At 69.5% G+C, this 54,062-nt stretch carries 61 protein-coding genes and 1 tRNA gene (2 of these 62 only partly in view); 23 read left to right on the plus strand and 39 right to left on the minus strand.

Annotation, left to right across the window (positions count from 1 at the left end):
* The 9 genes in view from MTS1_RS04000 to MTS1_RS04040 are tightly spaced (at most 22 nt apart) and all read left to right on the plus strand, a layout consistent with a single transcriptional unit that may run on beyond the window.
* Positions 1–110, plus strand: the 3' portion of a protein-coding gene (locus MTS1_RS04000) for a phosphotransferase (RefSeq protein ID WP_023951655.1). Its footprint begins 2,476 nt before the window's first position; only the last 110 of its 2,586 coding nucleotides appear in the window; its start codon lies beyond the left edge, outside the window; its stop codon occupies positions 108–110.
* Between the two features lie 22 nt (positions 111–132).
* Positions 133–999: an AMP-binding protein gene (locus MTS1_RS04005; RefSeq protein WP_036304619.1), complete on the plus strand. Its 867-nt coding sequence runs from the start codon at positions 133–135 to the stop codon at positions 997–999.
* A complete protein-coding gene (locus tag MTS1_RS04010; protein ID WP_023951659.1) occupies positions 996–2,063 on the plus strand; it encodes a 3-oxoacyl-ACP synthase in 1,068 nt (355 codons plus the stop codon). The genes MTS1_RS04005 and MTS1_RS04010 overlap by 4 nt, the downstream gene beginning before the upstream one ends.
* Positions 2,056–2,313, plus strand: coding sequence for an acyl carrier protein (locus MTS1_RS04015; RefSeq protein WP_023951661.1), 258 nt, complete (start codon positions 2,056–2,058; stop codon positions 2,311–2,313). The genes MTS1_RS04010 and MTS1_RS04015 overlap by 8 nt, the downstream gene beginning before the upstream one ends.
* A gap of 19 nt (positions 2,314–2,332) precedes the next feature.
* Positions 2,333–2,842, plus strand: coding sequence for a hypothetical protein (locus MTS1_RS04020; protein WP_023951663.1), 510 nt, complete (start codon positions 2,333–2,335; stop codon positions 2,840–2,842).
* Positions 2,839–3,552, plus strand: a complete 714-nt coding sequence (locus MTS1_RS04025; protein ID WP_023951665.1) for a dehydrogenase — start codon at positions 2,839–2,841, stop codon at positions 3,550–3,552. The genes MTS1_RS04020 and MTS1_RS04025 overlap by 4 nt, the downstream gene beginning before the upstream one ends.
* Positions 3,542–4,651: a hypothetical protein gene (locus tag MTS1_RS04030; protein WP_023951667.1), complete on the plus strand. Its 1,110-nt coding sequence runs from the start codon at positions 3,542–3,544 to the stop codon at positions 4,649–4,651. The genes MTS1_RS04025 and MTS1_RS04030 overlap by 11 nt, the downstream gene beginning before the upstream one ends.
* Positions 4,641–5,075, plus strand: a complete 435-nt coding sequence (locus MTS1_RS16580) for a hypothetical protein (RefSeq protein WP_023951669.1) — start codon at positions 4,641–4,643, stop codon at positions 5,073–5,075. The genes MTS1_RS04030 and MTS1_RS16580 overlap by 11 nt, the downstream gene beginning before the upstream one ends.
* Positions 5,072–6,652 carry a thiamine pyrophosphate-binding protein gene (locus tag MTS1_RS04040; RefSeq protein WP_023951671.1) on the plus strand — a complete coding sequence of 527 codons (1,581 nt, stop codon included), beginning with the start codon at positions 5,072–5,074 and terminating at the stop codon, positions 6,650–6,652. The genes MTS1_RS16580 and MTS1_RS04040 overlap by 4 nt, the downstream gene beginning before the upstream one ends.
* Here MTS1_RS04040 and MTS1_RS04045 read toward each other — a convergent pair.
* Positions 6,647–7,396: a GAP family protein gene (locus MTS1_RS04045; protein WP_023951672.1), complete on the minus strand. Its 750-nt coding sequence runs from the start codon at positions 7,394–7,396 to the stop codon at positions 6,647–6,649. The two genes, MTS1_RS04040 and MTS1_RS04045, sit on opposite strands and share 6 nt — an antisense overlap.
* On the minus strand, positions 7,396–7,878 hold the full coding sequence (locus MTS1_RS04050; protein ID WP_023951673.1) for a hypothetical protein: 483 nt from the start codon (positions 7,876–7,878) through the stop codon (positions 7,396–7,398). Before MTS1_RS04050 ends, MTS1_RS04045 begins: the two co-directional genes overlap by 1 nt.
* A gap of 126 nt (positions 7,879–8,004) precedes the next feature.
* Here MTS1_RS04050 and MTS1_RS04055 point away from each other — a divergent pair, with 126 nt between their 5' ends.
* Entirely contained in the window at positions 8,005–8,937 is a 933-nt protein-coding gene (locus MTS1_RS04055) for an AvrD family protein (RefSeq protein WP_023951674.1), read from the plus strand.
* Here MTS1_RS04055 and MTS1_RS04060 read toward each other — a convergent pair.
* Together MTS1_RS04060 and MTS1_RS15990 are read right to left on the minus strand one after the other, a co-directional pair.
* Complete coding sequence (locus MTS1_RS04060; RefSeq protein ID WP_023951675.1) at positions 8,934–9,620, minus strand: ScbR family autoregulator-binding transcription factor; 687 nt, start codon at positions 9,618–9,620, stop codon at positions 8,934–8,936. The two genes, MTS1_RS04055 and MTS1_RS04060, sit on opposite strands and share 4 nt — an antisense overlap.
* A gap of 46 nt (positions 9,621–9,666) precedes the next feature.
* Positions 9,667–10,593: an NAD(P)-dependent oxidoreductase gene (locus MTS1_RS15990; protein ID WP_023951676.1), complete on the minus strand. Its 927-nt coding sequence runs from the start codon at positions 10,591–10,593 to the stop codon at positions 9,667–9,669.
* Between the two features lie 428 nt (positions 10,594–11,021).
* On the opposite strand from MTS1_RS15990, the gene MTS1_RS04070 reads away from it, so the two are divergent.
* Positions 11,022–11,660 carry a TetR/AcrR family transcriptional regulator gene (locus tag MTS1_RS04070; protein WP_023951677.1) on the plus strand — a complete coding sequence of 213 codons (639 nt, stop codon included), beginning with the start codon at positions 11,022–11,024 and terminating at the stop codon, positions 11,658–11,660.
* An 11-nt stretch (positions 11,661–11,671) separates the two neighbouring features.
* On the opposite strand, the gene MTS1_RS04075 is transcribed toward MTS1_RS04070, so the two are convergent.
* From MTS1_RS04075 to MTS1_RS04090, 4 genes are all read right to left on the minus strand, one after another.
* On the minus strand, positions 11,672–12,736 hold the full coding sequence (locus tag MTS1_RS04075; protein WP_023951678.1) for a hypothetical protein: 1,065 nt from the start codon (positions 12,734–12,736) through the stop codon (positions 11,672–11,674).
* Positions 12,733–13,368 (minus strand): ATP-binding cassette domain-containing protein, encoded by a 636-nt coding sequence (locus MTS1_RS04080; RefSeq protein WP_023951679.1) that lies wholly within the window; start codon positions 13,366–13,368, stop codon positions 12,733–12,735. Before MTS1_RS04080 ends, MTS1_RS04075 begins: the two co-directional genes overlap by 4 nt.
* The gene (locus tag MTS1_RS04085; protein WP_144083363.1) at positions 13,361–14,020 is read right to left on the minus strand and encodes a hypothetical protein; all 660 of its coding nucleotides are present in this window, start codon (positions 14,018–14,020) and stop codon (positions 13,361–13,363) included. Before MTS1_RS04085 ends, MTS1_RS04080 begins: the two co-directional genes overlap by 8 nt.
* Positions 14,021–14,391: 371 nt before the next feature.
* Positions 14,392–15,045: a hypothetical protein gene (locus MTS1_RS04090; protein ID WP_023951683.1), complete on the minus strand. Its 654-nt coding sequence runs from the start codon at positions 15,043–15,045 to the stop codon at positions 14,392–14,394.
* 139 nt (positions 15,046–15,184) lie between these two features.
* Here MTS1_RS04090 and MTS1_RS04095 point away from each other — a divergent pair, with 139 nt between their 5' ends.
* Positions 15,185–15,844: a response regulator transcription factor gene (locus tag MTS1_RS04095; protein WP_023951685.1), complete on the plus strand. Its 660-nt coding sequence runs from the start codon at positions 15,185–15,187 to the stop codon at positions 15,842–15,844.
* Between the two features lie 212 nt (positions 15,845–16,056).
* On the plus strand, positions 16,057–17,007 hold the full coding sequence (locus MTS1_RS15995; RefSeq protein WP_158497456.1) for a HAMP domain-containing sensor histidine kinase: 951 nt from the start codon (positions 16,057–16,059) through the stop codon (positions 17,005–17,007).
* On the opposite strand, the gene MTS1_RS04105 is transcribed toward MTS1_RS15995, so the two are convergent.
* Positions 17,000–17,287, minus strand: coding sequence for a hypothetical protein (locus MTS1_RS04105; RefSeq protein WP_023951689.1), 288 nt, complete (start codon positions 17,285–17,287; stop codon positions 17,000–17,002). The two genes, MTS1_RS15995 and MTS1_RS04105, sit on opposite strands and share 8 nt — an antisense overlap.
* A 488-nt stretch (positions 17,288–17,775) precedes the next feature.
* Positions 17,776–17,849, minus strand: a tRNA-Pro gene (locus tag MTS1_RS04110).
* A 141-nt stretch (positions 17,850–17,990) separates the two neighbouring features.
* On the opposite strand from MTS1_RS04110, the gene MTS1_RS04115 reads away from it, so the two are divergent.
* Positions 17,991–18,608, plus strand: coding sequence for a GNAT family N-acetyltransferase (locus MTS1_RS04115; RefSeq protein WP_036304621.1), 618 nt, complete (start codon positions 17,991–17,993; stop codon positions 18,606–18,608).
* Between the two features lie 22 nt (positions 18,609–18,630).
* Positions 18,631–18,999: an RNA-binding S4 domain-containing protein gene (locus MTS1_RS04120; RefSeq protein ID WP_023951692.1), complete on the plus strand. Its 369-nt coding sequence runs from the start codon at positions 18,631–18,633 to the stop codon at positions 18,997–18,999.
* A gap of 53 nt (positions 19,000–19,052) precedes the next feature.
* On the opposite strand, the gene MTS1_RS04125 is transcribed toward MTS1_RS04120, so the two are convergent.
* From MTS1_RS04125 to argC, 11 genes are all read right to left on the minus strand, one after another.
* The gene (locus MTS1_RS04125) at positions 19,053–19,847 is read right to left on the minus strand and encodes a DUF4184 family protein (RefSeq protein WP_023951695.1); all 795 of its coding nucleotides are present in this window, start codon (positions 19,845–19,847) and stop codon (positions 19,053–19,055) included.
* Between the two features lie 9 nt (positions 19,848–19,856).
* On the minus strand, positions 19,857–21,131 hold the full coding sequence (gene tyrS, locus MTS1_RS04130) for a tyrosine--tRNA ligase (protein WP_023951697.1): 1,275 nt from the start codon (positions 21,129–21,131) through the stop codon (positions 19,857–19,859).
* A gap of 78 nt (positions 21,132–21,209) precedes the next feature.
* Positions 21,210–21,905: a hypothetical protein gene (locus MTS1_RS04135; RefSeq protein WP_036304623.1), complete on the minus strand. Its 696-nt coding sequence runs from the start codon at positions 21,903–21,905 to the stop codon at positions 21,210–21,212.
* The gene (locus MTS1_RS04140) at positions 21,902–22,546 is read right to left on the minus strand and encodes a SatD family protein (protein ID WP_036304624.1); all 645 of its coding nucleotides are present in this window, start codon (positions 22,544–22,546) and stop codon (positions 21,902–21,904) included. Before MTS1_RS04140 ends, MTS1_RS04135 begins: the two co-directional genes overlap by 4 nt.
* Before the next feature lie 78 nt (positions 22,547–22,624).
* Positions 22,625–24,055: an argininosuccinate lyase gene (gene argH, locus MTS1_RS04145; protein ID WP_023951701.1), complete on the minus strand. Its 1,431-nt coding sequence runs from the start codon at positions 24,053–24,055 to the stop codon at positions 22,625–22,627.
* A 9-nt stretch (positions 24,056–24,064) separates the two neighbouring features.
* Positions 24,065–25,165, minus strand: coding sequence for a heparan-alpha-glucosaminide N-acetyltransferase domain-containing protein (locus MTS1_RS04150; protein ID WP_052007577.1), 1,101 nt, complete (start codon positions 25,163–25,165; stop codon positions 24,065–24,067).
* A 33-nt stretch (positions 25,166–25,198) separates the two neighbouring features.
* Positions 25,199–26,122 (minus strand): ornithine carbamoyltransferase, encoded by a 924-nt coding sequence (gene argF, locus MTS1_RS04155; RefSeq protein ID WP_023951705.1) that lies wholly within the window; start codon positions 26,120–26,122, stop codon positions 25,199–25,201.
* Complete coding sequence (locus MTS1_RS04160) at positions 26,119–27,366, minus strand: acetylornithine transaminase (protein WP_052007578.1); 1,248 nt, start codon at positions 27,364–27,366, stop codon at positions 26,119–26,121. The genes argF and MTS1_RS04160 overlap by 4 nt, the downstream gene beginning before the upstream one ends.
* A complete protein-coding gene (gene argB / locus MTS1_RS04165; protein WP_023951709.1) occupies positions 27,363–28,268 on the minus strand; it encodes an acetylglutamate kinase in 906 nt (301 codons plus the stop codon). The genes MTS1_RS04160 and argB overlap by 4 nt, the downstream gene beginning before the upstream one ends.
* A complete protein-coding gene (gene argJ / locus MTS1_RS04170; RefSeq protein WP_023951711.1) occupies positions 28,265–29,422 on the minus strand; it encodes a bifunctional glutamate N-acetyltransferase/amino-acid acetyltransferase ArgJ in 1,158 nt (385 codons plus the stop codon). The genes argB and argJ overlap by 4 nt, the downstream gene beginning before the upstream one ends.
* On the minus strand, positions 29,419–30,477 hold the full coding sequence (gene argC / locus MTS1_RS04175; RefSeq protein WP_023951713.1) for an N-acetyl-gamma-glutamyl-phosphate reductase: 1,059 nt from the start codon (positions 30,475–30,477) through the stop codon (positions 29,419–29,421). The genes argJ and argC overlap by 4 nt, the downstream gene beginning before the upstream one ends.
* A 269-nt stretch (positions 30,478–30,746) precedes the next feature.
* Here argC and MTS1_RS04180 point away from each other — a divergent pair, with 269 nt between their 5' ends.
* Genes MTS1_RS04180 through MTS1_RS04195 form a run of 4 tightly spaced genes read left to right on the plus strand, consistent with a single transcriptional unit; the run spans position 30,747 to position 33,347 of the window.
* Positions 30,747–31,403 carry a hypothetical protein gene (locus MTS1_RS04180; protein WP_144083364.1) on the plus strand — a complete coding sequence of 219 codons (657 nt, stop codon included), beginning with the start codon at positions 30,747–30,749 and terminating at the stop codon, positions 31,401–31,403.
* Complete coding sequence (locus tag MTS1_RS04185; protein WP_036304625.1) at positions 31,400–31,699, plus strand: transcriptional regulator; 300 nt, start codon at positions 31,400–31,402, stop codon at positions 31,697–31,699. The genes MTS1_RS04180 and MTS1_RS04185 overlap by 4 nt, the downstream gene beginning before the upstream one ends.
* A complete protein-coding gene (locus MTS1_RS04190; protein ID WP_023951715.1) occupies positions 31,696–32,595 on the plus strand; it encodes an ABC transporter ATP-binding protein in 900 nt (299 codons plus the stop codon). Before MTS1_RS04185 ends, MTS1_RS04190 begins: the two co-directional genes overlap by 4 nt.
* Positions 32,595–33,347, plus strand: coding sequence for an ABC transporter permease (locus MTS1_RS04195; RefSeq protein ID WP_036304626.1), 753 nt, complete (start codon positions 32,595–32,597; stop codon positions 33,345–33,347). Before MTS1_RS04190 ends, MTS1_RS04195 begins: the two co-directional genes overlap by 1 nt.
* Positions 33,348–33,380: 33 nt before the next feature.
* On the opposite strand, the gene MTS1_RS04200 is transcribed toward MTS1_RS04195, so the two are convergent.
* Together MTS1_RS04200 and MTS1_RS04205 are read right to left on the minus strand one after the other, a co-directional pair.
* A complete protein-coding gene (locus MTS1_RS04200) occupies positions 33,381–34,961 on the minus strand; it encodes a hypothetical protein (RefSeq protein ID WP_023951717.1) in 1,581 nt (526 codons plus the stop codon).
* Positions 34,943–35,746, minus strand: coding sequence for an ABC transporter ATP-binding protein (locus tag MTS1_RS04205; RefSeq protein ID WP_023951719.1), 804 nt, complete (start codon positions 35,744–35,746; stop codon positions 34,943–34,945). Before MTS1_RS04205 ends, MTS1_RS04200 begins: the two co-directional genes overlap by 19 nt.
* Positions 35,747–35,805: 59 nt before the next feature.
* On the opposite strand from MTS1_RS04205, the gene MTS1_RS04210 reads away from it, so the two are divergent.
* Positions 35,806–36,930, plus strand: a complete 1,125-nt coding sequence (locus MTS1_RS04210) for an AAA family ATPase (protein WP_023951721.1) — start codon at positions 35,806–35,808, stop codon at positions 36,928–36,930.
* Positions 36,931–37,038: 108 nt separating this feature from the next.
* Here MTS1_RS04210 and pheT read toward each other — a convergent pair whose 3' ends face one another.
* The 10 genes from pheT to infC form a co-directional block, all read right to left on the minus strand.
* Positions 37,039–39,558: a phenylalanine--tRNA ligase subunit beta gene (gene pheT, locus MTS1_RS04215; RefSeq protein ID WP_023951723.1), complete on the minus strand. Its 2,520-nt coding sequence runs from the start codon at positions 39,556–39,558 to the stop codon at positions 37,039–37,041.
* Positions 39,558–40,598 (minus strand): phenylalanine--tRNA ligase subunit alpha, encoded by a 1,041-nt coding sequence (gene pheS / locus MTS1_RS04220; RefSeq protein ID WP_023951725.1) that lies wholly within the window; start codon positions 40,596–40,598, stop codon positions 39,558–39,560. The genes pheT and pheS overlap by 1 nt, the downstream gene beginning before the upstream one ends.
* A gap of 72 nt (positions 40,599–40,670) precedes the next feature.
* Entirely contained in the window at positions 40,671–41,609 is a 939-nt protein-coding gene (locus MTS1_RS04225) for an amino acid ABC transporter permease (protein WP_023951728.1), read from the minus strand.
* Positions 41,606–42,253: an amino acid ABC transporter permease gene (locus MTS1_RS04230; protein ID WP_023951730.1), complete on the minus strand. Its 648-nt coding sequence runs from the start codon at positions 42,251–42,253 to the stop codon at positions 41,606–41,608. The genes MTS1_RS04225 and MTS1_RS04230 overlap by 4 nt, the downstream gene beginning before the upstream one ends.
* Before the next feature lie 70 nt (positions 42,254–42,323).
* The gene (locus tag MTS1_RS04235; RefSeq protein ID WP_023951731.1) at positions 42,324–43,235 is read right to left on the minus strand and encodes a glutamate ABC transporter substrate-binding protein; all 912 of its coding nucleotides are present in this window, start codon (positions 43,233–43,235) and stop codon (positions 42,324–42,326) included.
* A gap of 56 nt (positions 43,236–43,291) precedes the next feature.
* A complete protein-coding gene (locus MTS1_RS04240) occupies positions 43,292–44,083 on the minus strand; it encodes an amino acid ABC transporter ATP-binding protein (RefSeq protein WP_023951733.1) in 792 nt (263 codons plus the stop codon).
* A 182-nt stretch (positions 44,084–44,265) separates the two neighbouring features.
* Entirely contained in the window at positions 44,266–45,063 is a 798-nt protein-coding gene (locus MTS1_RS04245) for an RNA methyltransferase (protein ID WP_023951734.1), read from the minus strand.
* A gap of 77 nt (positions 45,064–45,140) precedes the next feature.
* A complete protein-coding gene (rplT, locus tag MTS1_RS04250) occupies positions 45,141–45,521 on the minus strand; it encodes a 50S ribosomal protein L20 (RefSeq protein ID WP_023951735.1) in 381 nt (126 codons plus the stop codon).
* Positions 45,522–45,553: 32 nt separating this feature from the next.
* On the minus strand, positions 45,554–45,748 hold the full coding sequence (rpmI, locus tag MTS1_RS04255; RefSeq protein ID WP_005048908.1) for a 50S ribosomal protein L35: 195 nt from the start codon (positions 45,746–45,748) through the stop codon (positions 45,554–45,556).
* Between the two features lie 44 nt (positions 45,749–45,792).
* Complete coding sequence (gene infC / locus MTS1_RS04260; RefSeq protein ID WP_023951736.1) at positions 45,793–46,452, minus strand: translation initiation factor IF-3; 660 nt, start codon at positions 46,450–46,452, stop codon at positions 45,793–45,795.
* A gap of 227 nt (positions 46,453–46,679) precedes the next feature.
* Here infC and MTS1_RS04265 point away from each other — a divergent pair, with 227 nt between their 5' ends.
* The gene (locus tag MTS1_RS04265; protein ID WP_023951737.1) at positions 46,680–47,084 is read left to right on the plus strand and encodes a DUF1844 domain-containing protein; all 405 of its coding nucleotides are present in this window, start codon (positions 46,680–46,682) and stop codon (positions 47,082–47,084) included.
* 42 nt (positions 47,085–47,126) lie between these two features.
* Here the strand turns inward: MTS1_RS04265 and MTS1_RS04270 are convergent, their stop codons facing one another.
* From MTS1_RS04270 to MTS1_RS04295, 6 genes are read right to left on the minus strand one after another with little or no spacing between them, the layout of a single operon-like run.
* Positions 47,127–47,909, minus strand: coding sequence for an SseB family protein (locus MTS1_RS04270; RefSeq protein WP_023951738.1), 783 nt, complete (start codon positions 47,907–47,909; stop codon positions 47,127–47,129).
* On the minus strand, positions 47,893–48,639 hold the full coding sequence (gene priA, locus MTS1_RS04275; protein WP_023951739.1) for a bifunctional 1-(5-phosphoribosyl)-5-((5-phosphoribosylamino)methylideneamino)imidazole-4-carboxamide isomerase/phosphoribosylanthranilate isomerase PriA: 747 nt from the start codon (positions 48,637–48,639) through the stop codon (positions 47,893–47,895). Before priA ends, MTS1_RS04270 begins: the two co-directional genes overlap by 17 nt.
* 58 nt (positions 48,640–48,697) lie before the next feature.
* On the minus strand, positions 48,698–49,360 hold the full coding sequence (gene hisH, locus MTS1_RS04280; RefSeq protein ID WP_023951740.1) for an imidazole glycerol phosphate synthase subunit HisH: 663 nt from the start codon (positions 49,358–49,360) through the stop codon (positions 48,698–48,700).
* Positions 49,357–49,962 (minus strand): imidazoleglycerol-phosphate dehydratase HisB, encoded by a 606-nt coding sequence (gene hisB / locus MTS1_RS04285; protein WP_023951742.1) that lies wholly within the window; start codon positions 49,960–49,962, stop codon positions 49,357–49,359. Before hisB ends, hisH begins: the two co-directional genes overlap by 4 nt.
* Positions 49,959–51,044 carry a histidinol-phosphate transaminase gene (locus MTS1_RS04290; RefSeq protein ID WP_023951744.1) on the minus strand — a complete coding sequence of 362 codons (1,086 nt, stop codon included), beginning with the start codon at positions 51,042–51,044 and terminating at the stop codon, positions 49,959–49,961. Before MTS1_RS04290 ends, hisB begins: the two co-directional genes overlap by 4 nt.
* A gap of 42 nt (positions 51,045–51,086) precedes the next feature.
* Entirely contained in the window at positions 51,087–51,443 is a 357-nt protein-coding gene (locus tag MTS1_RS04295) for a LysM peptidoglycan-binding domain-containing protein (RefSeq protein WP_036304627.1), read from the minus strand.
* Positions 51,444–51,699: 256 nt separating this feature from the next.
* On the opposite strand from MTS1_RS04295, the gene lexA reads away from it, so the two are divergent.
* A complete protein-coding gene (gene lexA / locus MTS1_RS04300) occupies positions 51,700–52,365 on the plus strand; it encodes a transcriptional repressor LexA (protein ID WP_023951748.1) in 666 nt (221 codons plus the stop codon).
* 78 nt (positions 52,366–52,443) lie between these two features.
* Positions 52,444–54,062: the 5' portion of a prolyl oligopeptidase family serine peptidase gene (locus MTS1_RS04305; RefSeq protein ID WP_036304628.1), read on the plus strand. Its footprint extends 298 nt past the window's final position; 1,619 of the gene's 1,917 nt are visible here — the first part of the coding sequence; its start codon is at positions 52,444–52,446; its stop codon lies off the right edge, out of view.

The following is a 54,062-nucleotide window of genomic DNA, read 5'->3' on the forward strand; positions in this document are numbered from 1 at the left end:
GGGTCGCGGTCGCGGTCGCGACTCACCGCGGCGATCTCTCGCTCGCCGGTCTGATCGACAACCGAACCCACTATGGAGAGCGCGCACATGCCCCTGTCACTATCCACTGAGCGCCGACTCGATGGTCGCCGTGTGACCGCGATCGACCCGTCGCTCCCGGCACCCCAGCTGCTCGACTCGTTGAGGGAGCGGTGGGACCGACATGAGGTGATCCTCGTCGACTCCGCATCAGCGCCCGTCGGCGAGGCCCGGCTCGACGTCGACGGGTCGGATGTGGCGCTGCTCCAGCGCACCAGCGGAACCACGGGCGTGCCGAGGATGTTCGCATTCGCGCGTGCAGGCGTCCGAGAGCACGCCGCCGCTACGGCTCGCGCGATGGACGTGCGGCCGGGATGCCGCGTAGCCATGGCGATTCGCGCGGGGACGGCGTACTACACCAGCGTCGTGCTGATGTCGCTGTTCAACGACACCGCGCTGGTCGTCTTCGACCCGCTCGACATCGACTCGGCGATCCGGGCCATCCTGGAGCGTCGCATCGACACCTTCGACGCCGGTGTGCGCTTCTGGCAGACCATCGCGCTGAAAGCACGGCGCGACCCCGCCGTCCTCGATGCCCTCGCCGACCTCTCCGTGCGCGGGGTCGGCGGCGATCCGCTCCCTCGCTCCGTCGAAGCGCACTACCGAGACAACGGGATACCGCTGGCCAACGGGTACGGACTCACCCAGGCCGGTCCGAATGTCGCGATCGGGTTGCACGCCTCGGCGACGGAGGGCAGCTGCGGCCGACCGCTGGACGGCGTCGAGTGCACCATCCGCGACGGCGAGCTCGTGATCCGGTCACCGTTCGCCGCCCTCGGAGAGGTCGTGAATCACCGGATCGTGGATCCGCCCGAAAGGGACGACGACGGCTGGCTGCGCACGGGCGACGGAGCTCAGATCATCGACGGTGAGATCGTTCCCCTCGGACGGTTGCGCGATCAGGCGGGAACGGCGTCATGACATCCGCACCGGCACGGGCCGTCATCGCGGCGACCAGCGTGAGCTCGCCACGAAGCGAGCGGTTCGACGTCGGCCTTGCCGACGTGGGCGACGACGTCGCATGGGATCCGGATGCCGCCGCGCATGAGCTCCGCGACGCATGCATCAGCAACGCGCTCAACGCGGCTCAGGCCAAGGGCTACGTCATCGGTCGCAGGGTCGTCGTCATCGTCGGCGCGCAGTGCATCGGGGCGGACCCGGCCACCTCGCGCTACTACCCGGAGAGTCCCGAGCGGCACGTGAAGGCACTGCTCCCCGGGTCTGAGGTCACGTCGCTGGTGCTCTCGCATGCGTGCGCTTCGACCGGTGTCGCCGCCGGCGTGGCCGCCGATCTCTGCCGTGCGGGGGCAGCCGACACGGTCGTGGTGTGCTCATCCTCCATCGACGGGTCGCTCGAAGAGGACACATTCCGAGACGCACGGGCATGGGCGCCCGAGGTGCGCCCCTTCGATCAGGCCGCAGCCGGCACACGCGTCTACGGTTTCGCCGGCGCGTTGATCGTCCAGGCCGCCCCGACTCCTCTTGGTGATGACCCGGTCATCACCGGCTGGCACGCACGCAGCATCGGCGGCAAGACCGTCTCGGACCCCGACGAGGAATACCGCGTGATGAGCGAATCCGCACGAAAGGCGGGCCGAGCGCCCACCCTCGTGATCGCGCACGCGACGGGCACGAAGCAGGGCGATCAGGCCGAACTGCAGGCGATCGCACGGTATGCCGAGACGTACGGCCTGGCGGTCGACGTGCTCGCCAACAAAGGCGCCGTGGGTCACGCGGTGTTCGCCGCGGGTGTCGCGTCGATCGTCACCGCCGTGCGCGTTCTCTCCGGTGTACCTGTCGGGGGCAGTTTCGGACTTCGCGAGCCGCTCGCCGCTCCCGGCAGCATCCGGCTTCTCGCGGAGGCGGAGGGCGAAGCCCGCCTCGATCTGTCCGACCGGCACCGGGCGGCATTGGTCAACGGATTCGGATTCTCGGGCAGCAATGTCGCTTTGATCATCGAAACAGAAGGAGAGAACCATGACTGACTCGGAACTGTACGACTTCGTGCGCGTCGAGGCCGGCCGGATCAACGAGGAGAGCTACGCGGATGTCGTCGTCTCCGACGACACCGTCCTCGCCGACGACCTCGACATCGACTCGCTCGCGATGCTCGAGCTGTGCATCCGTGTCGAAGAGGTGTTCGGGGTGGCTGTGGCCGACGAAGTGGCCGCGGAGATCAAGACCGTGGGAGACCTGCGTCGGTTCCTCGACTCCGCCGAGACGGTCAGCGCTTAGCGGCAGCGGAGGAACCGACGTGGAGCCCGACACCAGCTGGCGAAGCCATCTGCACGGCAAGTGGACGTATCTGCGGCGATCTGCCGAGGCGGGATCGTCGCAGGACTACAGTAGATTCGACATCCACCGACTGTCCGACGGCGATCCGGTCGGACGCATCGATTCGCGGCAGACATTCCCCCGCGTGTTCCAGATCGGCATCGAGCTGGATGATCGGGCGCTCTCGAGCGGCGCGGGGCTGGACGCCGCCATCACGTTGGGTGCATGGCTGTTCGACTTCCGCGAGGCGTACGCGCTTGCGGTGATCACCTCGGTCGAGAACCGGCCGCTCGACGGTTTGTTCCGCCTGGGGGTCGCGCGCCAGACGGCAGTCTCGCCGTCGTATCTCGGTCAGGGGTCGCTGTCGCGCACCGCGCGATGGGGCATGGTCACGAGAGAGGATTTCGAGCCGGCCAACACTCTCCTGTCGCGCATTCGGGAGCGGTATCCCCCTCTCCCCTCCCGCGCGATGGCGAGCGAGCCGGCATGACGGTCCTCATCGTCGGCGGCGGCAGAGGCATCGGCGCGTCCCTCGTGAGTGCACTCGACCGCCGCGGCGTCGAGGGCGTGTTCACCTATCGATCGAGCAGAGCTCGCGCGACACGCCTGGCCGCAAGATGCTCGGGCTGGCAGGCGCGGCAGCTCGACCTCCTCGACGAGCCCGAGCCCAGGCCCGCCGGGATCCTGGCAGCGCTGGGCGGGAAGATCTCGACAGTGCTCCTGTGCGCTGCGGCGGGCCTCGAGAGCGAGCCCGATGCGACCGGAGCTCGGACCGTCAACGCCACGGCGCCCGCGAACCTGGTCCGCGGCATCGCGGACACGAACCGCGTTCCGTTCGGAGTGGTCTACGTGACATCCACGGACGCCCACAACCATCTGCCGAATCGACCCGACGACGAGGAGCCCGATATGTACGAGCTGACGGCACGCACCAAACGAGAGGGAGAGTCGTTGCTGGCTTCCGTCGCGGACGCATCGAGCACATGCCGTTCGTTCACCGCGGTCGTGGCCGACCTCGTCGTGCCTTCGACCGCCCACACCATCTACCGCCGGCGAGATCCCGACCTTGTCGATCGCTTGGTCTCGGCCGGCCGGTGGGTCGATCTCGCCGCGGTCACCGACCGGTTGGTCGACGCGACACTGATGTCCGAACGCGGCGAACGCCTGCCGCGCGTCATCCGGGTGCAGCATGACGCTTGATCTCGACGCACCGCGCACCGCGTTCCCCGGCACGCCTTCCGGACCGGGCGCCTACTTTCTGCCGTCGATCGGCGAGTACCCCATCTACGACGACGACGCCTATCAGTTCATGATGGACGATGAGCCTCGGGTGCGCGCTTTCGAGGAGACTCTGACCGACGCCGTCTCCGCAGACTCGGTCGTCGTCGAGCTGGGCTGCGGCCGGCAAGCCCCGTGGGCACGCCTCGCGGCACGGCTCGGCGCGCGCCGAGTGGTCGCCGTCGAGCAGCTGGACCACGTCCGCGAGGCCCTGACCGCCGAACTGGCGAACGACCCCCGATATGCATCGATCGATGTTCTCTCCTACGACGAATATGTCGAATCGGAGATCCGCCCCACGATCCTCGTGAGCGAGATCGTCGGTGCCATCGGCAGCTCCGAAGGGGCTGAGCAGGTGGTGGGCCGAGAGATCCGACGTATCGGCGACCCCGGGATGCTCGTCGTCCCGCAGGGCTGGATCACGAGCGTGAGCGCGTTCAGCTGGCGGCGGATGCTGAGGGGCGCCGAGCCCGTGTTCGCGCGCGAAGCCCATCGTTATCGCCGTGCGCTCGCGGAGACCGTCGGCTGCGGCGACGTGCGGCTGTGCGTCGTGGGGCGGCAGGTCCAGCTTGGCCTGCTGTCCCGCCCTACCACCGTGGAGACAGCGAATTTCAGCGGGAGCTTCTCGGAAGTCGCATCCGCTCCGGCCGAGGTGGCGGTGTCGCGTCCGGGGACGCTGGACTCACTGCTGTTGTCGGTGGCGGTGAAGATCGGGACGCACTCCGTCGACAGCCTGAGCTCTCGGTCGAGCTGGTTGCCCGTCGTGGTTCCCCTCGGCAGCACGGAGCTACCGGTACGTGAGGGCGACACGGTCGACGTGCGGATGCACCGGAGGCTCGAGACGAATCCGGTGTGCCCCGACTACATCGTCGACTGGCGTCTCCGACGCGACGGCGAAGAGATCGCTCACGGAACCGCCGAATTGCCCTGGCGACCCGACCCGCACGCCACGAGCAGCGCCCTGCACGTCAGCCTGACGAACAGCGACTCCCCTCTGATCGGAGACAGCCATGACCACTGAGCACACCGTCGCGGCGAATGTCTCGCTGGATTACCCGTCATGGCACGTGACGATGGGCGAGATCGTCCTCGCCGCGTGCCATCTGCACAGCCCCGACCTCGAAGACGATTTCGATGTCTGGTTCGACTGCGGCCCGCTCCTCGACTGGATCTCCGTCGAGTACCCGCGACGCCGATACAGCCCGGGCTACCGCGTCGTGCCCACCGAGCTCATGAACGCGGACGCGTGCCGGGCCTTCGGGCTGCTGGCGAAAGCGGGGTTCGACGGCAGTGCGTTCGCGGTGGGAGCCACCGACCCCACCCTCGTGCATGTCGCCGCCAGCGCCCACGACGGCGAGCGTACTGCGCTCATCATCCGCGTCCGGAGAACGCCCTCGGGCACCTGGGACGTCACTTCCTCGGCTTTGTCGGGACACCCCGCGTGACGTCGGAACTCGCTTGGGGTCCGGCGGCGGCGGCGCTGCGCGACCTGGGCGACCTGCACGTGTTCGGCCTGCCGCTCGACGCACCGGGCCTCCTCGACGCTTGCACTCGCGACGAGCGGTCGGTCTTCAGCGACGAGCGCACCGCCGCGTTCGCCGCGTTCGGGCGCGCGACTCTCCAGCCCGACGCGTTGACGGTGCTCAGCCTCGAGACCGGGCCCTCGTTCGTCAACGCGCTCCTCGGGCTATCCGAAGCAGCGTCAGGTCGCGTGCCCCTGCTGGTCGTCGTCGAGGCGGCCGCACCGGAGCGGCGAGGGTGGGGCGCGTTCCAGGATCTGCCGATAGAGGACATCTGCCGATCCCTGAAGATGCCGACGAGGACGATCGAGAACTCAGCCGATCTCATCGCGGGGATCACCGCCGCTTCGCGGCAGGCGTTCCGCCACCGCTCGCCGGCGGTCGCGGTGGTGCGCACGCGCACGGGGTCGGACGAGGAGCACGGAGACGGGACCCGGCGCCGGTGGTCTCGCGATCGGAGCGTTTCGATCCCGGCAACACGGGAATCGATGTCCGCTCTGCGGGCGGTCGACGAGCTTCGGGATGCCGCGGCCCAACGCGCGCGGATCGCGGTGATCGTCGGCGGGGGCGCGAAGCGGGCGCACGTCCGCGGCGGGGATCTCGACGCCTTCGCGGCTCAGCTCGGCGCGTCGACGCTGGTGACCGCTTCGGGCCGAGGCGCGATCGACGAGTCGAGCGAGAGCTTCGTCGGCCTGGCCGGGCTCTATGCGACGCCGGAAGGCCTCGATGCGCTCGCGGCGGCAGATGTCGTCGTGTCGCTCGGATCAGCGCTCGAGGAAACCGTGCGCGAGAGGTGGGCGCCGAAACAGGGCGCCACGCTCCTCGTGGTCGACGAGTCCGAGGTCAGCTGCCCGGCCCACGACGGCCGGAGGATCGACGTCACGTCCGACGCAGCGGCGTTCTTGGCGCTCGCCCGCGACGGGCTCGTGGCCTCCGCAGCTCCGCCCCCGCTCCGCGGGGCCCGGCCGATCAGGCAGCAGGGCGTGTCCGAGATGGCCGCGACATGGGCTCAGATCGAGGGCATCATGGTCGATGGACACTTCGACATCGTCTGCATCGAGAACGGTCTCACGGACATGTGGGGTTACGACCCGCGCTTCCTCACGGTTCCGCCGTCGACGTCACTCGTCGTCGCTGCCGAGCAAGCGGCCATGGGTGCCGCGCTCTGCGGCTCGCTCGGCGCGAAGCGCTCGCAGAAGGCCCTCGTGATCTGCGGCGATGCGACCCTCCGCATGCATCTGGCGGCCGTGACGGACGCGGTGGAGAACCACCGGCCCATCGCTTACGTCGTGTCGAGCAACTCCGGAATGGGCTGGCCTTCTCTGTCGAGGACCGACCCCGAGCTCACGACGTTCGCGTGGAACCGTCGTCTGCCCGCCGTGCTGTCGTCACTCGGCGTCGATGTGATCACACCCGCAGAACTCCGGTCACAGAAGCACCTCTCGGCACCCGCTGCGACATTTTTCGACGTCCATCCTGCGGCACCGCCCTGGGAGTCATGACGCTCCGGCGCCGATATCGACCCAGCCGAGATTCGCCACCGCGTTCACCGCGAGCAGGAACCCCACAATGCCGATGATCCAGGCTGTCGTCGCCTGAGCGTTGCGCGTGAGCCACCGATCGAGCCGCGTGAGCGGTCCTTCGAGCGCATCGTGCGCAACCATCCGCCCGACCAGGAGGACGAGGGCCGGCAGGATCATGACGACGCAGTATCCCGCGATCGTCACCACCGACAGGCCCGGGCCGACGCCTGTGGCCGCCACGATGCCGATCGCGGCGAGATAGGGAACCATCGTGGCGAGTTCGAGCACGACCGCTACGAGTGCCAGACTCACCAGACCGAGCGTCGCCCCGCGCGTGCGCCCGTCCTCCATGATCCGGTTCCGCCAGTTCAGAATCCTTCCGCCACCGGCCGCCGCGCGCTCCGCCGCGCGAGCACGCGCCTTCTTCGTGTCCATCAGCCAGCTCACCGCCATCAGCACGATGCCGAGCACGAGGACCGCGATCAGGAAGCCAGGCGAATCCCATACGGCTCGCGTTCGCGTGACGATCGCGGAGAGACCGAGATACAGGAGAACTCCCACGAGGAAGTAGGCCGCAGCGACGGTCGCGAGGTATCCGACGACGCGACCTGCGCGGACCCGTCCCGGAGCTGTGAGGAGCCACACGGGAATCAGCAGCGTGCCGAAGCTCGTCGAGTCGACGAACGCAAGGACGACGAGGGTTCCGAGGGTGCCGACATCCATCAGGACGGCCCGAGCTGGAGCCTGCGTTCGCACACCGCGGTCGAAGCGCCTCCCTCGGCACGGTGGGTCGCGACTTCTTCACCGTCGACGATGATGCGACATTCGATCCACGTGGCCCCCGGTCCCGCGTCGACCTCGATCCGACTTCCGCGGAACGGGAACGCCACATCCGTCGGCACGCTGAATTCGTGCTCGAACGGCAGCTCGACCGAGTCCTCCGCGAAGCTCTGACTGTCGCGGGGCGCGTCGACGGTCACCAAGATCTCGCCGGACTTCGCGGCGTCGCTCGTCACGATCGCGGTCACCACGATGTCGGTGCCGGTGCCCTCGGACCCATCGCCCCCGGCAGGCGGGGCGGGCGTCGCCGGACCGGTCGCCGTGAGTCCTTCGATGGTGTCGTCGATCACGCCGCATCCGGACGCTGCCACCGTCAGCCCGCCGACCATCGCAACCGCCAGGATCGTCTTCCGGAGTGCCTTCATCGCGTCGCTCCCCTGCCTTGGTCATCATCGCCGGCATTACTAAGTCGTTCGCACCAGTTAATCATGGCACGAACGGGCATCCATCTCGCTCTAGCGTTACCTGTGTGCCATAAATAAGCTGACCGCATGGCTTACTCGCATCGATCAGCTGCCATCTCAGGAGCGGTCGGCGCGAGTCTGGACGATCTGCTCGGTCCCGCATCCGAGCGCTACCTGGCGAGCCGATTCCGACACGTCGCGCGAGCATTCGCCGGCTCTGCGACGCGCTCCAGCGATCAGCAGCTCGCCCTCGAAGGCCGCGCCGCCCTCGAGTATCCCGAGACCTGGACGGTCAAAACGGGAAGATCACCCGCGCCGCATTTCAGCTCCATCGATGCGATCGTCCTGACTGCGGCACTGTGCTCGCACCCGGCACCGATCGACGGTTCCTCCTCGCCCACGCCCCCGCGCTTACGCAGCGTCAGTCTTCGTGCGGGGACGACGGCGGATGTCGAACTCGAGAGCGTTCCCGTCTCGGGCACGCTCGGCGCGCTGGGTTCCACGGCGGGCGTCGAAGCACGGCTCACCCTGGGCGCAATGCGCACCGTCGCGCACCTGGATCGTCCGCCTGCGCTGATTCAGGCGACACCGTCGGACGGAAGCCCCCTCTCCGTCGAGCTCGCCGCCGACTGCGCCGTGGAGCACGTGTGGAAGTCCCGGTTGACACGCATCGAGGCGGGGCGCTCGGTCGAGTTCCAGCACGAGATCGCGTCCGACTGTCCCCCCGCCCGAAGAGTCGTCACCGTGCTCGACCTCCTGCGCCTCTCCGCGCAGCAGGCGCAGGCGCTGATCTACTGCAGCGACGGACTGGATCGGGCGTCTGCCAACTCCATCTGGATGCGGAGCGCGTCGTTCGACGTCGGCGAGCGTCGACAGCTGCACGGACCGCTCTTTCTGGAGGTCAGCATCGCCCGAACCCAACGGATAGACCGCGCGTCCGTGCGGTGGAACGTGTTCGACGTCGTCGCGCGCGGCACCGGAGGCCTCCAGGCTGCAGCCTCGCTCGCCTACTCTCGTTAGGCGGGCCGGAATGCTGCCTCGACGGCGGCGACGGCGGCATCGCGATCCGCGGGGGGCACCATCGCGTCTACCGCAAAGAGCCACATATCGCGGAGACCGGCGAGCAGGTCGTCACGTGAACTCATCGCCTGCGACATGAGCTGCACACCGGTGAAGAAGCCGATGAGCGTCTTCGCGAGGGTCTCGGGAGACAGCCCGCTCGTGAGCTCGCCTCGTTCCAGCGCAGGTGCGAGCATCGCACTCGTCATCTCGACCCAGTTGAGGTAGAAGTTGCCGGCCGGCGCGCCGAGGGCGCCTTCTTCCATCGCGAGCCGGATTCCGGCCCGCACGACGGCATCGTGACGCAGCTGGTCCGCCATGGCGCGCGACACCGCGACCAGCCTCTCGAAGACGCCGGGCGAGGTGTCGACGGCATCCGTCAACAACGGGAGCGAGCGCGCGTGCTGCTCGTTGATGACCGCGAGCGCGATCTGCTCCTTCGATTTGAAGTGGAAGTACATCGACCCCTGGGAGATCCCCGATTCCTCGACGATCATCGAGAGACTGGCTTTGCCGTATCCCTCGCGGTCGAACACGTTCGCGGCCCCCTCGACCACCGCGCGCTGGGTCTCCTGCGACCGACTCTGCTGCGGCGTCCGCCGAACAGCCGTCGAGACCTCGCGGTTTGCTTCATCCTTGCGCACGAGAGCCCATTATCCTCTGGCCGATCCGCGGCCGGTGCTCACACGTTCAGCGCGCCGACCGCCCGTGCTGGACGTACCACGACAGCGCGGCATCGGTGAGGTGAACATCGCGGCTTCCCGCATCGGGCACGAGATCGCGGAGGCGCTCGGACGAGAGAAAGTAGTCGTGGGCGAACTGCACGACCTTGCGCGCTGGGATACCGCGCGCCTCGAGTGCCGCACCGGCATCGGCGGCGCTCAGCGACCGGGAGGGAAGTCTCCCCCACTCGGCGAGGATCGGCGAGAGGAGGTCTCTCACGGCGACGGGCCGATCCGGCACGACATGCACCACCGCACCCGCTCCACCTTCCAGGCGATGCCGCACGGCAGCGACGGCTGCCCGGGCGACGAGGCCGGCAGATGCCACCGACAACCGGGCGGCACCGTCTTCGATCCATGCTCCGAGCGCGGCGTGGGCGGAGAGCAGCCGCAGAAGAAAGTGCCCGTCCCCCACTCCGGTGATGAACAGGGGGCGCAGCACGGACGCGCCTGAAGCGGATGCGACCGCGTCGCCTCGCGCTCGCGTCGCGCTGAGCTCGGACTCCGGGTGAACCGGATACTGCCCCTCCCTGCCGCCTGAGAATGCGAGTGCACCGTAGATTCCCGCCGTGCTGACGTGCACGAGGGGGATGCCGAGCGACGTCGTCGCCTCGGCGGTATGCGTCACGCCGTCGACGTTCACGCGGCGCTGCTCCCGTGCATCATCTCCGACGTGACTCGCCGCATTGATCGCAGCGATCGACCCGGAGATCGCCTTGCGGAGAGATTCCGCCCCGTCGGCGATATCGACGACGCGACTCCTGTGATCGGATCGCAATTCGGCGTTCCGGCCTCGACTGAGGATGAGCGGGTCGAATCCCGCATGCGCGAGCTCTTCCGCCACATGACGACCGACGAATCCCGTCCCGCCGATGACCGCGACTGAATTCGCCATAGCTTCCCCCACCACGACTCGAACCCCCTCAGAACATACAAGCAGCTATCCGCTCAGTTCGGCGAGACCGTCATGAGGCGGCACGGTCACGTCCACGTTCTCGCGAGCGGTTCTGTCATCATCGGCGGCGCTCGAATATCCATGCACGGCGAAGATCACCTTCGAGTTCCTGCCGCCCCTGACCGTCGACGGATGCCGCCCACGCCGGCGTACCGGGCGCGCAGCGGCAAAGTTCACACCGGTAGCCGACTACGTAGCATGAACGGCCCTTCGCGTCCCGGCTCATGCCCCTGTCATATGCATCGTTGGCAGTGGTCATACATTCATCTCTGTACCATGTAGGCAGTTCTCACCAGGCCCTGCGACCCCACTCGCGGCGAGTGTCATGGTGGGGGAACCCAATTCCGGTCGGAGGTGTCAGCCCCCATATGGGCAAGCAACAGCGGAGCGGGGAGACCCGTGAAGCACTGCTCGAATCCGGGAGCCGGGTCTTCGCGACCATACCGTTCGATAAGGCCCGCATCGCGGATGTGATCGAACCACTCGGAGTCACGCAGGGTGCCTTCTACTTCCACTTCGAGAACAAGCACGAGCTCGCGCTCGAGATCATCCGACGTGAGCACGCGATGATGGTCGACCTGAGCGAGCGGGTCCTCAGCTCCGCGGGAGGCGGTCTCGCCGGCCTGCACGAGGTGTCGACAGGGCTGGCGGAACTGGTGCGCGCGGATGTCACGGTGCAGGCGGGGCTTCGCCTCACTTCCCACACTCCTGAGGAGTTCCCGGAGTTCCTGGGCGCGTCGTTCACCATGTGGAACGACGCCATCGGGAAGTTCCTTCTGCGCGCACAGGGGGCAGGCGAAGTCCGCTCCGACGTCGAGATCGAAGCCGCCTCCCGGTTCGTGGTGGCCACCTTCGTCGGCGTGCAGGAGATCTCCGCCATCGCCACGCGCTGGGCCGACCTCGACGAGCGTATTCGCGAGGTCAGCTCGCTTGCGATCCGGGGGATCGCCACCGACGAGGGATACGAGGCCTTCACTGCGTCGCTCTCGCCGACAGCCGCGCGATGATCTGACGGCGTTCATCGCTCTTTGAACAATCGGAACAGGTCCGCTTCGCGCACAGTGAGAGTCCCGAGGAAAACGCCCGCGAGCGCCGTACCGAAGCTCGCGACCAGCGACGGCAGCATGGCGGCCGGGACCCAGGCGACGTCCTCCGGGGCGAGAGCTCCTGCACTGAGGTAGATGACTGCTCCTGCGAAGACGGCGCCGGCCAGAGACCACACGACGGCTTCGAGGATCGCTGTCGAGGTCAGCGCGCCGCGTGACTGGCCGGCGTGCAGTGCCGAAGCGTGCTCCAGGCGACGGGCGCGTACGGCGGCGAACCCGATGAGCAGCCCCGCGGCCGCGGCGACCGCGGGCGCCCATCGGGTGAGGCGGTCGTCGAACATCGCTGTGCCTGTGAAGCTCGTACCCATGCTGCGGTTCAGCTGAGTCAGCGACACCTCGGTCCCGGTGCTTGCCTCGGACGCGAGCGCCTGGCGGAGGAGGCCATCGTCGTCGGGGCCCTGAGGCCAGGCGCGCATCCAGCACTCGTCGAAGACCCCGGCACCCTCGACGGGCATGACAATCGCGTACTCCAGGCGAGCGTCACGTCCGTCGTCGGGGTAGGCGAAGATGCCGGCGACTTTGAGGTCCCGGCCATCCGTGGCGAGGGTCGAACCGGTGGCGACCCCGAGGGACTCCGCGAGAGGCTCCGAGACCCAAGCACCCTCGGAGGCGGACTTCATGTCGAGCAGGCTTGCAAACCCGGCTGTCACCTCGTACACAGGGAACCCGGCGCCGGCGAGCGCGTCCAGTGGCAGGTCTTCGGCCTGACGCAATGCACCGGAGGCCTGCACGCTCCGGTACCAGTCGAGGGATTCGCAACGGGCGCGGTCGACGCTGTCCTCCGCGACCAGCATGCGGGTCGCCCCGCCGCCGGTGATGAACGTACGGGCCTGGTTCTGCAGCCCGTGGACGGCCGCGACGTCCGCCCCCGCGGCGAGCCCCGCCGTCAGCGCGAGCAGGAGACCGAGAAGCGGCACGTGCGCGGTCCCGGAGACGACGTTCCGCAGGACCTCGGAGGCGATGCTGCGCATCTTCATGCGGCCACCCCCCTCGTGGGGGCGTAGTCCTCGAGCTGGATGACGCGGTTGCACGCATCCCGTGTGCCCGGGTCGTGCGTGGCAATGAGGACGATGGCGCCCTCCTGCGCGACCGCACCGAGGGTCTGGTTCACGGTCTCCGAGGTTCGGAGGTCCAGCTGCGCCGTCGGCTCGTCGACAAGGAGCAGGGAGGGCCTGGTCGCGACGGCGCGGGCAAGCATCAGGCGCTGCGCCTCCCCTCCGGAGAGCTCTCGGAAGGAGCGGTCGGCGACGGCGGTCAGCTTGAACGACGCGAGTATCGGACGAGCGAGCTCGACGGCCTCGCCGCGCGTGCTTCCCGCGGCGAGGAACGGGAAGACGACATGGTCGATCGCCTTCCGGTGCGCGACGCCGTGCGGGTTCTGGAACACCCAGCTGGTGCGCGTGATGCGCACGCGTTCTACCCGACCCATCGATGGCGTCTCCCACCCGGCGAAGATGGATAGGAGCGTGGACTTGCCGCTCCCGGAAGGACCGCACAGTCCCACCACGTCGCCCGGGCGCGCCTCGAAATCGAGGCTCTCGAACAGCAGCGGTGTGCCGGGGAAGCCGTGCCCGAGCCCGATGGCGCGCACCGCACGCCCGTCATTCACAGTGCACCCCTTCCAGCGCGCTCCCGATCGCGACGCTCTCCGGCACTTCGCCTTCGAACGCGACCACGGCCGCGCCGAGGGAGGAGCCCAGAAGTTCTGTCCTCACGGTGCCGGCGCTTGTCTTGACGCAGCTGCTGTCACCGTCGTAGATCAGCGCGCCGGCGGGAATGGAATAGGCGTCGATCGGCGACGCGAGCGCGATGGTCGCGGTGACAGTCGCCCCGGGATCTTCGGCGAGGCCGGAGATCAGCCGCTCATCGCCGGCGAGCTGGGCGAGGAAGGCCGGGTCGGAGGCGGTTCCCTGCGCATCGAGAGGGCCCCGCACCGACCCGATCTTGATCGTCCGGTCGCCGGGCGTGAGGTTGTCGGGGACAGACTGCACCGTCACGCGTTCGAGGGCCCCGCGGGATGTTGCGATGGCACTCCCTTGCGAGACGGCGTCGCCGACTTTCACGGCGCATGCGATGCCGGTCAGCTGCGGCGACGGCAGCCAGATGAACTCCGCGCGCTCAGCGAACCGCTCGCCCTCCTCGACTCCGGCTCTTACCCTCAGGTGTTGCAGAGCCCGTCCGGTGCGGCTGCCGAACTCCCCATCCACGGTTTCCGCGTCGAGGTGGCCCAGGCGGATGAGCTCGGTCTGCAGCGCGGCCACGTCGGCGCCGTCGTCCCCGACGGACAGGTCGCGGTAGAGCGGGACCGTAGTGTGCAGTGCGATGAGGGGGCGCTCGTCGACGTGCGCGACGACGGTGCCCGAGGTAACCTCCCCCCCGTCGCGGCACCAGGACGCTGTCAGAGTGCCCGACGTCTGGATGGCGAGGGTCTGGTCGGCGCCGCTGACGAGCTTGACCTGCACGCGCCGACTGTCGTCGAAGGTCTGCGCGACCACCGGCGCCGATGTCTCTTCACTGCCTGCACGCAGCAGCTCGGGTTCCGGGACTGGTCGGAGCGCGTACCCGAGGGAACCTGCCGCGCCGATAACCACCAGTGTGGTCACAGCGATCAGTGAGGCCGTCCGGCGGGACGTCACTGCTCCTCCTCCTCGAATGCGACGGCGTAGCCGCCTGCTGAGAAGCACTCCTGCACGGTGGCGTCGTTCGGGTCGTACTCCGCTTCCTCGAAGCGGTTCTCGAGGTCCTCGGCGAGGTCGGTGGTCGTGTACGTGGCCTCGACGACCTGGTTGCGCTTGAAGCAGGCCACGACGATCTCCTCGCCGTTGCTGAGCAGGTCGGGGTTGCCCTGCTGCGCTCGGTACAGGGCCTCGATCGGCGCGAGCTCGTCGGCACACTCCCCGGCGGTGTCGATGTACTTCTGCGCTTCCTCAGCGGACATCTCCGGGGGCGTGATCTGGATGATGCCGGAGGCGAGGCGCTTGTGCTCCTCCTCGTAGCCGGCGTTGACCATGCACTCGGTGTACATGCGATGCGCCTCGTCATACTGAGCCTGCGTGATGCCGCCGGTGTCGATGGCGCTCGTGAGTACGTCGATGACGTACGGGTTCTCCTCGCCTTCGAGGTACTGCTCCAAGAGCTCCTCGAAGCTACCCGCCAGACGCTCGCCTTCCGGAGCAGCCTGACCTTCGCCGTCCACTCCGGAGGTACAGGCGACCAGCGCCGAGCCTGCGAGGACGAGTGCCACCATGCCGGTGACGACCCGCGTTGATGCTGTGGTTGTTCGCATGAGAACGCTCCGATTCCTCTGAATTGCCGTGGTGTTACCGGTCTATCCACGGCGGGTCTCGGTACGGTTAGCGCTCTCCTAACCTGGCCCTAACCGCCTCCGGGAAGACTGCGTATGTACCTGAGGAAGGGAGCACGCGATGCGAATACTGCTGGTCGAAGACAACGTCGACCTGTCCGCAGCGATCACCATGTCTCTCGCCCGCGACGGATATACGATCACCCCCGCGTACGACGGCGTCCAGGCACTGGACCGCCTCATCGACTACGAATTCGACGCCGTCATCCTCGACCGCGACCTCCCGCGCATGAGCGGAGACAGCGTCTGCCGCGAGATCCGCACCTCCGGTCAGGACATCTCCATCATCATGCTCACCGCGCTGACCACCGTGCGCGATCGCGTCACCGGGCTCGACCTCGGCGCAGACGACTACCTCACCAAGCCATTCGCGTACGAGGAGCTCGCCGCACGCCTGCGGGCGCTCCGCAGGCGCGGAACCGCGCCCATCTCGGATGAGATCACCGTCGGCGCGCTCACCGTCGATCGAGCCCGCGGTAACGTCATCTTCGACGGCCGGAGCATCCGTGTCTCCCCCAAGGAATTCGCCGTCATCGAGGCACTCGCCCGCGCCGAGGGACGGCACCTGACCGTCGAACGCCTACTCGACGTCGCCTGGGACGCCCCCGACGACATCTCCCGCAGCGTCGTGAAAGTGACGATGCACTCGCTGCGCCGCAAGCTCGCTCCCGACCTCATCGTCCATGACCCCGGTTTCGGGTATCGGCTGGAGACAAGCTGATGTCCCGCAGGAGCTCTCTCGCCGCGCGCATCGCCGTGCGGTCCGCAGCGATCTTCACCGCGATCTCGGTTCTGGTCTTCGTCGCGGTCTGGGCGTCCCTGACCTCTGTCGCCTCCTCGAGCATCACCGTCGTCCCCGAAAACGGAGCCTCCTCCGCCCCGGAGGTCGTGGAAGCCGTGTTCCGACTCACCAACCAGGCGAAGACGATGACCATGACCGTCACCGGCTCCGCACTCGCCCTGATCACCGCCCTCGGCACCTTCCTCACCTATCGCGCAGCGCGGGCCTCCCTGCGCCGCGTCTCCGACATCACCCAGCACACCCGGCGCATCACCGCCAGCACTTTGGACGAGCGTCTCGCCCTCCGCGGGCCTGATGACGAGATCAAGGACCTCGCCGACACGATCGACGACACCCTCAGCCAGCTCAGTGACGCCTTCGCCCAGCAGGAGCGGTTCGCCGCGAACGCCTCCCACGAGTTGCGCACCCCACTCGCCGTCGTACGGACGTCCCTGGAGTCGATCGGCGGCCGCATTGCCCATGACGAGGATGTCGACCGGTCCCTCCGGAACGTAACCCGCATGGACGAGACGATCGACGCCCTCCTTCTGCTCGCTCAGACCCGGCGCCTGCCCGAAGACAGGCGCTACCCGGTGGACGTCGCAGGGGTGGTCCGCATCCTCGCCGACGACCTCGCCCCGGCTTTCGCGGCCCGTGGCGTCAGCTTCGAGGTGAGAGCTGACCAGGTCGCCATCGTCGACGGGGATCAGACACTGCTCACCCAGGCCGTGCACAATCTGATGCGAAACGCCGCTCAGTACGCCCCAGCCGACGGGCATGCGACCTTCGAAGTCACCGCGTCGCCCACGGCCGTGACCGCCCGCTTCGCGAATGATGGATGCGCTTACACGGACGAAGAGGTCGCACAGTTGCTCGAGCCGTTCAGCCGCGGCGCCCAGACACGCGCTGGCGACGTCACCGGGCACGGACTCGGGCTGTCGATCGTTGCGAGCATCGCACGTCAGCATGGCGGTACCTTCGAACTGGAACCGCGCCAGGAAGGCGGCCTCGTCGGCACCCTTCGCCTCCCGCCGGCAACAGAGGAGGCCGGGGATGCGACCCCCGGCCTCCGTTCAGCTCAGCCCACTCAGGCGATCACCTGAACGAGTTGTAGGCGTAGCTACCCGTGTCCACGCCACAGGCTGCCCACGCGTATCCGCCGCTGGTCGTCCAGCCCGAGGTGGCCGTCTTGCAGCCGTGTTTGGCGAAGGACAGCCCCTGTGTGCCGCCCCACACATCGTGCTCCGCGCTGGCGTTGAAGGGACCGGCGAACCACGTGCCGCTCTGTCCTGCGTAAGCCGGGGCGGCGCTCAGCGCACCGCCGACGGCCAGAGACGCCGCGAGGACGACCGCCCCGAAACCCTTCTTGAACTTCGTCTTCATGTGAACCACTTCCTTGTGAGTGAGGTTGGGCCGGCACCCTGCCGGTGAGGTTCACCCTGGCAGAACCAAAACATACATACAAGCATGTATGTTTTTCGCGCACGCCCGAGGTCGGTTTAGCAGACCTCGTCTTCATTGAACGAGAAAGCGCCGAGCGCGAGGTCAAGCGGCGGGAGATGATGCGGTCAAGCCAGCTGTCGATCCCCTTGCCGGCCGTCGACTTCGCGCGGGACAGCTCCAGATAGACCATGCCGTCGCGCTCGTTGTAGAGCAGGATCCAGAGATACTTCATTTCGATCTCGGCGCCGTCGGCCGTCGGCTGGTCGAACAGTGCACCTCGGCCGTTCTCATCGACGCGCTTGCCGAACGCGCAGCCCTTCGGGTTCCTGGCATCAGCTGGTCGTGCATGAACACGACGGTTCGGGACCAGCACGAAACGACGAAAGGCCCGGATTTCTGCGATCCAGCAGGAATCCGGGCCTTTTTTGTCGGGATGACAGGATTTGAACCTGCGACCCCTTGACCCCCAGTCAAGTGCGCTACCAAGCTGCGCCACATCCCGGTCCGCTGTCCGCACGCGGACAACTCCCCTATCCTAACCGGTCCTGAGCCCGCTCGCGAACCGGCGCACCCGGGCGCGTTGCGGGGCTTCTGCGACGACCGATCGTTGCCCGGTGTCGGGGGCGGGCAGTACCGTCTGGCCATGAGCGAGACGACGATCGTGCCGGTGACGCCCGGCAGCTTCAGCGATGCCCAGCACGCGATGAGCGGCGGCGGCGATGGGCACGAGTGTCAGTGCCAGTGGTGGACGATGACGAACGCCGACTTCCAGCGCACCGATATCGACGGCCGTGCCTCAGCCTTCCGAAGCGAAGTGGATGCCGCGCCCTCCCCCGGACTCATCGCCTACGTCGACGGTGATGCCGCCGGCTGGGTGCGTGTCGGCCCGCGTACCCGTCAGATCCGGTTGAGCAAGACACGCGCCTACGCCGGCGCGACCGAAGAGCCCTGGGACGACGCGGATGTCTGGGCCGTCAGCTGCTTCGCGGTGCGCAAGGAGCATCGCGGCTCGGGCCTCAACGCGGCGCTTCTCCATGCCGCGATCGCCTTCGCCCGCGAGAACGGCGCACGCGTGGTCGAGGCGTACCCCGTTGACCCGGATGCGGGGCGAAAGGTGACGTCCAACGAGCTGTACCACGGCGCTCTGTCCACGTTCCTCAGCGCGGGCTTCCGCGAGGTCGCGCGCCCCAAGCCGCACGTCGCCGTCGTCTCGCTCGACCTCGCCGACACCCACGAGACGGGCACCGGAGAGCACCCGTGACGCTTCGGCGAGAATGGAACGCATGACCGCATCCGATGCCCCCGTCCGCGTGGACTCGTGGCTGTGGGCGGTCCGCATCTACAAGACCCGCTCAGCGGCGACCACGGCCTGCCGCGCCGGTCACGTCCGGGTCAACGGGGAGAAGGTCAAAGCGTCGCAGTCGGTGAAGCCCGGCGACGAGCTACGAGTGCGGATCGCGGGTTTCGACCGCATCCTCGTCGTCCGACAGACTCTCACCAAGCGCGTCGGTGCGCCCGTTGCCGCCACCGCGTTGGAAGACCGCACTCCCCCGCGCGAGCCGATGGCGATGCTCGCCGTCCGCGACCGCGGCGCCGGCCGACCGACGAAACGCGAACGCCGCGAGATCGACCGACTGCGCGGAGTCGACTGATCCACGCCTCGGGCACGCGATCACTGATCGCCTCGACAACTACCCCGCGTCACTCACCGCGCGGCGCGGCGGCGCGGCACCTGCACGACGACGCACAGCACGAGCGTCACCACTCCCCAGATGGCGCACGCGGGCGGCAGCACGCGGTACGCGAGGTGCTGCGCAGTCCACTCCGTCGTGAGCGGTCCGTACGCGGCAAGACCGATCAGCCACGCCGCGACAAGCGCGACCGGCAGCGACACCCACCAGACCACCCGCACGGCGCCGGGCAGCACCCGCCGCACCGGAGCCGACGACCGTTTCCGCAACCAGAACGCCCCCGCCACCGCGAGCCCGAGCAGGCCGAGCGCGCTCGATGCGTACTGGAACCACCGGTAGCCGTGGAACGGTCCCCAGCGTTCGGCCAGCGCGGGTAAGAGCTCGACGCCCCAGCGCCCCTCGTGGGTGAAGGCGTCCCAGGCGATGTGGCTCAGCACGCCGAGAGCGAGCGACACCACGACCAGCAGAACCGTGACCGCGACCGACCGGCCGCGCCCCGACCCCGGCACGACCGTTCGCAGCGCGTCGCCACCCCTGGAATCCCACGCCGGCGGCAGCCGTCTCGACAGCCAGTCCGGCGCGAGTTCACGCACCGCCGGGCGCAGCAGCAGCCACCACGCGAGCAGCAGCACGCCCGCGATCACGACCGTCAGCCACGGGTACGCGTGCGTCTGCGCATAGCTGATGCCGATCCCGCGCGCGAACAACGGCAGATCCGGAGCCATCGCCCCGACAGCCACCGCCGCCGGCACGAGCGGTGTGCGAACGACCGCCAGCGCGACGACGGCGTGGCTCGGGGTGAACGGCATCCGGTCGGGTCAGTCCTCGACGAAGACGCCCGCGAGCGTCTTCTTGCCTCGCCGCAACACGGCCACACCGCCCGGCAGGTCGCCGACGACGACGGCCGACTCGTCGTCGACCTTCGCACCGTTGATCGAGACGCCGCCCTGCGCGATGGCCCGACGGGCCTCCGACAGGCTGCCCACGAGCCCGGTGTCGACGAGCAGCTGCACGACCGAGGCACCGGCCGACGCCGTGGCGTGCGGAAGCTCCTGCAGAGCCGAGCGCAGCGTGGCAGCGTCGAGAGCGGTCAGGTCGCCCTGGCCGAACAGCGCATCGGATGCCGCGATGACCTTCGCCGTCGCATCCACTCCGTGCACCGTCGCGGTGACCTCGAACGCCAGACGCTTCTGAGCGGCACGGCGGAACGGCTCGTCGGCGACGAGGCGCTCGTACTCGGCGATCTCAGCGCTGCTGAGGAACGTGAACACCTTCAGGCGCTCGACGACATCGGCATCCGCGGTCGAGAGCCAGAACTGGTAGAACGCGTACGGGCTCGTGAGCTGGGCGTCGATCCAGATGGCGTTGCCCTCGCTCTTGCCGAACTTCGTGCCGTCGCTGTTGGTGATCAGCGGCGTGCCGAACGCGTGCACCGAGGTGCCCTCGACGCGGTGGATGAGGTCGGTGCCGCTGGTGAGGTTTCCCCACTGGTCCGATCCACCCGTCTGCAGCGTGCAGCCGTACTGGCGGTAGAGCTCGAGGAAGTCGAGACCCTGCAGGATCTGGTAGCTGAACTCGGTGTAGCTGATGCCGGCATCCGAGTTCAGACGGGCGGCGACGGCATCCTTCTTCAGCATCGTGCCGACGCGGTAGTGCTTGCCGATCTCGCGCAGGAAGTCGATGGCCGACAGCGGCGCCGTCCAGTCGAGGTTGTTGACCATGCGGGCGGCGTTCTCGCCCTCGAAGCTGAGGTACTTCTCGATCTGACCGCGCAGACGGTCGACCCACTCGGCGACGGTCTCGCGCGAGTTGAGCGTGCGCTCGGCAGTCGGACGCGGGTCGCCGATGAGGCCCGTCGAGCCGCCGACGAGACCGAGGGGCTTGTGACCGGCCAGCTGCAGACGGCGGAGCGTGAGCAGCTGCACGAGGTGACCGAGGTGCAGGGATGCCGCCGTCGGGTCGAAGCCGCAGTAATACGTGATCGGGTCTCCGCCGAGCGCCTCTCGCAGCGCTTCCTGGTCGGTGGACACATGCACGAGACCGCGCCACACCAGCTCGTCCCACACGTTCTCGAACGCGGGATCGAGCGCCATGGGGGCGGTCGTCAGGGCTTCATCAGACACGCGCTTCAGGTTATCAGCGGCGCACGGCGCGACCCGCCTCGACGGCGCTCAGGCGGCGGTGCCCCACCAGATGAGGAAGGCCGCGCCGAGGGCGACGACCCAGCTGACGAGGCTTCCGACGAGGAAGTACTCGGCGCGGTCTCCCCCGTCGTGGTCGCGCGAGATCTCGGGGAAGCGGACGATGCCCTTCGCCGCGAGCACGGCGGCCAGCAGCGTGAACGCCCCGGTGAGGGTGAGCGCGAAGACGAGCACGCGCTCGAGGGGGCCGATGATGCGCCCGCCCTTCAGCTCGTTCGCCGCTTCGGCGGCCACGACACCGCCCCGCAGCGACGCCCGCACTATGACGTTTCCCGACTCGACGAGGAACACCAACGCGCCCGCCAGCGCGATGGCGAGGTCGAGGCTCACGACGCCCAGCGGCGAGTCGATCGGCCAGATCCTCTCGAGCGGCCCCTGGCCATCGCGCACCCCGATGAGGGCGACCGCCACGGCCACGACGACCGCCAGGAGCGCCGCGGGCCACAGTCCCCACCGGGTGGGCTCGCGCGTCGAGGTGACCGCCGCCCATCCGGCTGCGACCGCGACGGCCGCGAACCACCAGGCCGCGGCGCCCGCCCAGGCGGCGAGGGGCAGCAGCGCGGCGCCGAGAACCACGAGCACGATCCCGAGCTTCGCGCCCGACAGCCGCTTGCGGGCGAGGTCGAGCGCGCCGACACCGAGGAGGATGAGCCCCGCGCCGATCACGACGAGCGCTCCGTCAGCGCCGCGTAGCCGGCGACGACCGCGGGGGCTCCCGACGAGGCGAGCAGTTGCGACACCGCCGACTGCGTGATGCCCTCCTCCTTCGCGAGGGCGCCCTGGGTGCGTCCGAGGCAGCGGCCGTAGGTCAGGCGCCGGGCGCGCTCCGACATGCCCCCGACGATCTCGTCGCGGGCGAGCGCGTAGGCGTTGGCGAAGCGGATGCGATCGGCCATGGCGACATCCTCGTCCTCCCCTCCGACAATGCGGGTGCGGGCGCGCGGAACCGCGCGGTCCTGCATCGCGTGCACCTGTTCGATCGCCTCTCGCGCGCGCCACCAGCCCGGCCCGTCGGAGATGTCCGCACTCTCGGATGCGACCGACCCCACGTCGCCGATGCCCAGCCCGAAGCGCAGCGACGCCTCATCGGGCAGGACCAGCTGGAGAAGCAGAAGCCAGGCCAGCGCGTCATCGAGCTCGTCGAAGACCGCCTGGAACTCGTCGGCGAACGTGGCACGCATCGGCGAAGCGGCGACGGGGAGCGCGCGATCGATCTCGGCCATCGCGGCTTCGATCCGCGTCTGGGTGCTGCTGCGATCCACGAGCAGGCGGGAACCGACGATGTCGGCGATCACGGCGATCGACATATCGATCAGGTTATCACTTATATTTCAGAGATATAAGTCATTCGCTCATGTTCGAGAGATATCAGTCTGAGGCTGATATCAGAGCTGCCACACCCGCACGGCCTGCTGAGCGCGAGCGATCAATGCAGCACGCTGCTCGTCGACCCGCACCGGAGCGGTTCCGCCGATACCGTCACGGCTCGCGACAGATCCCTCGGGCGAGAGAACCTCTCGAACCTCCGGAGCCAGGTGCTGTGACATCGAGGCGAGGTCGTCGTCGGTCGCCTCGTGGAGTTCGATGCCCCGCTCCTCGCAGAGCCGCACGAGCGAGCCCGAGATCTCGTGCGCCTCGCGGAACGGCACACCGCGCTTGACGAGCCACTCGGCGACATCGGTCGCGAGCGAGAACCCCTGCGGCGCGAGCTCGGCCATCCGGTCGACGTCGAAGCGAAGCGTCGCGACCATGCCGGCGAATGCGGGCAGGACGACCTCGAGCGTCTCGATCGAGTCGAAGACCGGCTCCTTGTCCTCCTGCAGGTCGCGGTTGTACGCGAGCGGCAGCGCCTTGAGGGTCGCGAGCAGACCCGAGAGGTTGCCGATCACGCGGCCGGCCTTGCCCCGGGCGAGCTCGGCGATGTCGGGGTTCTTCTTCTGCGGCATGATGCTCGACCCCGTCGAGTAGCCGTCGTCGAGCGTGACGAAGCCGAACTCGCGGGTGTTCCAGATGATGATGTCTTCGGCGAACCGCGAGATATCGACACCGATCATGGCTGCGATGAAGGCGAACTCGGCCACGACGTCCCGCGATGACGTGCCGTCGATCGAGTTGTCGGCTGGCCGGTCGAGCCCGAGCTCCGTGGCCACGAGCTGCGGGTCGAGCCCGAGGGTCGCGCCGGCGAGCGCTCCCCCGCCGTAGGGCGAGACCCGGGCGCGCGCCGACCAGTCGCGCAGGCGCTCGAGGTCGCGCAGCAGCGGCCAGGCGTGGGCCTGCAGGTGGTGGGCGAGCAGCACCGGCTGCGCGTGCTGCAGGTGGGTGCGGCCGGGCATGATCGCGCGGGAGTGGGTCTCGGCCTGGCCGACGATGGCGTCGATCACCCGCAGGATGTCGCGGGCGACGACCTCGGCGTGATCGAGCAGGTACAGGCGCACGAGCGTGGCGATCTGGTCGTTGCGGCTGCGTCCGGCGCGCAGCTTGCCGCCCAGCTCCGGCCCGACGGTCGCGATGAGGGCGGCTTCGAGAGCGCCGTGCACGTCTTCGTCGCCGGGGGCAGGCTGCAGCGAGCCGTCGCGCACGGCGGCGAGCACCGAGTCGAGCCCCGCGTGCATGCGGCTCTCCTCGTCGGGCGTGAGATACCCGGCCGCGGCGAGCGCCTTCGCGTGAGCGTGCGATCCGGCGATGTCGTACTCCGCGAGCGCCCAGTCGAAATGCGTCGATCGGCTCAGGCGGGCCAGCTCGGGCGCGGGGCCCGAGGCGAAGCGGGCTCCCCAGAGAGCCCCGGAGTTCGTGCCGCCTGACGTGTCTGCGCTCATCGCTCCAGCCTATCGGGGCGGCATCGCCGCGCTCGGCGCGTCCGCGCGACCGCGGACCGTTACCCGGGCGAGCGCGTCGATCCCGGCCTCGAGCGGACCGCGTCCCACGAGGAACGCCCAGACGGTGCACCCGAGGATGATGCCGAGGGTCATCGGCCAGAACGGCTCAAGGGCCCGGTATGCATCGAGTTCGAACACGCCGGGCTCGGCGGCAGGCCGGGTGAGCGCCCACACGACGATCTGCGCCGAGTAGGCGGTGAGCGGCATCGAGCCGACCGCCCGCAGTGGCAACGCGATCCATGTGAGAGGCGTGCGGCACACGAGGACGCACACACCGATGACGAGGAGGGCGAAGCCGCCGGATCCGATGACCTCGAACAGCCCGGATGAGTGGGCTTCCCCGGTCCACGGTGTCTCACCGAAGACCTCGGAGCGTCCCCACACGATGTCGAGGGCGGCGCCGACCGCCGTCAGGGCGAGCCCGGCGAGCGCGAGGAGCCACGGCGTCGCGCGCGAGCGCAGGTCGAGGCGCGCCGCCCCCATGCCCGCGAGGACGAACGCCATCCAGGTCAGGAACGGGTAGTGCCACCCGACGGCGTTCGAGACGTCGACGCCCTCGGGTGTCGACCAGAACGACAGGCCGTCGATCGCCGCTTGCGGGAACGGCGCGACGAGCCCGACGACCGCGGCGGCGATCAGCAACGTGCGCGCCCGCAGCGGCAGGACGGCGGCGGCGATCACGAACAGCAGCGCGTAGGCGGGAAGGATGACGTACACCGGCACCGCGAGGAACAGCAGCAGCACGCCGATCACCCAGATCGCCCCGGCGCGCACGAGCAGGCGCAGACGAGTCGTCTCGAGTCGAGGGCCGCGCAGCGGAACCGGGCCGCCACTGACGAGCCCGATCGAGACACCCGCGAGCGTCGCGAACAGGATGGACGACCGCCCGTGGACTATCCCCTCGTACGAGGAGGGGATCGTCCAGTCGAAGTCGGGGATGGCGAGCAGGTGCGCCGCGAGCATGCCGATCACGGCGAGCCCGCGAGCGAGGTCGATACCGTCGATGCGCGAGGGCGCGAACAGCGAGCGGCGCCGCAGCATCTCGCTCATCCCCGGCACCGGCCGCTCCTCACCGTGCCGTGGTCACTGCTGACGCAGCAGCCAGACCAGCAGCGCCTTCTGCGCGTGCAGGCGGTTTTCGGCCTCGTCCCAGACGACGCTGTGCGAACCGTCGATGACGTCGGCGTCGACCTCGTAGCCCCGGTCGGCGGGCAGGCAATGCATGAAGATCGCGCCGTCGGCGGCAGCATCCATCGTCTGCTGCGTCACCTTGTACGCACCCAGATCGCGGATGCGTGCGATCTTCTCCTCTTCCTTGCCCATCGACACCCAGGTGTCGGTCACGATGACGTCGGCGCCGGATGCCGCTTCGAGCGGGTCGACGAGGATCGTGACCGATCCGCCCGTCTGGGCCGCGATGCGCTGCGCGTCGGCCACGACGTCTTCACGGGGACCGTAGCCCTCGGGCGAGGCGACACGGACGTGCATGCCCGCGGTCACGCCGGCGAGCACGTACGAGTGGCCCATGTTCGACTGCCCGTCGCCGAAGAACGACAGGGTGAGCCCGGCGAGGTCGCCCTTGTGCTCACGGATGGTCAGCAGGTCGGCGAGCAGCTGGCAGGGGTGGAAGTCGTCGCTCAGCGCGTTGACGACCGGCACGCGGGTGCCGCGAGCCATCTCCTCGAGACCCGACTGCGCGTACGTGCGCCAGACGATCGCGGCGACCTGCCGCTCGAGCACGCGTGCGGTGTCGGAGGGGGTCTCCTTGCCGCCGAGCTGGCTGTTGGCCGTGGAGATGATCAGCGGCGAGCCACCGAGGTCGGCGATGCCGACGGCGAACGAGACGCGCGTGCGGGTCGACGACTTGTCGAAGATGACCGCAACGGTCTGCGGGCCCTCGAGGGGCTTGAGCTTCCAGCGGTCCTTCTTCAGCGACAGCGCGAGGTCGAGGACCTCGGCCTGCTCGGCCGGGCTCAGGTCGTCGTCGCGGAGCAGGTGGCGGGTCATGCGGATTCCTCCGTGGTCGTGGTCTCGAGAAGCAGGGCCGACTCGACGGTGCGCAGCGCGGCGGTGAACAGCTCGGCGAACTCGTCGATCTCGACGTCGCCGATGGTGAGCGGCGGAGCGATCCGCACGGTGCGGTCGTTCGCCGCATTGACGATCAGGCCGTGCTCCTGCGCCGCCGCGACGACGGCGCCGGCGACCGGATGCCGCAGCCCGACGCCCAGCAGCAGGCCCTGGCCGCGCACGCCCTCGATGAGCGACGATTCGATCGTCTCGAGCACCTGGCGCAGGCGTGCGCCGTGGGTCGCTGCGGCGTCGACGAGCCCGCCGTTCTCGATCTCGCCGAGGACGGCCGAGGCGACGGCGGTGCCCAGCGGGTTGCCACCGAAGGTCGAGCCGTGCGTGCCCGGGTAGAACAGGTCGCTCGCACTCGCGAAGGTGATGAGAGCGCCGATCGGGAACCCGCCGCCGATGCCCTTGGCGACCGTGATCGCGTCGGGCTCGATGCCGGCGTGCTGGAATGCGAACCATGCGCCGGTGCGTCCGGCGCCGGTCTGGATCTCGTCGATGATCAGCAGCGCACCGTGACGCTTCGTGATCTCACGCGCCGCCGCGAGGTAGCCCTCGGGCAGCGGGATGACCCCGGCCTCGCCCTTGATGGGCTCGACGAACAGCGCCGCGACACGATCGTCCATCGCGGCTTCGAGGGCCTCGACCGTCGAGTCGATGCTCTCGACACCGGGGACCATCGGCTCGAACGGTTGCTGCATCTGCGGCTTGCCGGTCAGGGCGAGGGTGCCCATCGTGCGGCCGTGGAACGCGTCCTTCAGCGCGAGGATGCGGGGGCGCTCGGCGCCGCCGTGCAGTCGCGCGAGCTTGAACGCCGCCTCGTTCGCCTCGGCGCCGGAGTTGCCGAAGTAGACGCGTCCGGCGTCGCCGGTGCCCGCGAGACGCTTCAGCTGCGCGGCGAGGGCGAGCTGCGGCGGTGTCGCGAAGTAGTTCGAGACGTGCGAGAGCGTCGCCGCCTGCCGCGAGACCGCCTCGACGAACACCGGGTGAGCGTGTCCGAGCGAGTTGACGGCGATGCCCGCGAGGAAGTCGAGGTAGCGCTTGCCGTCGACATCCCACACGTACGCTCCTTCGCCGCGCTCGAGCAGCGCGAGGCGCGCACCGGCGCTGCGGACGAGGTCGCGATCGACATCGTCCGCCCATGTGGGCGTTGTCTGCTGGATCGTCGGGTTCGTCATCCCGCCACCACTTCCGTACCGATTCCCTGTGCTGTGAAGACTTCGACCAGCACCGAGTGGGGCTGGCGTCCGTCGATGATGGCCGCCGTGTCCACTCCCCCGTCGACCGCGTCGAGGCATGCCTGCATCTTCGGGATCATCCCCGACTCGAGCTTCGGCAGCATCGCGCGCAGGTCGGTCGCCGTCAGGTGCGAGACGAGCGAGTCGCGGTTGGGCCAGTCGGCGTAGAGGCCCGGCACGTCGGTGAGGACGACGAGCTTCGTCGCGCCGAGCGCCGTCGCGAGCGCCGCGGCCGCGGCATCCGCGTTGACGTTGAGCGAGTGCCCGGGGTTGTCGAGGTCGGGCGCGATCGAGGAGATGACCGGGATGCGGCCGGCGTCGAGCTGGTCGTGCACCGGCTGCGGGTCGACCTCGACGACATCGCCGACGTGCCCGAGGTCGTGCTCGGTGCCGTCGATCACGACGCCGCGCCGGCGACCGCCGAACAGACCGGCATCCTCGCCCGACAGGCCCGTGGCGAACGGACCGTACGCGTTGATGCGGGCGACGAGCTGCGGGTTGATCTGCCCGGTCAGCACCATCCGGACGACGTCGATCGCCTCGGTGCTGGTGACCCGGTAGCCGCCCTTGAACTCGCTCTCGATCGAGAGCCGGTTGAGCATCTTCGAGATCTGCGGGCCACCGCCGTGCACGACGACGGGCTTCACGCCGACGAAGCGCAGGTAGGCGATGTCTTGCGCGAACGACTCCTGCAACTCCTCGGAAACCATCGCGTTGCCGCCGTACTTGATGACGATGATCTGATCGCGGAAGCGCTGCAGCCACGGCAGCGACTCGATGAGGACGCCCGCTTTGGCCGCCGCCTCTTCGGGGGTCGTGTACTGGAGGTCGATGTCGTTCATGAGGAGTAAGCGCTGTTCTCGTGGACGTAGTCGTGCGTGAGATCGTTCGTGAGGATCGTCGCCGTCGCGTCGCCCGACTTCAGGTCGATGAGAATGTGCGTCGCGCGGGGCGTCAGATCGACCTCCTCACGCGGGCGGTCGGGGCCGCCGGCCGTGCACACGCGCACGCCGTTGAACGAGACGTCGACGTCGTAGGGGTCGAAGGCCGCATCCGTCGTGCCGATCGCGGCCAGGACCCGGCCCCAGTTCGGGTCGTTGCCGAAGATCGCGGCCTTGAAGAGGTTGTTGCGGGCGACGGAGCGTCCGACGACGACAGCATCCTCTTCGGATGCGGCACCGACGACCTCGATCGTGATGTCGTGACTCGCCCCCTCGGCGTCGCCCTGCAGCTGCTCGGCGAGGTCGTGGCAGACCTCGGCGAGCGCGGCGGCGAAGTCGGCGGCATCCGGCGTCACGCCCGACGCGCCGCTGACCATGAGGGTCACCTGGTCGTTGGTCGACATGCACCCGTCGGAATCGAGCCGGTCGAAACTCGTTCGGGTGGCCGAGCGCAACGCGGCATCCGCCTCCGCCGCGTCGAGGACGGCGTCGGTGGTGATCACGACGAGCATCGTCGCGAGGCCGGGCGCGAGCATCCCCGCGCCCTTCGCCATAGCCCCGATGGTCCAGCCGCCGCGCGAGACGACGGCACGCTTGGGCCGGGAGTCGGTGGTCATGATCGCGAGCGAGGCGTCCTCGCCGCCCTCGGGGCTGAGCGAGCCGATCGCCACCGTGGTGCCCTCGAGCACCTTGGCGCGGAACACCTCGTCGCCCGTTCCGATGAGACCGGTCGAGCACACGAGCACGTCGCCGGCGCCGACATTCAGCAGCTCGCCCGCCTTCTCGGCGGTCTGGTGCGTCGTCTGGAAGCCGAAGCTGCCCGTGAAGCAGTTCGCTCCGCCGGAGTTGAGGACGACGGCTTCGACGACACCGTCGGCGATCGCCTGCTGCGACCACAGGATCGGGTTCGCCTTGGCGCGGTTCGAGGTGAACACCGCGGCACCGACCTTGAGGGGGCCACGGTTGACGACGACGGCGACGTCGGGCTTTCCGGTCGACTTCAGGCCCGCGGCGACACCGGCGGCTTCGAATCCCTGGGGGGCGGTGACGCTCACGGGGCGACTCCGTTCACGCTCAGGCCCGTGGTCTCGGCGAGACCGAGGGCGATGTTCATCGACTGGATGGCGGCACCCGCGGTGCCTTTGGCGAGGTTGTCGACCGCGGTCACGACGACCACGCGGCCCGCGGCCCGGTCGATCGCGAGACCCATGAGGGCGGTGTTCGCACCGGTGACGTCGGCTGTCCGGGGGAAGGAGCCTTCGGGCAGCAGCTGCACGAAGGGCTCGTCGGCGTAGGCGCTCTCCCACGCCTCGCGGATCTGAGCGTCCGAGACACCATCCGCGATCGGAGCGGTCGAGGTGGCCAGGATGCCGCGCGACATCGGCACCAGGACGGGGGTGAACGAGATGCGGATGTCGCCTGCCGCGCCCGTTCCCCGCAGCGCCTGCCGGATCTCGGGGATGTGGCGGTGCGATCCGCCGATCGCGTAGGGGTTCGCCGACCCGAGGATCTCGGCGGCGAGGAGGTTCGTCTTCAGGCTCTTGCCCGCGCCCGACGGACCGACGGCCAGCACGCTCACGATGTCACCCGGGTCGATGACGCCGGCTGCGACACCCGGGGCGAGGCTCAGCGCCACGGTCGAGGCGTTGCACCCGGGAGCGGCGATGCGCGAGGCTCCGACGAGCTTGTCGCGCTGCTTGACGGTGTCGCTCGCGCCTCCGACGAGGAGCTCGGGCACACCGTAGGTCCAGGGCTCGTGGAAGTCGCCGCCGTAGAAGGCATCCCAGTCGTCCGACGACGTCAGCCGGTGGTCGGCGCCCGCGTCGATCACGAGGGCGGTGTCGGCGAGCGCCTCGGTGTACTGGCCGGACTGGCCGTGCGGGAGGGCCAGGAACACGATGTCGTGCCCCGCCAGCACCTCCGGCGTCGAGGGCTGGAGCGTGAGATGACGCAGCGAGCGGAGGTGCGGCTGGTGATCGATGAGCGGCTGACCGGCGTTGGAGTGCGCGGTGACGGTGCGGATCTCGACCTCGGGGTGAGCGGCGAGCAGGCGCAGGATCTCGCCTCCCGCGTATCCGGATGCGCCGGAGACGGCGACGGAGAGGGGCATGACTTCCACCTTATTGTCTGGGATGACGTCGCCTTCGCGGCGACGGGGACCGGCGGCGGCGACACCACGCGCTCGACCGCGGATGCGGGAGCGTGCAGGGTCGCCTAGCGTCGGCGGTCGCCCAGACGTCGGCGCGCGCGAAGCACCGTGATGGTGCGCTGCGAAGCCGAAGACATGCGCCGACAGTAGCGCTCGCGCGCCGCATCCGCCAAATCCCCCGTATCCGAGTGGAGTTGACCCCATGCAGTTTGCGGTGCAAAGTGGTTTGCATGAAGCACGATTCGATGGATGACGAGCAGCAGGCCGACCCGGCGGCGATGCTCGCTCTCATGCAGGACCAGCGTCGGCGCACCGCGCACTGGGTCAACCGCAACTACGCGGTGATGCTCATCACGTGGGCGGCGGCGTGGATCATCGGGTTCGGAGCGATCTGGAGCGCGGCGGTCGGCGGCGGGAACCCCTGGTTCCGCATTCCGACCACACCCGCGTGGATCGTCTTCGGCGTGGTGCTCATCACGGGCATCGTGGTCTCCGCCGTCGCCGGCATCCGCTCCGGTGCAGGCGTGCGGGGGCCCTCACGCCTGGCCGGCGCGATGTACGGCTGGGCGTGGACGCTGTCGATGTTCGGGGCCGGGCTCCTCATCGGCGCTGTGCAGCGCACCGGCGCGGATGCCACCGTGATGGCGGTGCTCTCCCCCGCGATCTTCGTCCTGCTCGTCGGTGTGCTCTACCTGGCGGGCGGGGCGCTGTGGCGCTCCCCCGTGCAGTACGCGCTCGGCATCGTCATGATCGCCACCGCGATCGTCGCCTCGTACGCGGGCACGCCGACCAACTACCTCGTGTACGCGACCGTCGGCCCGCTCGCGATGCTCGTCGTCGCGACCCTGATGCTGCGCGGCGTCATTCCGGCGGAAGGCACCCGATGACCGAGCTCGACCCGGTCATCCACGCCCCGGCCCGCCTGCGCATCGTCACCGCGCTGAACGAGGCCCTCGCCGACGGCGACGAGGTGACGTTCCCCGTGCTGCAGAAACTGCTGGGGATGACCGCCGGCAACCTCACCACCCACCTCGCAAAGCTCGAGGCGGCGGGCTACGTCGAGACCGCGAAGGCGTTCGCCGGACGCAAGCCCGTGACCTACGTCGCCCTCACTCCCGCCGGGCGCGCGGCGTTCCGCACCTATCGCAGCCATCTGCTCGATCTCCTCGGAGGAGGATCATGACCGCCCTCATCAGCACCCGCGACCTCGTGAAGCGGTTCGGCGACGTCACCGCGCTGGCCGGAGTGACGCTCGACATCCACGCCGGCGAATGCGTCGGACTCCTCGGCCCGAACGGCGCGGGCAAGACCACGCTCCTGTCGCTCGTCGAGGGCCTGCGCACCCCGACCAGCGGCGAGGTGCGCCTGTTCGGCGGCGACCCGCGCGACGCGTCGTCGCGCGTGCGGCTCGGTTCGACTCCGCAGGCGACGGCGCTGCCGGACGCGCTCCGGGTGAGCGAGGTCCTCGATTTCGTCGCGTCGCACTTCCCGCATCCCGCGCCCCGCTCCCGCCTCGTCGACGAGTTCGACCTCGGCCCCCTGCTGCGTCAGCAGTGCGGCGGCCTGTCAGGCGGCCAGCAGCGGCGGGTCGCAGTCGCGCTGGCCTTCGCCGGCGACCCCGACCTCGTGCTGCTCGACGAGCCCACGACGGGTCTCGACGTCGACGCCCGGCGAGCGCTGTGGGATGCCGTCCGCGCCCGGCACGCCGCCGGGTGCGCCGTCGTGGTCACGAGCCACCACCTCGAGGAGATCGAACAGCTCGCACACCGCGTCGTCGTCATCGATGACGGCGTCGTCCGCACCGACGACACGCTCGCGGCCGTCGTGTCGAACGTCTCGCGACGCCGCGTCACCCTGCGCGGGGTCTCGGCCGACGACATCCGGCGCCTCGACCCCGAGGCATCCGTCACCACCGCGGACGACGCCGTGACGGCCGTCGTCGGCGACTCCGACGCTCTCGTCCGCTCGCTCGTCGCCGCCGATCTGCCGTTCCGAGATCTGGCGGTGCGCGGAGCGACCCTCGAAGAGGCGTTCCTCACCCTGACCGCCACGTCCGCGCACACCGAGAAAGCCGCCTGATGTCCTCGCTCTCGCTCACCCTCACCGCGACCAAGTACAACCTCATCGAGACCGCACGGGTTCCGATCGCGGTCATCGGGTCCGTCGTCTTCCCCACCCTCGCGTTCTGCCTCTTCGTGCTGCCGCAGCGCGCGATCGTGGCCGACAGCACCGTCGCGACGGCCGCGGTCTGCTCGATGGTGGTGTTCGCCTTCATGTCGTCCGGGCTGTTCTCCGTGGGCCTCGAACTCGCCGAGCAGCGCTCGAAGCCGTGGACCCCCTACCTGCGCACGCTCCCCGGCAGCCCGGTGGCCCGCATCGGCGCCCTGATCCTCGCGACCCTCGCGATCGCGACCGTGGCGATGCTGCCGCTGCTCATCGTCGGCGCGGTCTTCACGAGTGCGCGCCCCGAGCCGGTGAGACTGCTCGCGGCGATCGTCCTCGTCATCGCGACGGCGCTGCCGCCGATGCTCATCGGCGCGATCATCGGGATCACGACGGGCCCGAAGGCAGCCATCGCCGTCACGCAGGTCGCCCTGTTCCTGCTCGCCTTCGGCGGCGGCCTCTTCCTGCCTCCGGAGCTCTTCCCCTCCTGGCTCGACACCGCCTCGTCGGTCCTGCCGATCCGTCAGGCCCGCGAGATCGTCGTCGGGGTCGCGACGGGCACCGAGGTGCCGCTCTGGGCGATCCTCGGCATCATCGCGTGGACGGTCGCGCTGGGAGCCCTCGTCGTGTGGCTGTACCGACGCGACGAGGGCCGCCGTTACCGCTGAGCCGACCGGGACTCGCGTCCGCCCCGGGGCCGCTCAGGTGGGGAACGACTTGATGCGCACGAGCAAGTTGGGGCCGGTCCGCTCGAGCGTGCGTCCGCCGACCAGAACCCCGACGACCGCGACGACGGCGCCGAAGAGGACACCGACCGCCAGCGCGATCCAGCCCCACATCGCATCTCCCGTCACCGCGTTGACGATCGCCGGCACGATGGCCGGCAGCGACAGCGCGATCACCGCGGCCCACACGACGAAGACCAGCAGGCCCACGATGGAGTTCTGACCCGGCGTGCTCTTGAACGGGCTGTCACCGGGCGCGGGCACCGGGGTCACGATGAGCGCCGACGACACAGCGCAGGCGCCGTACCCGGCGAGCAGCACGCCGAGGGCCGCGCCGAGCACGGCGGGAAGGTGCGCCGCGTCACCGGAGACGAGCGCGGTCGCGACCGCGATGACCACGATGAGCGGGATGCCGACGCAGGCGGCACCGAGCAGACGGCCCAGCCGGTCGGCGCGCCCGGAGATGCCCGTGGCGAGGGTGGTCCCGAAAGCGGTGCCGTCGAACGACACATCGGCGTAGCCCACCGCCGCCATGACGAGTGCGGCGAGCACCGGCGAGATGAGGAACATGAAGCCGTCGGTTCCGCCCGTGAAGGCGAACAGCACCGGGAACAGCGGGATGACGATGAGCTGCCGCAGGTACCGGGGATCGCGCAGCCATCCCGAGAGGGATCGCGCCCACGTCGCGCCGACGCCACCGGTCGGCATGACGCCGAACAGGCCGAGCTTGCCGGCGGCGACGGCTCGGGTCGCGCGCTGGCGCGGCGACGACACGGCCGTCTCGATGACGCGCTCCCATACGATCCACAGCACGACGAGGGTCACGAGGGCGATCGCGGTGCTGGCGAGCGCCGGAAGCCATTGGCCTGCCGCGACGCTCGGCGCGACCGACCAGGCGGCACCCAGCGGTGTCCAGGCGAGGATGCCCGCCGCCTGCTGGATCCGCGCCCACAGGTCGCCGCCCGCCTGGTCGAGCAGAGCCACGATGCCGGTGAGGATGGGGCCGGTGAGGATGAGCACGACGAGCACGACAGTGCCGATGATCTCGCGTGAACGGCGACCGCCCATGCCACCGGACAGCTCGCCCATGAGGCGTGACGCCAGCACGCAGGTCAGGACGCCGAGCAGCACCGTCGGCACGGCGACGACCGCCGCGAGCGGCCAGCGCACCCACACGATGAGCGTCGCGAGGGCGGCGACGGTGGTGACGATTCCCGGGATGCCGGTGAGGCCGGTGCCCGCGAGAGCGAGCATGACCTGACGACGGGTCAGCGGGAACGGTGCGAGACGCACGGCGTCGACGGTGCTGTCGAGCCCGGCGATGAGGATCGGGCCGATGAGCCAGCCGAGGATCAGCGCCGAGCCGCCGAGGACGGCGACGACCGACGCGACCTCGAGATTCTCGAAGATCGACAGCGCGATGAGCGCGGCGACGAGCCCGCCGAGGATGCTGAGGCCCCAGAGCGATCCGAGGATGAAGCCGACGAGCTGCCAGGGTCGACGGGCGAGCGTGTTGCCGAGAACGCGGTAACGCAGCTTCAGGACTGTCGCAACCACTGCGGTCCCTCCGACTGGTGGCGTCCGCCGACGAGCGAGACGAAGCGGTCCTGCAGGCTCTCGCCGGCGCGCACCTCGTCGATCGTGCCGGCCGCGAGCACCCGGCCTGCGGCGATGACGGCGACGTGGTCGCACATGCGCTGGACGAGATCCATCGAGTGGCTCGAGACGATCACCGAGCCGCCCGAGCTGGTGTAGCTGCGCAGGACGTCCTCGATGTTCGCGGCCGACACCGGGTCGACCGACTCGAAGGGCTCATCGAGAACGAGCAGGCGCGGGGCGTGCACGAGGGCGCACGCGAGCGCGACCTTCTTGGTCATACCCGCGGAGTAGTCCGCGACGATCGTCCCGGCTGCGCCGCGCAGGTCCATGAGGTCGAGCAGGTCCGACACGCGTGGTGCGATCTCGGGCCGGGGCAGCCCGAACATCATCGCGGTATAGGTGATGAGCTGCTCCCCCGTCAGCCGGTCGAAGAGCCGCACGCCGTCGGCGAGGTTGCCGATCGTACGCTTGGCGGCCACCGGGTCGCGCCACACGTCGATCCCGTGGACGCGCGCGGTACCGGCATCCGGGCGCAGCAGTCCCGTGGCCATGGAGAGGCTCGTCGTCTTGCCCGCGCCGTTCGGCCCGACGAGACCGTAGAACGAGCCGGACGGGACGACGAGGTCGATGCCGTCGACGGCGACCTTCTCACCGAACCTCTTGACCAGGCCGAGCAGTTCGAGGGCGGGGGCGGCGCCGGCCGCCGGAGACGATGGGGTGACGCTGGCTGGGATCTCGCTCACGGCCCCGACACTATCGGCAAGCGGAGGGCGGTGTCAGACACGGATGCCAGAGTGAGGGGATGCTGCGCACTCTGGCCGTGTCGGGATACCGCTCGCTTCGCGACGTCGTCGTGCCGCTCGGCGACCTCACGGTCGTCACCGGCCCCAACGGCTCGGGCAAGTCGAACCTCTACCGGGCGCTGCGCCTGCTCGCCGCGGCGGCGCAGGGCGACATCGTCGGCGCGCTCGCCCGGGAAGGCGGGCTGCCGTCGGTGCTCTGGGCCGGGCCCGAGAACGGCGGAGACCAAGGAACCGTGCGCCGAGGGCCGATCGCGGTGCAGCTCGGCTACGCCTCGGATGAGCTGGGGTACCTCATCGATCTGGGCATCCCGCAGGGCGACCAGAACAGCCCGTTCGCTCGCGACCCCGAGATCAAGCGCGAACAGGTGTTCGCCGGCGTCGTCGCCAAGCCCTCGACCCTGCTGATCGACCGCACCCGGCAGCTCACCCGCGTGCGCGATGACTCCTGGACGATGCTCGGCCAGCAGCTCGCGCCGTACGAGAGCATCGTCACCGACCTCGCCGAGGGCGACACCGCCCCCGAGCTGTTGACACTCCGGCGCGGGATGACCGCCTGGCGCTTCTACGACCACTTCCGCGTCGACCTCGACGCCCCCGCCCGACAGCCGCAGGTCGGCACCCGCAGTCACACCCTCGCGCACGACGGGGCGAATCTCGCTGCGACCTGGGCGACGATCGTCGAGGCCGGGCACGGCGATGCCCTCGCCCGCGCGGTCGACCAGGCGTTCCCGGGCAGCCGGGTGCGTGTCGTGACCTCCGACGGCCTGTTCCGCCTGACGATCGAGCAGCCCGGGCTGCTGCGTCCGCTCGATGCGGCCGAGCTCTCCGACGGCACGCTCCGCTACCTCCTGCTGTGCGCCGCGCTGCTGCCGGCACGACCCGCACCGCTCCTGGTGCTGAACGAGCCCGAGGCGAGCCTGCATCCCTCGCTGCTGGCGCCCCTCGCGTCGCTCGTGCGAACGGCATCCGAGCGCACACAGGTCATCACGGTGTCGCACGCCGACGCGCTCGTCGACGCTCTGCCCGAACCGTCCCGCGTCGAACTGCAACGGTCGAACGCCGAGACGACCGTCCGCGGTCAGGGTCTGCTCGACGTTCCGGCCTGGAACTGGGGTTCGCGCTGAGCCCCTCGCTGTCGGTCGGCCGGCCGAGACGACGAGTCGGGCGCAGTTCCGGACGCGCGACACGGTGGGAGCCGCGCGCGACGCCCGGAACTGCGCCCGATACGCAGGTCAGTCGCGGATGACGGCGCCGAAGCGCTCGGCCGCGACGGCGACGCCCGCGAGCTTGGCCTCGCTCGCCTCGGCCGCGGTCAGGGTGCGGTCATCGGCGCGGAAGCGCAGCGCGAAGGTCAGACTCTTCGAGCCTTCGGGAACGCCCGAGCCGCGGTAGTCGTCGACGAGTCGGAGCGATTCGAGAAGCGAGCCGGCTCCCTCCGACAGCGCCGAGGCAAGAGCACCCGCTGTCACGGAGTCGGGGACGACGAGCGAGACGTCCTGCGTGGCCGCGGGGTAGCCCGACAGCGACGCGACGACGACCCGCTCTCCCGCGCTCGCCAGAACCGCGTCGAGGTCGACCTCGGCGACGAGGACCCGGCCCGACAGGTCGGCCGCGGCCGAGACCTCGGGATGCAGCTCCCCGGCGTAACCGACCTCGACACCGCCGACGGTGAGCGCGGCGGCGCGACCCGGATGCAGCGCGGCGCGCCGGGTCTGCGAGATCTCGATGTCGACGCCGGCGGCCGAGCCGATCGCTGCGACGGCGGCGAACACGTCGCTGAGATCGGCCGTGACGGCGGCCTGGCCCGGCTTCTTCGGCGACGCATTGCCGGCGACGAGCACCGCGACGTGACGCGGCTGCGGCGGGATCGACGCGTGGAGCTCCGCGAGTGTGGCGTCGTCGGGACGCACAGCGAGCGGCGGAACCGTCGCGGTGCCGTACTGCGTGCCGGGCTCGGGGAGGAAGACCGCGCCGACCTCGAAGAGGGCGAGATCCGTCAGGCCACGTGAGACGTTGCGGTGGGCGACCTGCAGCAGGCCCGGCACGAGCGAGCGGCGCAGGTAGGGGGCCTGCCCGTCGAGCGGGTTGGCGATCTTGACCGAGGGCAGTTCCTCGCCCGAGGCGGAGCCGTGCAGGTCGTTGCTGTCGCGCGTCGTGAACGGGAACGACGGGGTCTCGACGAAGCCCGCGGCCGCCAGTGCGTTCGACACGCGACGACGGCCCTTCTGGGCATCCGTCAGTCCGCGACCGGACGGTGCCGTTGGGAGGACCGAAGGAACGCGGTCGAGCCCGTGGATGCGCGCGACCTCTTCGGCCAGCGTCCATTTGTCGGTGAGGTCGGGACGCCACGACGGCGGAATGACCTCCCAACCGGCAGCCGTGCCCGACACCTCTGCGCCGATCGTCTCGAGGGCTGCGACGACCTCGTCGTCGGTGTAGTCGATGCCGATGAGGCCTGCGACGAAGCCGCGCGGCAGGTCGATCGCCTCGAGGAACACCTCTCCGAACAGAGCGCCGCCGACCGGCTCGAGCGTGCCGCCGGCGAGCTCGACCATGAGGTCGGCGACGCGGCGGGCGGCCACGAAGGGCAGCAGCGGGTCGACACCGCGCTCGAAGCGCCGCGAGGCCTCGCTCGGCAGCTTGTGACGACGAGCGGTGCGGGCGATCGTGACGGTGTCGAAGATCGCGGCCTCGATCAGCACGTTGCGCGTCGCATCCGTCATCTCGGTCGTGCCGCCGCCCATGACGCCGGCGAGGCCGATGGGGCCCGACTCGTCGGTGATGAGAAGGTCTTCGCCGTCGAGCGTGCGTTCCTTACCGTCGAGCGTCGTGAGCTTCTCCCCCGGCGTCGCGCGCCGCACCGTGATGCCGCCGCTGAGCTTGTCGAGGTCGTAGCCGTGGATCGGGTTGCCGAGCTCCACCATGACGTAGTTGGTGATGTCGATGAGGATGCCGAGCGAGCGGATGCCGGCGAGCGTGAGACGCGCGACCATCCACGGCGGCGTCGGCCGTGACGGGTCGACGCCCGAGACGACGCGCACCGCGAACTCGGTCGCACCGACGCGGCCGCGGATCGGCGCCCGGTCGTCGACCGCGACGTCGAAGCCCGTCGCGGGGTGCTCGAGCTCGTCGAACTCCCGCAGGCCGGGGTCGCGGAATGCCGCACCGGTCGCGTGCGAGTACTCGCGGGCGATGCCGCGCACCGACAGCGCGTAGCCGCGGTCGGGGGTGACGTTGACGTCGATGGCAGCGTCGTCGAGGCCGAGCAGCGCGATCGCGTCGGCACCGACCGGCGCATCCTCGTCACTGGCGAGACCGAGCTCGGTCAGGCGCAGGATGCCGGAGTGCTCGTCGCCGAGGCCCAGCTCCTTCGCCGAGGCGATCATGCCGTCCGAGACGTGGCCGTACGTCTTGCGGGCTGCGATCGGGAACGGGCCGGGCAGCACGGCGCCGGGAAGGGTGACGACGACCTTGTCGCCCTCGGAGAAGTTCGAGGCGCCGCAGACGATGCCGCGGATGCCGCCGTTGGCCTCCCCCACGTCGACCTGGCACCAGCGGATCGTCTTGCCGTTGGACTGCGGCTCGGGCTCGAACGAGACCACGCGGCCGACGACGATCGGACCGGTGAGGTCGAACCCGTGGACGTCCTCCTCTTCGAAGCCGACCGACACGAGTGCCGCGAGGATGTCCTCGGGCGCGGCATCCGCCGGCACATCGACGTACTCACGCAACCACGAGAGCGGAACGCGCATCAGACCACCATCCCGAACTGCTCGCTGAAACGCACATCACCCTCGGCCATGTCGCGCATGTCCTTCACGTCGGAGCGGAACATCAGCGTCCGCTCGATGCCCATGCCGAAGGCGAACCCGGAGTAGACCTCGGGGTCGATGCCTGCGGCGCGGAGCACATTGGGGTTCACCATGCCGCAGCCGCCCCACTCGATCCAGCGCGCACCGCCGGCGAACGTCGGGTGCCACAGGTCGAGCTCGGCGCTCGGCTCAGTGAACGGGAAGTAGTTGGTGCGGAAACGGGTCTTGGCCTCGGGGCCGAACAGCTCGCGTGCTGCGTGGTCGAGGGTGCCCTTGAGGTGGGCCATCGTGATGCCCTTGTCGACGACGAGGCCCTCGAACTGCGTGAACACGGGCAGGTGGGTCGCGTCGTACTCGTCGGTGCGGAACACCCGGCCCGGCGAGAGGACGTAGATGGGGATGTCGCGCTCGAGCATGGACCGCATCTGCACGGGGCTCGTCTGCGTGCGCATGACGAGGTGACGCGCGACGGGATCGACGAAGAACGTGTCCTGCATCTGGCGGGCGGGGTGGTCGACGTCGAAGTTGAGCGAGTCGAAGTTGAACCACTCGTGCTCGAGCTCGGGTCCCTCCGCGATCTCCCAGCCCATCCCGACGAAGAGATCGGCGACCTCCTCTTGCAGGAGCGAGATCGGATGCCGCGCCCCGACGCGTCCGCGCGGGGCGATGGCGGTGACATCGAGCGCCTCCGCCTCGAGCTTCGCGGCCGTCTCGGCGGCGGCGAGCTCGTCCTCGCGGGCAGCGAGCGCCTGGGTGACGCGACCGCGCGCCTGGCCAACGAGCTTGCCGAACTCGGCCTTCTTCTCGTTGGGCACCGACCGCAGCTGCGCGTTGAGTCGCGCAAGCGGCGACCCCTCGGCGGTGTGGGCGTTGCGGACGGACTTCAGCTCTGCGGTCGAGGTCGCGTCGGCGATGGCGGCGAGGGCCGCATCCACCGCCGCGGCGACCGCGTCAGGGGTGATCTCGGGTGCGTCGGACACGGGAGTCGAGTCTACCGGCGACGGGCCCCTCCGCTTTCGCGTGAGGGGCCCGTCGAGGTCGTGCTCGGTGCGTCAGGCGCTGCCCGGGCTGTTGGAGTCGTACTTGCCGATCCCCTTCTGCATCGCGATGAGCTCGGTGTCCGTCGTCGGAGGCACCGGGTGGTGCAGTGGATCGACGGCCGATGCCCCACCGCCCGCGGTGCCCGGGGTGCGAGGCGAACGCGAGAGCCGCTTCTCGAGGAAGCTCGCGAACCACGACAGCAGCAGGCACATCACGATGTAGATCGCGCCGATGACGATGCCGGCCTGCAGGATCGGGCGCCCCGGCTGCGAGGTCAGCTGCTTGGCGTAGTACAGCAGCTCGGGGTAGGTGATGATGAAGCCGAGCGCGGTGTCCTTCAGCGTCACGACGAGCTGCGCGACGATGACGGGCAGCATGGCGCGGACCGCCTGCGGCAGCAGGACGAGGCGCATGACGCCACTCTTGCGGAGCCCGATCGCGTAGCCGGCTTCCTTCTGCCCGCGTGGCAGCGACTCGATGCCGGCGCGCAGGGCCTCCGCCAGCACGGAGCCGTTGTACGCGACGAGGGCGATGACGACGGCCCAGTACGGCTCCATGCGGATGCCGAGCGTCGGCAGGCCGTAGTACATCAGCATCATGAAGATCAGCACCGGCACGGCCCGGAACGCCTCGATGACGACGCCGAAGGGAATCCGCACCCACGCGTGATCCGACAGGCGGCCGATCGCGAGGACGAAGCCGAGCGCCAGGGCACCGACGGCCGCGAGCCCGAAGGCGGCGAGCGTGTTGCCGAGCGCCTTGAGGATGCCGAGCCACACGTTGCTGAAGGTGAAGATGTACCACTTGTCGGCGGAGAACTGACCGCTCACCGCGAAGCGGAAGACCACGAATCCGATCGCCGCGGCGACCAGGAGGACGGTGACGATGCCGAGGATGCGGTTGCGCAGGATCGCGCGGGGCCCCGGAACGTCGTACAGGACGGAAGTCATCGCGCGATCCTCCACTTGTTCTCGAGTCGTCGCTGCACGGCGCTGAGGACCAGCACCAGGGCGACGAAGACGACGGCGACCCAGAGGAGCACGGTCAGGGCGTTCTCGCCGCGCTCGCTCAGATTGGCGCGGATGGCGCCGAGCTCGACCACGGAGAAGCCGGCGGCGACCGTGGTGTTCTTCAGCAGCGCGATGAACACGCTCATCATCGGCGGCACGACCGACCGGAAGGCCTGCGGCATGACCACGAGGGTCATGACCTGGCCGAACGTGAGGCCGATCGCGCGGGCCGCTTCGGCCTGGCCGACCGGCACGGTGTTGATGCCGGCACGGATGACCTCGGCGACGTAGGTCGCGGTGTAGATGCCCAGCGCCCATATGCCGAGCACCGTGAAGCCGGGGTTCGGCAGATCGAGCTGCGGGTAGCCGAACGCGAAGAAGAAGAAGACGAGCGTCAGCGGGGTGTTGCGGATGGTGTTGACGTAGACCGTGCCGAAAGCGCGCGCCACCGGAATCGGCGAGACGCGCATGGCGCCGATCAGCGTGCCGAGGACCAGGGCGATCGCTCCGCCGGCGAAGAACAGCAACAGGGTGTTGCCGAGCGCCTCGCCCCAGAGGTCGAGGTTGTCGGTGATGACGCCCACATCGTCTCCTTGGATGGTGCGGGGTGGGGACGCGTGCGCCCCCACCCCGTGGTCATGGTGTCAGTGCGAATCAGTACGCGTCGACCGCGGGCTGCTCGACCGTGATCCCGGACTGACCGAGGTTCTTGTCGAAGATGCCCTGCCACACGTCGCCGCCGTCGGTGAGCAGCTCGTTGATGTGCGCGCGGAACGCGTCGTCGCCCTTGCGCAGGCCGACGCCGTACTTCTCCTCGCTGAAGGGCTCGCCCACGACCTTGATCTCGTCGGGGTACTGCGCCGCGTAGCCGATCAGGATCGCCTGGTCGGTCGTGACGGCGTCGACGGTGCCGTTGATGAGCGCGTCGACGCATGCCGAGTAGAGGTCGAACTCCTCGGTGGGAACCTCGGGGTAGTTCGTCTTGATGTTCTGGATGGGCGTCGATCCGGTCGCCGAGCACACGCGCGTGTTCTCGTTCAGGTCGTCCTCGCTCGTGATGTCGCTGTCCGCGGCGACGAGCAGGCCCTGGCCCGTGATGAAGTACGGACCGGCGAAGTCGATCTGCTGCTTGCGCGAGTCGGTGATCGAGTACGTGCCGACGTAGTAGTCGACGTCGCCGTTGACGATGGCCTGCTCGCGGTTGGCCGAGGCGATCGCCTTGAACTCGATCTTGTCCTCGTCGTAGCCGAGGGATGCCGCGATCCAGCGTGCGATGTCGACGTCGAAGCCGCTGCGCTCGTTGGACGTCGCGTCGAGGAAGCCGAGACCGGGCTGGTCCTCCTTGACACCGACGATCACCTTGTCACGCGACTGGATCGCGTCGAACGTCGGGCTGCCCTCGAGCGAGACGTCGGAGGCGACCTCCCACAGGGCCTCGTTGCTGTCTCCGCCGTCACCGGTGGCGGCACCGCCGGGCGAGGTGGGCGAGCCGCTGTTGCAGCCGGTCAGAGCGATCGCAGCGATGGCGATACCGGCGAAAGCGCCGGTGATTCGTGTCTTGCGCATGTGGTCCTCCTGGTTGGGGCATCCGCGCCCGGTGCAGAGCGCGGAAGTCGGTGGTCTCAGTGGGTGATGAGCTTGGAGAGGAAGTCCTTCGCGCGGTCGCTCTTGGGCGCCGTGAAGAACTGCTCGGGAACGGCTTCTTCGACGATCTGCCCGTCGGCCATGAACACGACGCGATCGGCCGCCTTGCGGGCGAAGCCCATCTCGTGGGTGACGACGATCATCGTCATGCCGTCCTGCGCGAGACCGACCATGACGTCGAGGACCTCGTTGATCATCTCGGGGTCGAGCGCGCTGGTGGGCTCGTCGAAGAGCATCACCTTCGGCTTCATCGCGAGCGCACGGGCGATCGCGACGCGCTGCTGCTGACCGCCCGACAGCTGCGCCGGCAGCTTGTCGGCCTGGTGTCCCACGCCGACGCGATCGAGCAGCTCGCGGGCGAGTTTCTCGGCCTCGGCCTTCTTCACGCCCTTGACCTTGATCGGCCCGAGCGTGACGTTCTCGAGGATCGTCAGGTGAGCGAAGAGGTTGAACGACTGGAAGACCATCCCGACGTCGGCGCGGAGCGCCGCGAGAGCCTTGCCCTCGGACGGCAGCTTCTCGCCGTCGATGGTGATCGTGCCCTCGCTGATCGTCTCGAGGCGGTTGATCGTGCGGCAGAGCGTCGACTTGCCCGAGCCCGACGGACCGATGACCACGACGACCTCACCGCGGTTGACGGTCAGGTCGATGTCCTTGAGGGCCTGGAACGAGCCGTAGTGCTTCTGCACGCCCTCGATCACCACGAGCGGGTCGCCGCGGCGCACCGAGATGTTCGACGTCGGAGGCGCCGGGTTTTCGGGAGTCGTCATAAGAGTTCACACTAAGAGCACTCCCCCGCTCGGAGCAGCCGCGAACGGTCCGAGTCACCGATCTGTAACAGAATCGGAATACACGGCGCGTCTTGCCTGCCCCCGTCGACTCGCCACGACCTGCGGATGCTGCGGGGGCCGGACCCGCCGTTCCTGGCGAGTCGACCCAACAGAGACGGGGTTCAGCCGGCGCGCTGGGCGAACGCGGTCTCGTACAGGCACACGCTTGCGGCGGTCGCGAGGTTCAGCGACTCGGCGGCGCCGTAGATCGGCAGGCGCAGCGCGAGGTCGGCGCGCGCGAGGGCCTCGTCGGCGAGCCCGCGCGCCTCGTTGCCGAAGAGCCACGCCGTCGGCTCGGCGAGGGTAGCGCGGTGGTCGAGGAATTCCTCACCCTTCACGTCGGCCGCAACGACCCGCAGGCCCGCGCCGTGCGCCTGCTCGACGGCAGCGTCGAGCTCGACGCCGAGCGCGATCGGAAGGTGGAACAGCGACCCGGTGGTCGAGCGGACCACCTTCGGGTTGTACGGGTCGACGGTCCGCCCCGTCAGCACGACGGCGTCCGCGCCGGCGGCATCCGCGGCCCGGATGATCGTCCCGAGGTTGCCGGGATCGCGCACCTCCTCACAGATCGCGACGAGTCGGGGGCGTGCGGCGAAGATGTCGTGCAGTGACGACGGCGACTGATGGGCGACGGCCACGATGCCCTGCGGCGTGACGGTGTCGGCCATCGCCTCGAGCACGGCGTCGCTCGCCGAGACGACGGCCACGCCGGCCTTCTCAGCGCTCGCGGCCAGCTCGGGATGCCGATCGATCGCGTTCGGCGTCGCGAAGATCTCGACGAGAGTCTCGGCGCGGTAGGCCAAGGCCTCGCGCGCGGCCTGAGGGCCCTCGAGCAGGAACAGGCCGGTCTCCTGACGAGCGCTGCGCTTGGTCAGCTTGGCGACGGCGCGAACGCGGGGCGAGCGAGGGTTCTCGAGCACGTTTTCAGCATACGGCGAAGGGGCGCCCTCCTCTCGGAGGACGCCCCTTCGTGGATGCGTGGAACGCGAAGACCCGATCAGGCCTTGGGAGCGTTGACGTCGGCCGGCAGAGCGCCCTTGGCCGTCGCCACGAGCGACGCGAAGACGGCGGGCTCGTTCACGGCGAGCTCGGCGAGCATACGACGGTCGACCTGCACACCCGCGAGGCCGAGGCCCTGGATGAAGCGGTTGTACGTGATGCCGTTCTGACGGGCAGCGGCGTTGATGCGCTGGATCCACAGACGACGGAAGTCGCCCTTGCGCTTGCGACGGTCGCGGTACGCGTAGACGAGCGAGTGGGTGACCTGCTCCTTCGCCTTGCGGTACAGGCGCGAACGCTGTCCGCGGTAACCGGAGGCGCGCTCGAGGATGACGCGACGCTTCTTGTGGGCGTTTACTGCCCGCTTGACTCTAGCCATTTCGTTTGTTTCCTATTCGTGCGCAGCAGCGCTCAGATGCCGAGGAGCTTCTTGGCGACCTTCGCGTCGCCGGGAGCCAGGATCTTGTCGGCCGACAGACGGCGCGTGCGCTTGGTGGGCTTGCCTTCGAAGTTGTGGCGGAGGTTCGCCTGCTGCTTCTTGATCTTTCCGCTGCCGGTGACCTTGAAGCGCTTCTTGGCACCCGAGTGGGTCTTCTGCTTCGGCATGTCTCTTCCTTCGTTGTGTATCCCGCGAGGCGGGAGTCTGGGGGCTACTCCGCCGAGGCGGGAGCGGCGTCTTCGGTCTCGGGCGCGTCGCCGGAGCGGGCCTGACGTGCTGCCTCCTTGTTGGCGGCACGCTGGGCGTTCTGCTCGGTCTTCACCTCGGACTTGTTCTTGTGCGGCGCGATGACCATCACCATGTTGCGGCCGTCGATCGTCGGGTTCGACTCGACGGTGCCCAGCTCGGCGACATCCTCGGCGAACTTGCGGAGCAGGCGCACGCCCTGCTCGGGACGAGACTGCTCGCGGCCGCGGAACAGGATCATCGCCTTGACCTTGTCGCCCGCCTGGAGGAAGCCCTCGGCGCGCTTGAGCTTGGTGATGTAGTCGTGCGCCTCGATCTTCAGACGGAACCGGACCTCCTTGAGGACCGTGTTGGCCTGATTGCGACGCGCTTCCTTGGCCTTCTGAGCCGCTTCGTACTTGAACTTGCCGTAGTCCATGATCTTGACCACGGGCGGCTTCGAGTTCGGGGCGACCTCGACGAGGTCGAGTTCGGCCTCCTGCGCCAGACGCAGGGCGACCTCGATACGGACGACGCCGACCTGCTCTCCAGCGGGGCCGACGAGGCGAACCTCGGGGACGCGGATGCGGTCGTTGGTGCGGGGATCGCTGATGTGCGGAACTCCTGTTCGTGCGGTGGTGGCCACCGGGACGCGAGGACGCGACCCGGGCGGAAGAGCATCGCATCCACCCCGCACGACGCACGTGCGTCGGCATTCGTGTTCCGCACCCTGGCTACTCCGGCCGTTGCGACACGGACGGAGCGGAGTGCATGACCCGGTAGCCTGGAACGGCAAGCGCGGGTGGGATGTGATCCTCTTTCGATCCGGAGTAGAACACTCCGGTGCCCGCCCAGTCTAGCAGAGAGCGACACGTGGACACGAACCCCGCCGACAACAGCACCTTCACCGACGACGAGGCTCGTCGCCAGCGGTGGGAGGAGCAGGAGCGCGCCGCCTCCGCCGCGACCCGCGACATCGCCGATGTTCCCGCCGTCGAGGTCATCACCACCGCCGCCGTCCACCTCATGAGCGCCGCCGCGGTCAAGGTCGGACTCGCCGACGACCCGGCCACGCAGCTCGATCTCGACGAGGCCCGCAAGCTCATCAACGCCCTCGCCGGGCTCATCACCGCCGGCGCACCCGAGATCAGCGACATGCACGCGCGTTCGCTGCGCGACGGCCTGCGCTCGCTGCAGCTGGCCTTCCGCGAGGCGTCGACGATCCCCGACCCGATCGGCAAGGGCCCCGGCGAGAAGTTCACCGGCCCGGTCAACTGACGTCGTTCCGGGCTCGGGCCGCGCCCGGGTCCGGGACCTCCGTCAGGACGCGCGCACCAGCTTGACCGTCAGCGAGTCGACGAGCACCGCGATGCGATCGTCGGCAGCCCACCGCGAGGCGAGCCGCGACAGCACGGCGTCGAGCTCGGCGGCGTCCAGTCCGTCGATGAGATGGAGCCGAACGACCAGCTCGGGTCCGCGCATGCGCGCGTCGGGATCCCCCGCCGCGACCGAGAGGTCGAGCACCGCGAGTTCTCCCCCGATGCTCGCCTGCAGTGCGGTGAAGACCTCGGGTGAGGTCGGTGCGGGCTCCCACGGCAGACCCTGACCGATCGCCCAGACGGCAGGTCGCCGCAGCACGAACTCCGTCTCGGAGCCCGGATCGATCACGATCAGGTCGGTGTCATCGGATGCCGCGGCCATGGCCGTGCGCACACCGTCGGCCGGGACCGGCCGAGCGACGGAATCCCACCGCGCCAGCGCCGCGACCGAGGTGAAGACCGGCAGGACCCGACGGCCGTCGGGGGCCGCAACCGTGACGATCGACAGCTCCTGCGTCTTGTCGACACGGAGCCCGGTGGGTCCGATCCCCTCGTCGCCCTTCTCGGGGACGAGCGGGATCAGCAGCCGCGCCGTGCGGTACGCCTCGACGACCGCCACCGCGTCACCAGCGCCGACGCGGAACGCCTCCAGCGCGGCGAGCAGCGCGGGATCGGCGGAGCCATCGTCGCCGGCGTGCGGGTTCGACTCGAAGCTGCGCCCCTCCCAGGGGACGCCCGCCGAATCGGCGGCGTGGCCGCAGCCGTCCTCAGTCTCCGGCGACATCCAGCGCCTCGGCCAGCGTGAACGCGCCGGCGTAGAGTGCCTTGCCGACGATCGCGCCCTCGACACCGAGCGGCACGAGCTCGCGGAGCGCGGCGATGTCATCGAGGCTCGAGATCCCACCGGATGCGACCACGGGCTTGGGCGTCCGCGAGGTGATCTCGCGCAGCAGCTCGATGTTGGGCCCCTGCAGGGTGCCGTCCTTGGTCACGTCGGTGACGACGTAACGGCTGCAGCCGGCATCCTCGAGGCGCTCCAGGACGTCCCAGAGGTCGCCGCCGTCTCGCGTCCAGCCGCGGGCGGCGAGCGTCGTGCCGCGGACGTCGAGTCCCACCGCGATCGCGTCGCCGTAGCGTCCGATCACGTCGGCCGCCCACTCCGGGTTCTCGAGCGCCGCAGTGCCGAGGTTGATGCGGGTCGCTCCGCTCTCGAGGGCCGCCTCGAGCGTCGCGTCGTCGCGGATGCCACCCGAGAGCTCGATCTGCACGCCCCTGACCTGCTTGATGACCTTGCGCAGCACGGCGGCGTTGTTGCCGCGGCCGAAGGCGGCGTCGAGGTCGACGAGATGGATCCACTGCGCGCCCTGCTTGGCCCAGGCGAGGGCCGCGTCGACGGGGTCGCCATAGGTCGTCTCGCTGCCGGCTTCGCCCTGGGTCAGGCGCACGGCCTTCCCGTCGGCGACGTCGACCGCGGGCAGGAGGATCAGTTCGGGGGTGGACGCGAAGTCGTTCATCACATTCCAGGGGTGGGTCGGGATGCGCGCTCGTCCACGCGAGCGCACCAGAGGGAGACTAGTGGCGCGGCAGGGCGCCGATCCAATTGGCGAGGAGACGGATGCCGGCGGCCCCCGACTTCTCGGGGTGGAACTGCGTCGCAGACAGCGGCCCGTTCTCGACCGCGGCGAGGAACGGTGCGCCGTAGTCGCACCACGTCAGCACGGGCTCGGCGAAGGGCTTCATGACCTCGAGGCTCCAGTCCTGGGCGCCGTAGGAGTGCACGAAGTAGAAGCGCTCGTCCTCCAGCCCGTCGAACAGCGTCGACCCCGCCCCGGCACGGACGGTGTTCCAGCCCATGTGGGGCAGCACGGGCGCCTGCAGCTCGGTGACGGTGCCCGGCCACTGTCCGAGGCCCTCGGTGTCATCGCCGCGCTCCACGCCGTTGCCGAACATGATCTGCATCCCGACGCAGATGCCCAGCACCGGACGTCCCCCGGCCAGGCGCCGCTCGATGATCTCGTCGCCGCGGCTCTCGCGCAGGGCGGCCATGACGGCGCTGAAAGCACCGACTCCCGGAACGAGAAGCCCGTCGGCGTCGCGGATGAGGCCGCGGTCCGACGTCAACCGCGCATCTGCCCCCGCGGCGGCAAGAGCCTTGACCGCCGAGTGGACGTTGCCCGACCCGTAGTCGAGCACGGCGACGAGCGGCGCGCGTTCAGTCCGGTCACCCTCGGTCATAGGGCGCCCTTCGTGCTGGGGATGCCGTGCACGAGCGGATCGAGCGCCTTCGCCTGCCGGAAAGCTCGGGCGAACGCCTTGTACTCCGCTTCGGCGATGTGGTGCGGATCACGTCCGCCGAGGACGCGGACGTGCACCGTCAGCCCGGCGTTGAACGCGATGGCCTCGAACGTGTGCCGCACGAGCGAACCGGTGAAGTGCCCGCCGATGAGGTGGAACTCGTAACCGTCCGGCTCCCCCGAGTGCACGAGGTACGGACGCCCCGAGATGTCGACGACCGCCTGCGCGAGCGCCTCGTCGAGGGGGACGAGTGCATCACCGTAGCGGGAGATGCCCGACTTGTCGCCCAGCGCGGAACGCAGCGCCTGTCCGAGCACGATCGCCACATCCTCCACCGTGTGGTGCGCGTCGATGTGCGTATCGCCCGTCGCGCGCACGGTCAGGTCGGTGAGCGAGTGCTTCGCGAACGCCGTCAGCAGGTGGTCGAAGAACGGCACGGTCGTCTCGATCGTGCTGATCCCGGTGCCGTCGAGGTTGAGCTCGAGCTCGACGCTCGACTCGCTCGTGGCGCGACGGATGCTGGCCGTTCGGGGGCTGGTCATGCCTCCGAGTCTATCGAGGCCAGTGCTTCGAGGAACGCGGTCGTCTCGTCTTCCGTGCCGGCGCTCACACGCAGGCTGTGCGGGATGCCCACGTCGCGGACGAGGATGCCGCGGTCGTACAGAGCCTGCCAGGTCGCCCGCGGGTCGTCGACGCCGTCGAACAGCACGAAGTTCGTCCAGCTCTCGTACGCGTGATAGCCGAGGGCGTCGAGCGTCGCCGACATCCGGTCGCGCTGCGCGACGATCTCGTCGACCATCCGGAGCATCGTCGTCGAGTGGGAGAGGGCGGCTGTCGCCGCCGCCTGCGTCAGCGCGCTCAAGTGGTACGGCAGTCGGACGAGCCGGAGCGCGTCGATGAGCGTGGGGTCGGCGGCGAGGTAGCCCACGCGGGCGCCGGCGAAGGCGAAGGCCTTGCTCATCGTGCGCGACACGACGAGCCGGTTGCGCTCACCGAGAAGCGTCAGAGCGGAGGAGCTTTCGCGCGGTGCGAACTCCTGGTAGGCCTCGTCGACGATCACGATGCCGTCGGTGGCCCCGTACACCGCCTCGATGACGTCGAGCCCGAGGGGTGTGCCGGTGGGGTTGTTGGGCGCACACAGGAAGACGACGTCCGGGCGGAGCTCGGCGACCTGGGCTGCGGCGGAGGCGGGATCGAGCGTGAAGTCGGGTCCACGTGTCCCCGTGACGTACTGGGCGCCGGTCGCGCGCGTCAGCAGGGGGTACATCGAGTAGGTCGGACCGAAGCCCATCGCGGTGCGTCCCGGGCCTCCGAATGCCTGGAGGAGGTGCTGCAGGACCTCGTTCGATCCGTTCGCTGCCCAGATGCGATCGGGGGTCAGGCCGTGGCCGAGGTACTCGGCGAACGACTCGCGGAGGTGCGTGAACTCGCGGTCGGGATAGCGGTTGACGTCGCGCAGGGCGCGGGCTACGGCATCCAGGATGTCGTCGGCGACCTCTTCGGGAACGGGATGCGTGTTCTCGTTGACGTTCAGCGCGACCGGAAGCGGCGCCTGCGGGGCGCCGTACGGGGTGAGGCCTCGCAGATCGTCTCTGAGGGGCAGATCATCCAGACTCGGGCTCATCCCACCCATGCTAGGCCGCGCGCGCCGCTGTTGCCGCCGGAGTCAGCTCGCGGCGTACTCGGCCGGGATCGCAAGCGTCTGGCCGGCCTCGAGCTGGCCCGAGCCGAGAGCGTTCAGCCGGATGATCGCATCGACGACATCGCGGGGGTCGGCGGCGGGCGCCACCTCTTCGGCGATGGACCAGAGCGATTCGCCGGACATCACGGTCACGGTCGTGAACGAGCCGGCGGGGGCGCCGACCTCGCTTGAGGCGAGCGCACCTCCCCCCGAGAGCACGGCTGCTGTGATGGCGACGACCGCCGGAAGGGCGGCGATCGTGGCGACGACGCGGCGTCCGCGGCGCGTCAGACGCAGGCGGGTACGGGGGGCCGGTGCGAAGCGGGCATCGATCGTGGTCATGGCATCTCCTCGGGAGCGGTAGGAAGATTCGCCCCCGCCTCTCGGCCGGGAGAGACGGGTGCGAACTTCGGTTCCGAACGTATCTTCGATATTGTGTGGTGTCAACCACCCACCGAAATCGGAGACCGATCGAAGAGACACGCGGAGCGTTCCGCGATGTCGCCGTCGTATCGGGCTACCTTTTCGACAGCGAGAGCCCACCATGAACCTCCGACATCGGGTCGGGGACGGGGCGCGACGACAGGAGACCGGCGGTATGAGCGAGAAGCCGCAGACGCGACGACGCAAGAATCTGAGCGACAAGCAGCTCGCGATCCTCGAGGTGATCCAGAACGCGATCGCCCGCAACGGCTACCCGCCGAGCATGCGCGAGATCGGCGACGCGGTCGGCCTCAAGTCGCTGTCCAGCGTCACCCACCAGCTGAACCAGCTCGAGCTCAGCGGCTACCTGCGGCGCGACCCCGGCAAGACCCGCGCGATGGAGGTGCTCATCGATCTCCCGGGCACCGCCGGCGAGAACCCGGCCGACGCCGCGCCCGCCCTCGGCGACGCCGCCCTCGTGCCGCTCGTGGGCCGCATCGCGGCGGGCGTGCCGATCACCGCCGACCAGCAGGTCGAGGAGATCTTCCCGCTGCCGCGCCAGCTCGTCGGCAAGGGCGAGCTGTTCATGCTCAAGGTCGTCGGCGACTCGATGATCGACGCGGCCATCTGCGACGGCGACTGGGTCGTCGTGCGGGCGCAGGCAACCGCCGACAACGGCGAGATCGTCGCGGCCATGCTCGACGGCGAGGCGACGGTGAAGACGCTCCGCCAGCGCGACGGCCACACGTGGCTCCTCCCCCGCAACTCGGCGTTCGAGCCGATCCTCGGCGACGACGCGACGGTGCTCGGCAAGGTCGTGGCGGTTCTGCGCACGGTCTGAGGCGCCCCGGGACGGCATCCGCTCCCCACCGTCTCCCCGGTCGAGGTCGGGAAGCCAGGCCTCGCGTAGCGTGGCTGTATGTCGCAGCAGCTTCCCTATGGTTCCTGGCCCTCTCCCCTGACGGCGGCATGGGCCAGCGCGTCATCATTGCGCCTCGACGGCGCGAGCTTCGTGGGTGATGAGATCTGGTGGGGCGAGTCGCTGCCCGACGAGGCCGGTCGCGTCGCGGTCATGCGCCGCCGCGGCGATGGCACCGTGCAGGTCGTCCTCCCCGCACCCTGGAACGCCCGGTCGCGCGTGCACGAGTACGGCGGCGGAGCCTGGACGGTGTCGGATGACGGCGAGCTGTTCTTCGTCGACAAGTCCGACCAGCGCATCCGGAGCCTTCGCCCGGGCGGCGATCCCCGACCGCTCACTCCGGAGGAGACCGGCACGCACTACGGGGGCCTCCGCTGGCAGCGCGGCGTCCTTCTCGCGGTTCGCGAACGCGAACGTCCCGGCGGCACGCCCGAGCGCCACATCGTCCGCATCGAGCGCGCTGACAGCGCCGAGGTTCCCGACGCCTCGAGCGTGACCGAGCTCGCCGGCGGTAGCGACTTCGTCGCCCAGCCGGCGCTGTCGCCCGATGGCTCGCGCCTCGCCTGGGTGGCCTGGGATCACCCCGACATGCCCTGGGACCGCACGCGCATCCGCGTCGCCGACCTGGACGCCCCCCGCGGCATCCGTGACGTCGCGGGCGGCGCCACCGCCGCGCTGCAGCCCGAGTGGACCGACGACGGCGCGCTGTTCTTCGCCGACGAGCCGACCGGACGCTGGAATGTCTACCGCGTCGACCCCGCGACCGACGCCCCGCCCACGGCCGTCTCGCCCGCCGACGCCGACACGGGTGGTGGCCTGTGGGTGCTCGGCACCCGCTGGTACGCGCCGCTCGATGACGGCCGCCTGGTGGCCGTGCGCACCCACGGATCGGACCAGCTCGTGATCGTGGACCGCGACGGCGGCGCCATCCCGCTTCCCTTCCCCGCCACCGCACGCGTGCAGATCGAAGACGTCCGCGGCAGCCGCGCCCTCGTCAGCGGGGCGATGCCGGGAGGGGCGGGCCTGTGGCTCGTCGACCTGGACACCGGCGAGACGAGCGCGGTCCGCGGCGGTGCTCCGGACGTCGACGCATCGTGGATCCCGCACGCCCGGCAGCTGACGACGGAGGGCCCGCACGGCCTGGTGCATGCCTTCGCCTACCCGCCGACCAACCCCGACGTCACCGCGCCGGCCGACGAACTGCCCCCGTACCTGGTCTGGGTGCACGGCGGGCCGACCTCGCACGTGGGCGGCGCAGCCGACAGCAAGGTGGCCTACTTCACGAGCCGCGGCATCGGCGTCCTCGACGTCAACTACGGCGGTTCGACGGGATACGGCCGTTCCTACCGCGAACGGCTGAAGGGACAGTGGGGTGTCGTCGACGTCGACGACGTCGCCGCGGCCGCACGCGGTCTCGCCGACGAGGGTCTCGCGGATCCGTCACGGCTGGCGATCGAGGGAGGATCCGCCGGCGGCTGGACCGTGCTCGCGGCGCTCGTCGGAACGGATGTCTTCGGGGCGGGCGTCTCGCGCTACGGTGTCGGCGATGCGCGTGCTCTGGCCGCCGAGACGCACGACTTCGAGGCGCGGTACCTCGACGGTCTCATCGGCCCCCTCCC

This window comes from Microbacterium sp. TS-1 (genome assembly GCF_000509385.1).
GTDB classification, from domain to species: Bacteria; Actinomycetota; Actinomycetes; order Actinomycetales; family Microbacteriaceae; genus Microbacterium; species Microbacterium arborescens.

What these genes read in the sequence shown, in the direction of transcription:
- MTS1_RS04010 (WP_023951659.1), top strand. Translation starts at nt 996, where the DNA reads ATGACATCCGCACCGGCACGGGCCGTCATCGCGGCGACCAGCGTGAGC.
- MTS1_RS04015 (WP_023951661.1), top strand. Translation starts at nt 2,056, where the DNA reads ATGACTGACTCGGAACTGTACGACTTCGTGCGCGTCGAGGCCGGCCGG.
- MTS1_RS04025 (WP_023951665.1), top strand. Translation starts at nt 2,839, where the DNA reads ATGACGGTCCTCATCGTCGGCGGCGGCAGAGGCATCGGCGCGTCCCTC.
- MTS1_RS04030 (WP_023951667.1), top strand. Translation starts at nt 3,542, where the DNA reads ATGACGCTTGATCTCGACGCACCGCGCACCGCGTTCCCCGGCACGCCT.
- MTS1_RS16580 (WP_023951669.1), top strand. Translation starts at nt 4,641, where the DNA reads ATGACCACTGAGCACACCGTCGCGGCGAATGTCTCGCTGGATTACCCG.
- MTS1_RS04045 (WP_023951672.1), bottom strand. Translation starts at nt 7,396, where the DNA reads ATGGATGTCGGCACCCTCGGAACCCTCGTCGTCCTTGCGTTCGTCGAC.
- MTS1_RS04050 (WP_023951673.1), bottom strand. Translation starts at nt 7,878, where the DNA reads ATGAAGGCACTCCGGAAGACGATCCTGGCGGTTGCGATGGTCGGCGGG.
- MTS1_RS04055 (WP_023951674.1), top strand. Translation starts at nt 8,005, where the DNA reads ATGGCTTACTCGCATCGATCAGCTGCCATCTCAGGAGCGGTCGGCGCG.
- MTS1_RS15990 (WP_023951676.1), bottom strand. Translation starts at nt 10,593, where the DNA reads ATGGCGAATTCAGTCGCGGTCATCGGCGGGACGGGATTCGTCGGTCGT.
- MTS1_RS04070 (WP_023951677.1), top strand. Translation starts at nt 11,022, where the DNA reads ATGGGCAAGCAACAGCGGAGCGGGGAGACCCGTGAAGCACTGCTCGAA.
- MTS1_RS04075 (WP_023951678.1), bottom strand. Translation starts at nt 12,736, where the DNA reads ATGAAGATGCGCAGCATCGCCTCCGAGGTCCTGCGGAACGTCGTCTCC.
- MTS1_RS04090 (WP_023951683.1), bottom strand. Translation starts at nt 15,045, where the DNA reads ATGCGAACAACCACAGCATCAACGCGGGTCGTCACCGGCATGGTGGCA.
- MTS1_RS04095 (WP_023951685.1), top strand. Translation starts at nt 15,185, where the DNA reads ATGCGAATACTGCTGGTCGAAGACAACGTCGACCTGTCCGCAGCGATC.
- MTS1_RS15995 (WP_158497456.1), top strand. Translation starts at nt 16,057, where the DNA reads ATGACCGTCACCGGCTCCGCACTCGCCCTGATCACCGCCCTCGGCACC.
- MTS1_RS04105 (WP_023951689.1), bottom strand. Translation starts at nt 17,287, where the DNA reads ATGAAGACGAAGTTCAAGAAGGGTTTCGGGGCGGTCGTCCTCGCGGCG.
- MTS1_RS04115 (WP_036304621.1), top strand. Translation starts at nt 17,991, where the DNA reads ATGAGCGAGACGACGATCGTGCCGGTGACGCCCGGCAGCTTCAGCGAT.
- MTS1_RS04120 (WP_023951692.1), top strand. Translation starts at nt 18,631, where the DNA reads ATGACCGCATCCGATGCCCCCGTCCGCGTGGACTCGTGGCTGTGGGCG.
- MTS1_RS04125 (WP_023951695.1), bottom strand. Translation starts at nt 19,847, where the DNA reads ATGCCGTTCACCCCGAGCCACGCCGTCGTCGCGCTGGCGGTCGTTCGC.
- tyrS (WP_023951697.1), bottom strand. Translation starts at nt 21,131, where the DNA reads ATGGCGCTCGATCCCGCGTTCGAGAACGTGTGGGACGAGCTGGTGTGG.
- MTS1_RS04140 (WP_036304624.1), bottom strand. Translation starts at nt 22,546, where the DNA reads ATGTCGATCGCCGTGATCGCCGACATCGTCGGTTCCCGCCTGCTCGTG.
- argH (WP_023951701.1), bottom strand. Translation starts at nt 24,055, where the DNA reads ATGAGCGCAGACACGTCAGGCGGCACGAACTCCGGGGCTCTCTGGGGA.
- MTS1_RS04150 (WP_052007577.1), bottom strand. Translation starts at nt 25,165, where the DNA reads ATGAGCGAGATGCTGCGGCGCCGCTCGCTGTTCGCGCCCTCGCGCATC.
- argF (WP_023951705.1), bottom strand. Translation starts at nt 26,122, where the DNA reads ATGACCCGCCACCTGCTCCGCGACGACGACCTGAGCCCGGCCGAGCAG.
- MTS1_RS04160 (WP_052007578.1), bottom strand. Translation starts at nt 27,366, where the DNA reads ATGACGAACCCGACGATCCAGCAGACAACGCCCACATGGGCGGACGAT.
- argB (WP_023951709.1), bottom strand. Translation starts at nt 28,268, where the DNA reads ATGAACGACATCGACCTCCAGTACACGACCCCCGAAGAGGCGGCGGCC.
- argC (WP_023951713.1), bottom strand. Translation starts at nt 30,477, where the DNA reads ATGCCCCTCTCCGTCGCCGTCTCCGGCGCATCCGGATACGCGGGAGGC.
- MTS1_RS04180 (WP_144083364.1), top strand. Translation starts at nt 30,747, where the DNA reads ATGAAGCACGATTCGATGGATGACGAGCAGCAGGCCGACCCGGCGGCG.
- MTS1_RS04185 (WP_036304625.1), top strand. Translation starts at nt 31,400, where the DNA reads ATGACCGAGCTCGACCCGGTCATCCACGCCCCGGCCCGCCTGCGCATC.
- MTS1_RS04190 (WP_023951715.1), top strand. Translation starts at nt 31,696, where the DNA reads ATGACCGCCCTCATCAGCACCCGCGACCTCGTGAAGCGGTTCGGCGAC.
- MTS1_RS04195 (WP_036304626.1), top strand. Translation starts at nt 32,595, where the DNA reads ATGTCCTCGCTCTCGCTCACCCTCACCGCGACCAAGTACAACCTCATC.
- MTS1_RS04210 (WP_023951721.1), top strand. Translation starts at nt 35,806, where the DNA reads ATGCTGCGCACTCTGGCCGTGTCGGGATACCGCTCGCTTCGCGACGTC.
- pheT (WP_023951723.1), bottom strand. Translation starts at nt 39,558, where the DNA reads ATGCGCGTTCCGCTCTCGTGGTTGCGTGAGTACGTCGATGTGCCGGCG.
- MTS1_RS04225 (WP_023951728.1), bottom strand. Translation starts at nt 41,609, where the DNA reads ATGACTTCCGTCCTGTACGACGTTCCGGGGCCCCGCGCGATCCTGCGC.
- MTS1_RS04235 (WP_023951731.1), bottom strand. Translation starts at nt 43,235, where the DNA reads ATGCGCAAGACACGAATCACCGGCGCTTTCGCCGGTATCGCCATCGCT.
- MTS1_RS04240 (WP_023951733.1), bottom strand. Translation starts at nt 44,083, where the DNA reads ATGACGACTCCCGAAAACCCGGCGCCTCCGACGTCGAACATCTCGGTG.
- rplT (WP_023951735.1), bottom strand. Translation starts at nt 45,521, where the DNA reads ATGGCTAGAGTCAAGCGGGCAGTAAACGCCCACAAGAAGCGTCGCGTC.
- rpmI (WP_005048908.1), bottom strand. Translation starts at nt 45,748, where the DNA reads ATGCCGAAGCAGAAGACCCACTCGGGTGCCAAGAAGCGCTTCAAGGTC.
- MTS1_RS04270 (WP_023951738.1), bottom strand. Translation starts at nt 47,909, where the DNA reads ATGTCGCCGGAGACTGAGGACGGCTGCGGCCACGCCGCCGATTCGGCG.
- priA (WP_023951739.1), bottom strand. Translation starts at nt 48,639, where the DNA reads ATGAACGACTTCGCGTCCACCCCCGAACTGATCCTCCTGCCCGCGGTC.
- hisH (WP_023951740.1), bottom strand. Translation starts at nt 49,360, where the DNA reads ATGACCGAGGGTGACCGGACTGAACGCGCGCCGCTCGTCGCCGTGCTC.
- hisB (WP_023951742.1), bottom strand. Translation starts at nt 49,962, where the DNA reads ATGACCAGCCCCCGAACGGCCAGCATCCGTCGCGCCACGAGCGAGTCG.
- MTS1_RS04290 (WP_023951744.1), bottom strand. Translation starts at nt 51,044, where the DNA reads ATGAGCCCGAGTCTGGATGATCTGCCCCTCAGAGACGATCTGCGAGGC.
- MTS1_RS04295 (WP_036304627.1), bottom strand. Translation starts at nt 51,443, where the DNA reads ATGACCACGATCGATGCCCGCTTCGCACCGGCCCCCCGTACCCGCCTG.
- lexA (WP_023951748.1), top strand. Translation starts at nt 51,700, where the DNA reads ATGAGCGAGAAGCCGCAGACGCGACGACGCAAGAATCTGAGCGACAAG.